Here is a 54,785-nt window from a genome sequence, read left to right as displayed (position 1 = left end):
CTGCGTCTGGCTCGAATCGCGTTCGAATATCGCCATCGTCAACCCGAGCGTGAGGTCGCAAGAATACCGCGCCTTCTGGTTCGACCGCTGCTACGCAGCCGGACGCAGCCGGACGCAGGCTGCGCCAGCTGCTACAGAAGCGTGACTGGGCGAATGTCGGCGGGCGACTTGGAAGCCTAGCGAGTCGCGACGATGAACAAACGCGGAAACGGCAGCAGCACCGAGCCATCTTCCAGCGCCGGGTACGCCTGTTCGATGGCCGCTTGATACTGCTTCAGGTATTGAACCTGCTCAGCGTCAGTGAGCGGTTGGAGGAACGGCCGCAAACCGCTGCCCTTGAACCATTCAACCACCGCCGCCGCGCCACCTGCGAGCGGATGGTGGTAAGTGGTGCGCCAGACATCGACCCGCGAGCAGTGCGAATTCAGCATCGAGTAATAGGCGCTGGGACTCTCTCGTTTCGTTCGTAGCCCGGCGGCTCCCGCGAGTTTCTCCGCCCACGGGCCATTGGCCGCGACTTCGCGCATCCAGCGGTGTGTCGGTTCATCGAGGTTGTCGGGCATTTGCATTGCCAGGCTGCCCCCGGTCGCCAGTTTGCTCACCAACGATGGCAAGAGGGTGGCGTGATCCGGTACCCATTGCAGCACGGCATTGGCGAAGATCACGTCGAACGGGCCGCTCTCATCCCAGCCATCAATATCAGAGACGTCGAATCGCACCTGCGGCAAGCGCTTGCGGGCGGCCTCGATCATGTCGGTCGAACTGTCCAGCCCGCGCACTTCGGCACCGACAAAGCTCTCCACCAGCAATTCGGTGGAATTGCCCGGGCCGCAACCGATGTCGATGGCCGAGCGCACATCCGTGCCGGGGATCGCCGCCAGCAGGTCGCGGGCCGGGCGCGTGCGTTCATCTTCAAAAGCGACGTATTGCTGGGCGGACCAACTCATCGGGTTCTCCTGTCGAGGCATGGCAAGCGAGTCGCCCACCATACCCGAGTGAGCAGACTGCTACTTGTCCGCAGCGTCTTTGTCCTGCATCTGCACCGAGGACTTGGTGCCGTCGGTGTTGTCCTTGGTTTCGTTATCGGAATTGTCGAAGCAGCCTTGCAGCGCGAACAGGCAGCCGCACAGGCAGAGCAAACGGGTGAGGTTCATGGGTTTCTCCAGGTTTTTATGTACCTGATGTAGTGACCCGCGCCTGCCAGGTTGGTTGCACTTGGAGCCCGGTTCACCCGCAGAATATGAATATGTAAGCAGAATTTTCCGGATCGCCATGCTGTCTTAAATTCAGGCGCATCCCAATAAGGAAGACGGCAATGAAATTTGCAAAAATCTCGCAAAAACTCGCCCTGTGGGCCGGTAGTCCGAAGACGTTCATGGGCGCATTGATTCTGATCGGCTTGTGGGGCTTGAGCGGGCCAATTTTTGGTTACAACGACACTTGGCAACTAATCATTAATACGTCGACCACCATCATCACCTTCCTGATGGTGTTCCTCATTCAGAACACGCAGAACCGCGACACCGACATTCTGCACCTGAAAATCGATGAACTGCTTAGAGTGAACAAGGAAGCGAAAAACGCCATGCTCGGCTTGGAGTTACTGGACCTCAAGCAACTTGAAGCACTGCGCAGGCACTACCGTGCGATGGGGGAAAGTGAAGTATTCGAACTCGAAGGCATGGTGTCCAGCAGCAAGCAAAAGCCCAACTGGAAAGAATGTTGAAAAAAAACGGCGCGTGATCTGAATCACGCGCCGTTTTTACACCCGCTATTAACGACTGGCTTGCAGTGCCCGCGCCATCTGCAAATGATTCTGCAACTTGGGCAAGGTTTCCTCAGCAAACGCTTTGATTTCAGGTACGTCAGTGTTCTGTGCAACCTGTTCAATCTGTTCGATCGCTTCCTGAGTGGTTTTCACCTGACTCGCGGCATAAGCCTGATCAAACGTCGTACCGTCCTTCACTTCCGGCATCAAGGCTTTGGCCTTGTCGACCACCACATCACGTGGCGCGACGGGCAAGTCAAGTTGCTTGGCGATCTTCGCCAAGTGCTGGTTTGCGGTGGTGCGGTCGTTGATGACGACGATGGTGTAATCCTTGACCTGTTGGGACTCGGATTTCTGGTGCGCCAAACGACTGGCTTCGATGTCGGCCATGCCTTTGGCCGAGGCATCATTGATGAATTCGGCGGGTGACTGGGCGAACGCACTGGTGGCGCACAGGCCCAACATCGAAGCGAAAACGGTAGTACGTAAACGGGTGGCCATCCGGCTCATGGTCGCGCCCTCCTCTTGAAAAAATCGAAGCGGGCATAAATCCCGCATAGGTTGAGAATTTTCTTTAGGGCAAAGGTTCGAAAATCCGCTGCCGGCACGACGAACGGTGCGATGGATCAGGCTTGGGAGCCAGCTAACTCGGTACAACGTGCGCCCGCGCATTGATCGCAAACCCGATCGTCCGCCAAACAAAGTTGCCGCCTCGCTTACCAATCATTTGCCCGTTTCCCGTAGCGAGCCGGGCAGCACCTGCGCCTGGTCCAGGTGACCGAAATCATTGGGATTTCATCCCCTCGCCAATCCGCCCATTCAACCAGTTCAACGCCTGATCCCCGCCTCGCCGTTTATGCCACGCCAGTACAAAGCTGAACGACGGGATATGAAACGGCGGCGGTACGACGAGCAGCGATTGCTCGTCAATATCGCGCAGGCCGCGTGAGGCGACCGTCAGGATCAAGTCCGTACCGCTGATCAAATCGGGCGCAACGCTCCAGTGTGGCAGGCTGATGGCGACGCGGCGCCGTTCGCGCAGTGCGGTTAGCGCACGCTCGATTTCCGGTGTCCCACTGCCGCGCATTTCCAGCAGCACATGGGGGCGCGCCAGGTAAGACGGCAAGTCCAGAATACCCTCGGCGGGCAGGCTGTTGCGGTCGACGAGGCACGCGTAATGCTCGTCGAACAGCGGGGTGCTGCGCACTTCGTTGGGCAGTTCCGGAAACACCCCCGCCGCCAGGTCGATGTCACCGTTGAGGATGGCATCGAGCATGCCCTCACGGCTGGCATGGCTGATTTGCAGATCGATACCTGGCGCTTCGCGGCGCAATGTGCGGATCAACCCGGGCAGGACGATGGCCGCGCCGTAATCCGACATCGCCAGGCGAAACGTGCGTTTGGCCGTGGCCGGATCGAAGGCGTTGGGCGCCAGCAGCGACTGCACTTGAGCCAGCGCTTCAGACAGCGGCGCGATCAATTCAAGCGCTCGCGGTGTCGGCACCAGCCCGGAACCGGCGCGCACCAGCAATGGATCGCCCAGCACGTCGCGCAGCCTCGCCAGAGCATGGCTGACGGCGGGCTGGCTCAGGTGCAGGCGCTCGGCCGCACGGGTAACGTGCTGCTCGCTGAGCAAGGCCTCGAGGATCACCAGCAAATTGAGGTCAATACGCCTTAAATCATTCATGTGCTGCATGTTCTGCATAGCATTATGGAATTTAAATTTGCGCGACGAATGATCTACAGTCCAGTAAATCCTTCAGGAAAATAACACTATGGGTTCGTTGTATTACGCAGGCCTGCTGATGCTGGCAGTCATAGCCGGTGCGGTGGTGCCATTTCAAAGTGCGATCAACGCCAACCTCACGCGCGGGCTAGGCCATCCGTTATGGGCGACATTGGCGTCATTGCTGGTGAGCGTTCTGGTGTTGCTGCCGATCATTCTGGCGCTGCGCCTGCCTTTGCCGTCACTGGGTTTCATCAGTAAAGCTCCGTTGTGGATGTGGACCGGCGGCGCGTTCGGTGTGGTGTTCATCTCGCTGGCCTTGGTGCTGCTGCCCAAGCTTGGCGCGTCGGGGTTCATTGCGCTGGCGCTGGCCGGGCAAGTGGTGGCATCACTGCTGCTGGATCATCTCGGCTGGTTCGGCCTGGTGCAACAGCAGGTGACCTTGCCACGGTTGTTTGGGGCGCTGTTGTTGATTGCGGGCGTGGTGTTGATTCAGTTCGGGGATTCGATGGGCAAGGCGTTGGCGGCGGCGGGATAATGATGAACTGGGGTGGGGGGTGCGGTCGCGCCGGGATAAGCGGGATGAAACGGTATGCGTCGGGGGCGCGTTGCTCTGCGTCAAGCTCGCGCCCACACGGAACAGTCCTTAAAAAGCGCTGCGGAATATTTCCTCGATCTGCCGCTGATCCGCCACCCTTGGATTGGTGAAACCGCAGGCGTCTTTCAGGGCATTGGTGGCGAGCGTCGGGATGTCGGTGAGGCGAGCGCCGAGTGCGCGCAAACCGGTGGGGATCTGCACGTCTTGCGACAGGCTGCGAATGGCCTCGATGGCGGACTGGGCGCCCTCTTCAGGGGTGCAGCCGCTAACATCGGCGCCCATGGCGTGAGCGACATCGGTCAGGCGTGCGGCACAGACCAGTGCATTGAAACTTTGCACGTGGGGCAGCAGGATTGCGTTGCAGACTCCGTGGGGCAAGTCGTAAAAACCGCCCAGTTGATGGGCCATGGCATGTACGTAACCCAGCGAGGCGTTGTTGAATGCCATGCCAGCGAGGAATTGCGCGTAGGCCATGTTTTCCCGCGCGGCCAGGTCACTGCCGTCGCGCACAGCCAAGCGCAGGTTGTTGCTGATCAGGGTAATGGCTTTCAGCGCGCAGGCGTCGGTGATCGGGTTGGCAGCAGTTGATACGTAGGCTTCGATCGCGTGGGTCAAGGCGTCCATGCCGGTAGCGGCGGTCAGGCTTTGCGGCATGGCGACCATCAGCGCTGGATCATTGACTGACAGCAGCGGCGTGACGTTGCGGTCAACGATGGCCATTTTCACGTGGCGCGATTCGTCGGTGATAATGCAGAAGCGTGTCATCTCGCTGGCGGTGCCGGCAGTGGTGTTGATGGCAATCAATGGCAGCTGTGGTTTGCTCGATTGATCAACGCCTTCGTAATCACGGATCTGCCCGCCATTCGTTGCGCACAAGGCGATGCCTTTGGCGCAGTCATGGGGCGAGCCACCGCCCAGCGACACCACGAAATCACAGCGACTTTCCTTGAGCAGACCGAGGCCGCTTTCGACGTTGGCGATGCTCGGGTTGGGTTTGGCGCCGTCAAAAATGACCGAATCGATGTCCAGCATCGCCAGTTTTTCGGCAATCATGCTCGCCACGCCGGCCTTGGCCAGCCCGGCATCGGTGACGATCAAGGCTTTGCGCAAACCGTATTTGCCGATGGCCGTCATCGCTTCCTCGAGGCAACCGATGCCCATGATGTTCACGGCGGGGATGAAAAATGTGCTGCTCATGAGCGAATCTCCTGACGAGTGGCCGAATCGGCAGTGCCGATTACGCGGGTACTCACAGCATCGGCTCACCCGCAGCAGCGGATGTTGATCTGGCGCAAGTGCGCGTCATGATAAAGTCGCCGCCCATCCGACCTTTAGTTTTGAGACGACCGACGCAATGACCGATTTCCAGGATGTCGATGCCCAACTTGAAGACTGGAACGCCTTGCGCAGCACTGCTTCCTTCAGCGGCCTGCTGGTGGGCAACGGTGCCAGCCGTGCGGTGTGGGATGATTTTGGCTACGACTCGCTGTTCGAAAACGCCCGCACCGTTGAAGAAAAACCCCTGAGCCAGTCCGAACTCAGCGTGTTCGAGGCAATGCAGACCCGCAGCTTCGAGCAAGTGCTCAGCGCGTTGAAAATCACCAGCCGCGTGAACAAGGCGCTGGCGGTCAGTTCCGCCGCGCCGCGTAACCGTTACTATGCGATCAAGGAAGCGTTGATCAATACCGTGCACGCGGTACACATTCCATGGCGGCTGGTGGTGCCGGCTACCTTGGCGACAATCAGTCAGGAATTGGCCCGCTACCGGACGGTGTTCACCACCAACTATGACTTGCTCAGCTATTGGGCGATCCAGCAGCAGCCCGAGGCGATTACTGATCTGTTTCAGGGTACCGAGCCCTGTTTTGATTTGAGCACGACGGCCACTGACAAGACCCGCTTGCTGTACCTGCATGGTGGCTTGCACCTGGTGCGCAATCAGGACGGCACCGCGCGCAAATTGATGTCGACCGAAGGCACGTTGCTCGGCAGTTTTGCCATCAACAATACGATCAAGACGCTGGATGACGTGCCGCTGTTTGTGAACGAAGGGTCGAGTGCGGACAAACTCAAGACCATTCGCAGCTCGGATTATCTGTCGTTCTGCTATGAGCAGTTGCTGGCGCATGGCGAAGGTTTGTGTGTGTTTGGGCACGCGCTGGGCGAGCAGGACAACCACATCATCCACGCACTACGCGAGGCGAAACCGAAAGTGCTGGCGATTTCGATCAATCCGCGCAGCAAGGCGTTCGTCCAGCATCAGAAGCGGCATTACGCGAAGGTGTTTGAGGGGACGGGGTGTGAGCTGCGGTTTTTTGATGCGAAGACGCATGCGTTGGGGAGTTCGAAATTGACGGTGCCCGTCGAGGTCTGAAATATGTGGTGAGGGCGGCGAGTCACGGTTTCGATCGGTGCCCAAAACCTGTGGCGAGGGCGGCGAGCCCAAGGTTTCGATCGGTGCTCAAAACCCGGGGCGAGGGGGCTTGCCCCCGTTGGGTCGCGAAGCGGCCCCAGGGGTCATTCCATCAAAACGTGCAGGCAGTTTTACGACTGCTTCGCAGCCGAACGGGGGCAAGCCCCCTCACCACAACAGCCCCAAGCCCCTTTGCCACAACAGCCCCTTTGCCGCATGCGTTGGGGATTTCGAAATTGACGGTGCCCGTCGAGGTCTGAAATATGTGGAGAGGGCGGCGGCTCACGGTTTCGATAGGTGCCCAAAACCTGTGGTGAGGGCGGCGAGCCCAAGGTTTCGATCGGTGCCCAAAACCTGTGGCGAGGGGGCTTGCCCCCGTTGGGTCGCGAAGCGGCCCCAGGGGTCATTCCATCAAAACGTGCAGGCAGTTTTACGACTGCTTCGCAGCCGAACGGGGGCAAGCCCCCTCACCACAACAGCCTCTTTGCCACAACAGCCCCTCACCACAACAGCCCCTTTGCCACAACAGCCCCTTTGCCGCACGCGTTGGGGATTTCGAAATTGACGGTGCCCGTCGAGGTCTGAAATATGTGGTGAGGGCGGCGAGTCACGGTTTCGATCGGTGCCCAAAACCTGTGGCGAGGGGGCTTGCCCCCGTTGGGTCGCGAAGCGGCCCCAGTGGTCATTCCATCAAAACGTGCAGGCAGTTTTACGACTGCTTCGCAGCCGAACGGGGGCAAGCCCCCTCACCACAACAGCCTCAAGCGCCTTTGCCACAAGCCCCTCATCACAACAGCCCCTTTGCCACAACAGCCCCTTTGCCGCATGCGTTGGGGATTTCGAAATTGACGGTGCCCGTCGAGGTCTGAAATATGTGGTGAGGCGGCGGCTCATCACAACAGCCTCTTTGCCACAACAGCCCCTCATCACAACAGCCTCCTTGCCACAACTGCCCCTTTGCCGCATGCGTTGGGGATTTCGAAATTGACGGTGCCCGTCGAGGTCTGAAATATGTGGCGAGGGCGGCGAGCCCAAGGTTTCGATCGGTGCCCAAAACCTGTGGCGAGGGGGCTTGCCCCCGTTGGGTCGCGAAGCGGCCCCAGGGGTCATTCCATCAAAACGTGCAGGCAGTTTTACGACTGCTTCGCAGCCGAACGGGGGCAAGCCCCCTCACCACAACAGCCCCAAGCCCCTTTGCCACAACAGCCTCTATGCCACAACAGCCCCTCATCACAACAGCCTCTATGCCACAACAGCCCCTCATCACACCAGCCCTATGCCATAACAGCCCCTCATCACACCAGCCTCTTTGCCACACCAACCCCTTTGCCACAAAGTACTGATCATTCCTCAGCGCTATGCACCACCACCAACAACTGGGCCTGCATCTCGCCCACTGAGCGCAACCGGTGCGGCTTTTGCGCGTTGAAGTGCAGCGCATCACCGCGCTCGAGTAGCACGCGCTCGTTCATGAAATCCACTTCCACCTGCCCTTCATGGACGAACAGAAATTCTTCACCCATATGTTCCTTGAAGGCCTTGTCGGTGAACTCGGTTGGCGGGTAGATGATGAACGGCAGCAGGCTGCGCTCGCTGACCTGATGCGCCAGCACCGCATAACCGGGGCTCTGGTCGTTGGCCGCCAGCGACTGGCGCTCGTGACTGCGCACCAGGCTGTAGCTGTCGAGGCTGACGGTGTCTTCGGAGAAGAGCTCCTCGACTTTCACATTCAGCGCCTTGGCGAGCTTCAACGCGGCCGCAATCGACGGCGTGTTCAAGCCCCGCTCGACTTTCGACAGATAGCTCTTGGTCATGCCGGACTTTTCGGCCAAGGCCTCCAGCGTCACACCAAGTTTTTTTCGCAATAATTTCAAACGGATAGACATGCGCAGCGATTAATCCATCAAGGAAGTGACGACTTACCCTTGCCAATGACACAATGTGTCATATAGCATCTTTCGTGTCATTTGCACTCACCCATGACTTTGCGAGCAACGAGTGAACGGCAAACCCGACGTCCATTGAACGCACCAAAGGACACCGATATGGCCAAGACCTTAGCACTACCCAAAGAGCAACTGGTCAAGCAAGCCCTGACGCAGATGCAAAACAGCCTGGCGGATAATACGTGGACCGACCGGCAAAAGCTGGCCCTGACCTGCCGTATTCTATTCGAGAATGGTCACGACTCTGGCCTGGCCGGGCAAATCACTGCCCGTGGCCCGCAGCCCGGCACCTATTACACTCAACAACTGGGTCTGGGTTTCGACGAGATCACCGCCAGCAACCTGCTGCTGGTCAACGAAGACCTTGAAGTGCTCGAGGGTCACGGCATGCCTAACCCGGCGAACCGTTTCCACAGCTGGGTGTACCGCGCCCGGCCGGATGTGAACTGCATCATCCACACGCACCCGACCCATATCGCGGCGCTGTCTATGCTCGAAGTGCCGCTGCAGATTTCCCACATGGACCTCTGCCCACTCTACGACGACTGCGCGTTTCTGGAAGGCTGGCCGGGCGTACCGGTCGGTAATGAAGAAGGCGACCTGATTGCCGGCGCTCTCGGCGACAAGCGCGCAGTGCTGCTTTCGCACCACGGTCAGTTGTCCACCGGCAGCACCATTGAAGAAGCATGTGTCATCGCGCAATTGATCGAACGCGCCGCCAGGTTGCAGTTGCTGGCGATGAGTGCCGGCACCATCAAACCGATCATTCCCGAGCTCGGCCGTGAAGCCCACGACTGGATTGCCCGGCCCAAGCGCCACGCCGCCGCTTTCAACTATTACGCTCGGCAGAACCTGCGCCAACACGCCGATTGCCTGAACTGAACCCACCCTTTTCAAAGGAGAGACACCATGTCGAACCCAAACATTCACGGCATCATCGGCTACACCATCACTCCCTTCAGCGCCAATGGCGAAGGCGTTGACCTTGACGCGCTCGGGCGCTCCATCGACCGCCTGATCGAAGGCGGCGTGCATGCGATCGCGCCGCTGGGCAGCACTGGCGAAGGCGCTTACCTAAGCGATGCCGAGTGGGATCAGGTCAGCGAGTTCAGCATCCAGCACGTGGCCAAACGCGTGCCGACGATTGTCAGCGTGTCTGACCTGACCACCGCCAAGGCCGTGCGCCGCGCCCGTTTTGCCGAGGCCCGCGGCGCCGACGTGGTGATGGTGTTACCGACGTCCTACTGGAAGTTGACTGAAGCGGAAATCCTTGCCCACTACCGCGCCATCGGTGACAGCATCGGCGTGCCGATCATGCTCTACAACAACCCGGCCACCAGCGGCACCGACATGTCCGTCGAGCTGATCCTGCGGATCGTCAAGGGCGTGGAAAACGTGACCATGGTCAAGGAGAGCACGGGCGACATTCAGCGCATGCACAAGCTGCAACTGCTGGGCGAAGGCCAGGTGCCTTTCTACAACGGCAGTAATCCACTGGCGCTGGAAGCGTTCGCAGCGGGCGCGGCAGGCTGGTGCACGGCGGCGCCGAACCTGATTCCGCAACTCAACCTCGACCTGTACGAGGCAACGCTGTCGAACGATCTGGGCAAGGCACGGGAACTGTTCTATCGCCAATTGCCGCTGCTGGATTTCATCCTCAAGGGCGGCTTGCCGGCGACCATCAAGGCTGGCTTGCGTGCGACCGGGCTGGAAGTGGGCGACCCACGGCTGCCGGTGTTTGCGCTGAGTGAGGCCAGTTGCAATCAATTGCAAAGCCTGTTGAATGCGCTGCGCTGATTCTCAGGGGTCGTCTACTGATTAAAAGCGAATTTGCTCGCGGCGGCCGCCCAGACCATCGCGAGCACGCTCCCGGCAGCGGGAGCGACGCGTTCTAGGCTACTTCACCGCCGAGCGCACCACCGACAACTCTGGCGCTTGCGTCCGCCGCTGGCTCAGATAGCGCGTACAACTCACCCGCAGGAACGAAGCAAAATTCACCACCTCCCCGCGATAATCCATCACCTCTTCATACAGCTTGGCGATCAACTGATTGGTGGTCATGCCATCGACCTCAGCGATTTCACTGAGGATGTCCCAGAACTGATTTTCCAGGCGCAATGTGGTCACCACGCCACGGATGCGTAGCGACCGCGAGCGCGACTCATACAGAATCGGATCGGCTTTGACGTACAGCTCGCACATGACAGGACCTTCGTTACAAGGTGATTTTGGTGCCCAGCAAACCGAGAAAACCGGCCAGCCAGTTCGGGTGCGCCGGCCAGGCCGGGGCAGTCGCCAGATTGCCCTGAACGTGGCCCTGCGTCACCGGGATATCGATGAACGTGCCGCCGGCCAGACGCACTTCCGGCGCACAGGCCGGGTAAGCACTGCACTCGCGACCTTCGAGAATGCCCGCCGCCGCCAGCAACTGCGCACCGTGACACACGGCGGCAATCGGTTTGCCGGCCTTGTCGAAGGCTCGCACCAGCTCGAGGACTTTTTCGTTCAGACGCAGGTACTCCGGCGCACGGCCGCCGGGAATGACCAGCGCATCGTAGTCCGCCTCGGCCACCTGGGCGAAGTCGAAATTCAAGGCGAACAGGTGTCCGGGTTTTTCGCTGTAGGTCTGGTCGCCTTCGAAGTCATGAATCGCTGTGCGTACGGTTTGCCCGGTGCCTTTGTCAGGGCAGACGGCGTGCACTGTATGACCCACCATCAATAGCGCCTGAAACGGCACCATCACTTCATAATCTTCGACGTAATCGCCGACCAGCATCAGAATTTTCTTGGCAGCCATGGGAGGAGCCCTCTGCGGGAAAACATAGGAAGACTCAAAGTAGTCCTTTCCCACAACGGCAGGTAATACCCCCCTACTACTTCAGCGCCGCTCCTGATTCCTGGGCCAGCTCAGGCTGAAACACGCCCCGCCCAGGCTCTTGCTCTTGCTGATCAACGCCCGTCCGTCGTGCCAGTGAATAATCCGCCGCACGATCGACAGTCCCAGCCCATGCCCGCCCGACGCCCGGGTCCGGCTATCATCGAGGCGCAGGAATGGCGTGAAGATTTTTTCCCACGCCGACTCCGGCACGCCCGGCCCGTCGTCTTCGATGTCCACCCGACAACGCTGCTGGCCGACCTGATAACTGACGGTCACCCGCGATTGCGCATGCCGCATGGCGTTGCCTACCAGGTTTTGAATCGCGCGGTGCAGGTAACGCGGCTCGGCCTCGACCCAGGCGTCATCGCAATCCGCCGCCGAGAGGCACAAACCACGCTGCACACTGACGTCGGCGCGCAACGGTGCGAGCTCCTCGATCACCTGATTGACCAGCGCATCCAGATCGATACGCTGGAAATTCAACGCAGGCGAGCCCTGCTCCAGTCGTGCGTAGGTCAGCATTTCATCGACCAGCTTATCGAGGTCTTCGATGTCGTGGTCCATGCCCTCGCGGTACTTTTCCAGCGCCTGAGGCGTGGTCGCCGAGCCGATCATTTCCAGGCCGAAACGCAGGCGCGCCACCGGCGTACGCAATTCGTGAGACACCGCGCGCACCAGTTCGCGTTGAATCGCCAGCAACTGCTGCAGATGTTCGGCCATGCCGTTGAACGCCGAAGCCAGGCGCCCGACCGAGTCCGCGCCGCGTGTTGGTACGCGAGTTTCCAGACTGCCTTTGGCGATGCGAGTGGCAGCGGCTTCAAGACCGCGCAGGCGACGTTCCAGTTGCCGCACCAATAGATAGACGATCAACCCGATCAGGCTCAGACCAAGGGCCGCAATCAGTACCAGCCATTCCGGCGGATACGGGTTCATCTGATACAGCGGCCCGATTTCCAGGACCCACGGCGTGCCGACCATGCCGGCAAACACCCGGATCGAATCACCGCCCTTGCCCAGGGCCATCACCGTGTCGCCCTCGGAAACCCGCCGGCTCTGGTCTTCATCCATGTCGGCCTGATCCACAGTGACCAGGCGCAAATCGAAGCCGAAGCCCTTTTCTTCCTTTAACTGCGCGAGCCGCTTGGGCTGATCGGCCACGGGCACGCGCACCAGCTCGTCGGTCAGCAGGTAAATGGTCGCCCGTGCAAGTTGCTCGCTGATCTGCTGGACCTCACCTGTCAGCACCAACTGCTCCTTCTCGCTGACCAGCCGGTAGACCTTCGCCGCATGCGGCCCGGTTTGCTCCACCAGCGCCTGACCGCGCAGTACCCGGGTGCGCTGGGTCAGGTCAAGATCGGTCTGGGCGAACGTCCTCAGCACCAACGGAATCCCGAGCAACCGCTCCCAGACCAGAATTGCGCGGTGACGCTGGGTTTCGTTCATGGGTTGCAGGTTGTCGGCCATCAGCGAAAACGTGCCGTGGGCCAGGCGTTCGCGGTATTGCTCGCCACGCACCTGATTGAGCAAATGCAATGCGAGCACGCCGAGCACCGCCACCAGAATCAGCGCGGCGCACATGCCGCCATAGATGCGCAGGAAAATCGAGTTCACAACGAAGTGTCTACGCAGGCTTCAGGGACGAACAGATAGCCTTTGCTGCGGATGGTCTTGATCAGGCGCGGATGCTCGGGGTCGTCACCGATTTTCGGGCGGATGCGCGAGATGCGCACGTCGATCGAGCGGTCCTGGCCGTCATAACCGATGCCGCGCAGGGCGGTGAAAATCTCTTCGCGGGAGAGGATGCGCCCGGCATTGGCAACCAATAGCCAGAGCAGATCAAATTCGGCGCTGGTCAGTTCGATGCCGTTGTCATTCAACCAGGCCTCACGCAACGCGTTGTCGACGACCAACGGTCCAAACTGCAAACGCCGTTGTTTTTCCGGCGCTGCTTCGGGAGCCTCGCTGCGCCGCAGCAGCGCCTGGATACGTGCCAGCAGCAAGCGCGGGCGCACGGGTTTGCACACATAATCATCGGCGCCCAGGTCCAGCCCGAGGATCTGATCGGTGTCGTCGGTGCGGGCCGTGAGCATCAGGATCGGCCCGTCGAAGCGGTCGCGAACCTTGCGGCAGATGCTCAGGCCGTCTTCGCCGGGCAGCATCAGGTCGAGGATCACCAGGTCCGGTTTCTCGTTGATGATGCGCGCCGCCGCGCGTGCGCCGTTGCCTTCGATCGACACGCGCAGGCCATTGGCTTCCAGGTAATCGCGGGTCAGTTCGGCCAGTCGCTGGTCATCCTCGACAATCAACACCTGCCAGGCTTCTTGCTCCACGGTGACCTCTGCTAGCCAACAACATCAATAAAGGAAGGATCCGCCCGTCTTTTTGTAATGTTCAGGGCGGATAAGAATACCTGTGCATCGGCCGATTGTATAAACGCCGGCCGCCGAGAACACAAGCCGATAAATGCATGCGCAAACGTCGATTTTTCTGTGATAGGGTTCGCGCCGTTGGAAATCCGACAGAGAGCTTTCGATCACTGAAAAACCCTGAAAAAGGGTCCGCTCCAGTAGCGTCGCGGCTTACACGCGCGTTCCACCTTTCACACACAATATACGCACAGGTTTATCCACAGGTAGTACGTTGCAACACCCCCCAAAACGCATTATCTTGTAGCCCGTCGCGAAAAAAACCCTACATGTAGGGTTTTAGCTTAAAAGACCAACCACATTTCAGACCAGAAACTCAAGCGCTTTAATTGCCTGTTTAGGGTTGACCAGCGCGATTTTTCAAGCCCATACCGCCTCCGCGGATGGCACCGTTTTTCAGGGCAAAAATTGCCGAAACGGTACGGGTGTTGCAGTAAGACTCGCACCCTGAAAGGAATCCGGTTTCGGGCCCAGGCTCGGCACCAAAGACTTCGGCACGGAAGCGGCATCATTAGCTTTTTCCTACTGTCCCGAAGTGGTTATGCCCGACGCCCGTCGGTTGTAGTGCTTCAGGACAGAACGGTGGGCACCGTGATGGTGCCCAAACAAACATAGAGAATGTGGAGACAACCCCCCATGCAAACCGACACAACTCGCGAGAACCCGCAGGGCACCTTGCCGCAGGCCGCTGATTCGACTTCGGATCTGTCCGCCACCGCGCCTGGCCAGCTGCGCGTGATCAAGCGTAACGGCACTGTCGTGCCTTACACTGACGACAAAATCACCGTCGCGATCACCAAAGCGTTTCTCGCAGTTGAAGGCGGCACCGCTGCTGCTTCGTCGCGAATCCATGACACCGTGGCACGCCTGACCGAACAGGTCACCGCAACGTTCAAGCGTCGCATGCCATCGGGCGGGACCATCCACATCGAAGAAATCCAGGACCAGGTCGAACTGGCCCTGATGCGTGCCGGAGAGCAGAAAGTAGCCCGCGACTACGTGATCTACCGTGACGGTCGTTCGAAAGAGCGCGCTGCCCACGCACCGGCCGAGGAAGCGGTCAACGCTCACCCGTCGATCCGCATCACCCGCGCTGATGGCACCTTTGCTCCTCTGGACATGGGCCGCCTGAACACCATCGTCACCGAAGCGTGCGAAGGCCTGGAAGAAGTCGACGGCGACCTGATCCAGCGCGAAACCCTGAAAAACCTGTACGACGGTGTGGCCCTGACCGACGTCAACACCGCGCTGGTAATGACCGCCCGTACGCTGGTCGAGCGTGAGCCGAACTACTCGTTCGTCACCGCCCGCCTGCTGATGGACACCCTGCGTGCCGAAGGCCTGAATTTCCTCGGAGTCGCCGAAAGCGCGACCCACCACGAAATGGTCGACCTGTACGCCAAGGCCTTGCCTGCGTACATCGCCAAGGGCATCGAATTCGAATTGCTGAACCCGATCCTGGCCACTTTTGACCTGGAAAAACTCGGCAAGGCCATCAACCACGAGCGCGATCAGCAGTTCACGTACTTGGGCCTGCAAACCCTGTACGACCGTTACTTCATCCACAAGGACGGTATCCGCTTCGAACTGCCACAGATCTTCTTCATGCGTGTGGCCATGGGCCTGGCGATCGAAGAGAAGAACAAGGAAGACCGTGCGATCGAGTTCTACAACCTGTTGTCGTCCTTCGACTACATGTCCTCGACCCCGACCCTGTTCAACGCCGGTACCCTGCGTCCACAGTTGTCGAGCTGCTACCTGACCACCGTGCCGGATGACCTGTCGGGCATTTACCACGCGATTCACGACAACGCCATGTTGTCGAAATTCGCTGGCGGCCTGGGCAACGACTGGACGCCAGTTCGTGCCTTGGGTTCGTACATCAAAGGCACCAACGGCAAATCCCAGGGCGTTGTGCCATTCCTGAAAGTGGTGAACGACACCGCCGTTGCCGTTAACCAGGGTGGCAAGCGCAAAGGCGCTGTGTGTGCCTACCTGGAAACCTGGCACATGGACATCGAAGAGTTCATCGAGCTGCGCAAGAACACCGGTGATGATCGTCGTCGTACCCACGACATGAACACCGCCAACTGGATTCCTGACCTGTTCATGAAGCGTGTCTTCGATGACGGCCAGTGGACCCTGTTCTCGCCTTCTGAAGTGCCGGACCTGCACGACCTGACCGGCAAAGCGTTCGAAGAGCGCTACGAGTACTACGAAGCCCTGTCCCAATACCCGGGCAAGATCAAGCTGTTCAAAACCATCCAGGCCAAAGACCTGTGGCGCAAAATGCTCTCCATGCTGTTTGAAACCGGCCACCCATGGCTGACCTTCAAAGACCCGTGCAACCTGCGCAGCCCGCAGCAGCACGTCGGCGTGGTCCACAGCTCGAACCTGTGCACCGAGATCACCTTGAACACCAACAAGGACGAGATCGCCGTTTGCAACCTCGGCTCGATCAACCTGCCGAACCACATCGTCAATGGCAAGCTGGACACCGCCAAGCTGGAACGCACTGTGAACACCGCCGTACGGATGCTCGATAACGTGATCGACATCAACTACTACTCGGTGCCACAAGCGAAGAACTCCAACTTCAAGCACCGTCCGGTCGGTCTGGGCATCATGGGCTTCCAGGACGCGCTGTACCTGCAGCACATCCCTTACGGTTCCGACGCTGCCGTCGAGTTCGCCGACAAGTCGATGGAAGCGGTCAGCTACTACGCGATCCAGGCTTCCTGCGACCTGGCCGACGAGCGTGGCGCCTACGAGACGTTCCAGGGTTCGCTGTGGTCCAAGGGCATCCTGCCGCTGGATTCGCAACAGATCCTGATCGAGCAACGTGGCCAGAAGTACATCGACGTTGACCTGAAAGAATCCCTGGACTGGGCACCGGTTCGCGCCCGTGTACAGAAAGGCATTCGTAACTCCAACATCATGGCCATCGCACCGACCGCGACCATCGCCAACATCACTGGCGTCTCGCAGTCGATCGAACCGACTTACCAGAACCTCTATGTGAAATCGAACCTGTCGGGCGAATTCACCGTGATCAACCCGTACCTGGTTCGCGACCTGAAGGCTCGCGGTCTGTGGGACTCTGTCATGATCAACGACCTGAAGTACTACGACGGTTCGGTGCAGCAGATCGAGCGCATCCCGCAAGAACTCAAAGAGCTCTACGCGACCGCGTTTGAAGTGGACACCAAGTGGATCGTTGACGCGGCCAGCCGTCGTCAGAAGTGGATCGACCAGGCTCAATCGCTGAACCTGTACATCGCCGGCGCTTCGGGCAAGAAGCTGGACGTGACCTACCGCATGGCCTGGTACCGTGGCCTGAAAACCACTTACTACCTCCGTGCCCTGGCCGCGACCAGCACCGAGAAGTCGACCATCAACACCGGGAAGCTGAACGCTGTTTCCAGCGGCGGCAACCACGGTGACGATTCGGTCCTGGCAGCACCAGCCGGCCCTGCTCCAGTGCCGAAGGCTTGCGCCATCGACGAGCCGGATTGCGAAGCTTGCCAATAAGCTGAGCCGGTAAGCGCTGCAAGGCGCTGACCTCGAAACCCCCGATCAGTATTCATGATGGTCGGGGGTTTTCTTTTGCTCATGCAAATGTGGTGACCGGTCTGGCGCCATCGCGGGCAAGCCACGCTCCCACAGGTTTCGCAGCGTTTGATGGATGTGTGAGCACCACAAACCCTGTGGGAGGCACTGACGGTCTGGCGCCATCGCGGGCAAGCCACGCTCCCACAGGTTTCGCAGCGTTTGATGGATGTGTGAGCACCACAAACCCTGTGGGAGGCACTGACGGTCTGGCGCCATCGCGGGCAAGCCGCGCTCCCACAGGTTTCGCAGCGTTTGATGGATGTGTGAGCACCAAAGTCCTGTGGGAGCGTGGCTTGCCCGCGATGAGGCCCTCCCGGACAACACAAAATCCTGCCCCAGCCATAAAAATCCCACCCACAAAAAAGCCCCTCTCGCGAGGGGCTCTTGGTACTGCGTCTCAGCTAGCCAGCATCAAGCCATCTGAATGATGGTCTGCATGATGGTGCTTTGGGTGGAGATGGTCTTGGCGTTCGCCTGGTAGTTGCTCTGCGCCTTGATCAGGTCGACCAGTTCACTGGTCAGGTTGACGTTGGACTCTTCCAGCGAGTTGGAGCGGATCTGGCCCAAGGTGCCGGTTTCCGGCGCATCGTAGCCCGGGATGCCCGACGCGTAAGTCTCTTTCCAGCTGGTGCCGCCTACCGCCTGCAGACCTTGTTCGTTAGTGAAGCTGGCGAGCGAGATCTGGCCGATCGGCTTGGTCTGGTAGTTGCTGAAGTTAGCCAGCATCACACCGCTGCCGTCGATGGTCAGGTTGGTGATCTGACCAGTGGCGTAGCCATTCTGCGCCGGGATCGAACGCGCGGTATCGGCGTTGAACTGGGTGGTGTTGCTCATCGAAATGGTCACACCGTCCGGGTTTGCCGCTGCGCCGTTGGCCTTCCACACGCCGTCAGTGACGGTGCCTGGGACCCAACCGGTGACTTTCAGATCAGGGCTGACGATCGGGGTCGGGGTAGCTGGCGTGGTGACGGAAACCAGTTTGCCCGAGGTGTCGAACACCATGGTCGACGGCACTGGGCCGGTCACTTTAGGATCGCTACCGTCAGGGTTGCGGCCATCGATCAGGGTATAAGTGTCCCAGGTATTAGCGCCCGTCTTGACCATGTATTGGTCCATCTGGTGCTGGTTGCCCTGGCTGTCGAACACCGGCGTACTGAACTGCTTGGTGAAGGTCTCGGTCTTGGTCGGATCGAACTTGTTGGTGACAACGGCCTGATCGATCACTGCCGCAGTGGAGTTCAGGTTGATGGTCGACGACACCACGCTGGTGGATTTTGGCGCCAGGTTCGACGTGTCGATGCGCAGGTCGGTCAGAATGCCATTCTGGATCTTGCCATTGGCATCCACGCCGTAACCCTGCAGACGCGCAGAGCCGTCGCTGTTGGTCACGTAGCCTTCCTTGTCGACCTTGAACGTGCCGGAACGGGTGTAAGACAACGAACCGCTGTCGTTCAAGACGAAGAAGCCTGAACCGTTGATGCCCATGTCCAGCACGTTGCCGGTGTTGTTGATGTCGCCCTGGGTGAACTGCTGAGCCACGTTGGCCAAGCGCACGCCGCTGCCCACGGTTTTGCTGCCCGAACCCAGCTTGGTCGCCGAGTAGACATCTTCGAATTCTGCACGGGACGATTTGAAACCGGTGGTCGCCACGTTGGCGATGTTGTTGCCGGTCACGTCCAGTTGTTTGTTGGCTGCATAGAGACCGCTAAGGCCGATATTGAAAGACATATTCCACTCCTTTTTGCCGGGTTAGTCGGCTCTACATACCAATGGTTTGAACTTTGGACAGGGCAATGCTGCCCAGCCCGGCCAGATTGAGCATCAATTCGCCGCCCGTCTGGCTGATCGTTACGCTGCTGACGGTCGCTGGCAGATTGGTGATCAGCGAGGTCGCCTTGTTGTCGATGTTGGCGGTGGCGGCAAAGGTGTAAGTACCCGCCGGTGCCACTTCGCCCGCATCCGTCTTGCCGTCCCAGATGAAGCTCGCGTTGCCCGCCGACTGACTGCCCATGTCGATGGTGCGGATAACCTTGCCGTCGGAATTGGTGATTTTCAGCGTCACCGCATCCAGCGAGACCGGCACGGCGACGGTGCCGTTCAGGCTCTTGGAGGTGTCGACCACGGCCTTGTCGCCCGGCGCGATGACCGAACGGCCGACCAGCGACGACGCCTGCAAGGCCTGAGACGAGTTGTAGTTGCCGGCAATGCCGGAAACCGTGTCATTCAGTGTGGTGATGCCTTCCAGGCTACTGAACTGCGCCAACTGGGCAACGAACTCGCCGTTGTCCTGCGGCTCGAGCGGGTTCTGGTTTTTCAGCTGCGTCACCAGCAGTTGCAGGAACGCATCCTTGCCCAGTTCCTTCTTGCCCGCGACGCTGCCGGTGGCGGACGCCAGGCTATCGTCGCTGGTTTTGGTCTTGATCGACGAATTGGCCAGGATGTCGTTGAGGCTCAAACCACTGGTGGAATCGGTAACACTCATCTGAGTTGCCCCTTATCACTGACCGAGGGTCAGGACCTTCTGCATCATGGTTTTGGCGGTGTTCATCATTTCGGCGTTGGTCTGGAACGAACGACTCGCAGAAATCATGTCAGCCATCTCTTCCACCACATTGACGTTGGGGTAGTAGACGTAGCCCTTGGCATCGGCCGATGGATGGTTCGGCTCGTAGCGAGCATCCAGATTGCTCTGGTCTTCGACCACGCCCAGCACTTGTACGCCCTGCCCTGCCGCATCCTGGTTCTGAAACAGCGAATCGCTGCCGCCGGCCTGGCCGCCCTGGAACATGGTGGCAAATACCGGATGGCGCGCGCGGTAGGTCTGGTCAATGCTAGAGGAGACCGTCTCGGCGTTGGCGATGTTACTGGCAACGGTGTTCAGGCGAGTGGTCTGGGCGCTCATGCCGCTACCGGCAATGTTGAAAACGCTGGCGAGGGACATGACTTATTCTCCACGAAGGGCGGAAACCAGCCCTTTGAATTTGCTGTTGAGCAGGGTGAAACTGGCCTGAAAGTTGACCGCGTTTTCCGCGTAGTTCGACTGCTCGATTTGCGCGTCCACGGTGTTCTGGTCGATCGAGGGCTGCATCGGCGTGCGATACATCAGCGATTCGTCGCCATTGCCCAGGCCTTCGGCTTCGATATGACGGCTGTTGGTCATATTCAAGGCGAAAGAGCCGGTTTTGGTCTTCTCGCTCTGTGCTGCAAGCACTTTGGAAAAGTCCAGATCCCGAGCCTTGTAGTTCGGGGTATCGGCGTTGGCGATATTGTTGGCCAGGACTTCGGCACGCTGAGCGCGGAAGCCCAAGGCCTGTTCGTGGATACCGAGCGCTTTATCGAAGCTGATGCTCATGTCGGGAAACCTTTGGGTGACCTGAATTTTCGTAACTGAGACATAGCAAGCCGCGTGCCAAATCTAAAAGGCCCGAAAAACGGGGCTTTGCGGGCAGCCTTCGAGCGGCAATGCCAGAAAAGCGGCAACGGATGTCCGCCGGCCGCCGCTTTTCTGCCGCTTATCACCCTCCAAAGAACCCCCCGTACCCTTTGTAGGAGTGAGCCCTGTGGCGAGGGGGCTTGCCCCCGATGGGTCGCAAAGCGGCCCCGAAATTTCAAAAGTTAAATCGGATTTACGACTGCTTCGCAGCCGAACGGGGGCAAGCCCCCTCGCCACAGAGCTCGCTCCCACAGGGTCTTGTGATGTGTTAGGAAGAACGGCAGGCATAAAAAAACGGGAGCCCTCTGCGGGCTCCCGTTTTTCGTAGTACCGACAAATCACTTCGCCTGGTAAATAATCCCCGGGCTGCACTGAACCATCTGGTAATGATCCGGCAAACCGTTTAGCGCTTCGGATGCGCCGAGGAACAGATAACCACCACGCTTCAACGTACCGTGGATACGCAACAGAATGTCCTTCTTCACCTCGGCGGAGAAGTAGATCAACACGTTGCGGCAGAACACGATGTCGAACTTGCCCAGGCTCGCGTAGCTGTCCAGCAGGTTGAACGAGCGGAACTCCACGCGGCTCTTGATCGGCGCCTTGATCGCCCAGCGCCCCGCCCCTTTCGGATCGAAATAACGCTGCAGACGCTCCGGCGACAGACCACGGCCGAGCGCCAGGCTGTCGTACTCGCCGGTCTTGCAGTTGGTCAGCATGGTACCGGACAAATCAGTGGCAACGATTTGCACACCTGACTTCAGTTGACCCATGTTGACCCGCTCGAACTCATCGATCGACATCGACAGCGAATACGGTTCCTGCCCCGAAGAACATGCCGCTGACCAGATGCGCAGACGCTGGCCAGGGGCGGCCTTGATCGCTTCCGGCAGCACCTTGTTCTTCAACACTTCAAACGGATAGGTGTCACGAAACCACAGGGTTTCGTTGGTCGTCATGGCATCGACCACCATCTCGCGCAAACCGCTGCGCGGCTGGGTCTGGATGCGTTGAACCAACTCACCCAACGACTTGATGCCTTGCTGCTCCATCAGTTTGTTGAGACGGCTCGAGACCAGATACTGCTTGTTTTCACCGAGCAGAATGCCACAGGCTTTTTCCAGGAAGACCCGGAACTGTTCGAAATCCAAATTACCCGTAGACAAAGATGCCGCCTCTTTTAAATCGTGTTGACCGCCAGGGACAGAAGGTCCCTAGCTGTTATCTGCTGCTTTGATCCGGTTGACTACCCGGGATGCCAGGTCATCAGGACGGAACTTGGCCAGAAAGTCATCGGCCCCGACTTTCTTGACCATCGCCTGATTAAACACGCCCGACAACGAAGTGTGCAGGATGATGTGCAACTTTTGCATGCGTGGGTCGCTGCGGATTTCAGCCGTAAGGGTGTACCCGTCCATTTCCGGCATCTCGATATCGGAAATCATCATCAGGAACTCTTCTTCCGGCTTCTTGCCCTCGTCGACCAGTTTGCGCAGGTAATCCAGCGCTTGCCGACCGTCGTTGAGCGCCACCACTTCGACACCGACTGTCTGCAGACAACGCGTGACCTGCTTTCGTGCCACAGACGAGTCATCCACCGTCAAGACACGCAATGACAACGCCTTGTGCTGGGTTTCGACATCGACCACACCTGCGGATATCGCTTCCGGCGTCGGCGCAACTTCGGCCAGCACTTTCTCGACGTCGATGATTTCGACCAACTGATTGTCGACCCGAGTCACAGCCGTCAGGTAGTGATCGCGGCCGGTCCCCTTGGGTGGCGGATGGATCTCTTCCCAGTTCATGTTGACGATCCGTTCCACCGAGCGCACCAGAAAACCCTGCGTCTTGGTGTTGTATTCCGTGATGATCACGAAAGGATTGCTTTGATCTTTCAGCGCACCCGAACCGGTCGCCATCGCCAGATCGAGGATCGGAATAGTCGCCCCCCGAATACTGGCCACACCGCACACGACGGGACTGGACTTGGGCATCAGGGTCAGCTTGGGGCATTGCAGCACCTCACGAACCTTGAACACGTTGATCCCGTACAGCTGCTGCCCGTCCAGACGGAACAACAACAGCTCAAGGCGATTCTGCCCCACCAGTTGCGTGCGCTGGTTTACTGAATCCATTACCCCAGCCATGCCCAGACTCCTACATCGACGCTTTAAGTGTGTTGCGACGCGCATTCATCACTAAACGGCACGGCGCTTGCTTTTTAACCCGTATGAACTCAGAACCGACATTTTTCCGACGCCTGACATCAACTTTGCGCAGATTGCTCTGTGCGATCTCGGCTGTCTGCCTGTTCAACGCTGGCAGCCCCGCCTTTGCTAACGCGGTTACCTTGCCTGATATGCTTATCGGCGTGACCCAAGGCTTTCTTGAATTCACTGTGGAAGACTATCTCGCAACCAGCCAGATAGAAGGCCGCTACGAGATACAGGTCAACCAGCTCGATCCACGCCTGCGCATGCCCATGTGCGACAAGGAATTGACAGCATCACTGGAGAGTCCGGCCAAGCCGCTGGGGCGGGTAACGGTGAAGGTTCGCTGTGAGGGCGCCTCGCCCTGGACCGTGTTCGTACCGGCTCAAGTCCGCCTGTTTCGCGAGATTGTAACGACCACTCGTCCGCTAAGGCGCGCCGACATTCTCCAGCCTGAAGATGTAGGCATGCGCGAACGCGACATTAGCCTGATCACCCAGGGCTACCTGACCACGCTCGACCAGGCGATTGGGCAAAGATTGACCCGACCAATGGTCGCCGACCAGGTCATTACCTTGGTCCACCTGGAACAGGCTGAAGTTATTCGCAAGGGTGATCAGGTGGTAATTACCGCCCGCAGCGGCACGCTCAGCGTGCGCATGCCCGGCGAGGCCATGGCCAACGGAGGCATGAGCCAGCAGATTCGCGTAAAAAACCTCAACTCCAAGCGAGTCATCAAGGCGCAGGTCACCGCGCCTGGCCAGGTGGAAGTGTCCATGTAGGATTCTCTGCCGCTGAAAAGTGGCGTTGCCCGAGGCTGTTCCCTACACTGTGCCTATGCAGAGAAATGCTGGCGCGTGCTGGCTCATTTCTTGAAAAATGAGCCTAAAGTTTTCCCAGGGAGCGCCGAAAACATGGCAAGCGTCCAAATACTCAGAGGTTTTTTCAGCCATGGTCATTGATTTCAGCCGTTTAAACAGCTCCTCGTCACTTACGGGCACTACACGTACCAGCGCTACCAAGGACGTTGCCGAAGCAGGCAAATCCGCGCCGCTGACTACCCCGGCCGAACAGGCCAATGCCACCAAGAGCGGGGAATCGGTACACCTCAGCAATGAGGCTCAACAGTTGCAGAAGGTCACTGACAAGCTGCGCGATCAGCCCGCCGTAGACAAAGCCCGTGTGGCCGAGTTGAAAGCCGCGATTGCCGATGGCAGCTATAAAGTCGACAGCAACCGTGTAGCCAGCAAACTGCTCAACTTCGAAGCCCAGCGCTAGGCCACCGCCTGCGCCAGGCTTTTGGACGCTTAAAACCCAAGGCCAGCCATGCACGACACTAATCTATTGCAACTGATCACCGACGACTTTGCTCCAGCGCAACATTTGCTGGAGTTGTTGCAAACCGAATCCATCGCCTTGCACGGTCGCGACATGCCTCTGCTCGAAGAAATTCTGGCGCGCAAGCAGGCTTTGATCATTCTGCTCGAACAGCATGGCCGCAAGCGCAGTGAAATCCTCGCCAGCCTCAACCTGCCGAGCGATCGCAGCGGACTGGAGCAACTCGCCAGCCAATCGAGCATCGGCGATCAATTATTGGCGCAGAGCGATGTCCTGACTGATCTTCTGGCTCAATGCCAGGCGGCAAACGGCAACAATGGCCAATCGATTCTGGCCCAGCAGGCGGCGACCGCCAATCAGCTGAAAATCCTCACCGGCGGTGAACCGCCAGCTCTTTATGATGCTCGCGGATCAACCGCCAAGCTTGCGAAGCCACGGCCACTCAGTCAGGCTTGAGTCTGTAGCCGACCCCGCCCTATCAAGCTGCGCAACATGCTGGCAATATACTGGCCAGCCGTAGTCATATTTTGTCTGGAGATTGATGAACCGTGTCCAATGCCCTCAATGCGGAAGATGCGCCGCAGCCCCCCAAGGTGCTCAGCACACCGTTGGAAATCTCCGGCAACCTGCGCCAGCTGCAAGAAAGTCACGATCCGCTGATCATTACCTTTCTGGAACGTACTCAGCGCTTCCAGAGCTACCTGGTGGATGTTGACCGCGACAGCGGCACCATCGCCTTTGACGAAATGATTCCGCGGGATGGCGAACGCTTTTTGCTGGCCGGCGAACCCTTCAAGGTTGAAGGCTTTCATGACGGTGTGCGGATCGCCTGGGACAGCAACGGTGCGTTGACCCTAGACGAGTCGGGTGACAGCCGCTGCTACCGTGGGCCGCTGCCTGACGAGGTGGTTTACCATCAACGCCGCAATGCGTTTCGCGCAGCGTTGAAACTGGCGCAACTGGTCAGCGTGGATCTTGACGGTGAGAAACTCAAGAAACCCATCAGCGGCAAATTGCTCGACATTTCCGCTACCGGTTGCAAATTGCGTTTCGAGGGCGACATCACCACCAGCCTGCAGCTGGGCCAGGTCTACGACCGCTTCGCCGCTGAGCTGCCCTTCGGCAAGATGACGGCTCCGGTCGAGCTGCGTCACCTGCACTTCGAAGAGAAAATCGCCACCACCTTCGCCGGCATCCGCTTCCATAACATGAGTGGCCTGGTGCAGCGCCAGGTCGAGCGTTTCGTCTATCAGTTGCAGCGTGAAGCACGACGCTTCGATAAAGACGATTTCTGACACACAGCCTCTTATAAAACGGGCAGTCCCTTGCGGTGACTGCCCGTTTTTTTATGCCTGCGTCTATCCCGCGTGAGTGCTAAGGCCTCGCCTCGGTGAAACTCTGCTCGCGCCCCTCCGGATCTTCCTGCTGCGGATCGGTCTCAGGTGCAGGTTCTGCCTCGGTTTCCGGCTCGACAGGGTTATGCATCTGCTCCTGCACCACTTGCTCATCAACCCGCGGGTCGAGGCAGGCCACCAGTGGCGAACTCGACATGCTGTCAGGCATGGCAACGTGATGCAGCGGAGCATCCTCCACCTGGTGCAGGTTAGTGACCGCCTTCGGACGGATACGCCAGACCAGCACCAAGGCAAAGAAACTGAAGAACGCATAAAGCATCTGACTGCCCAACACTTTCATCAGCACACCGGCGACCAACGGACCAATGCTCGCGCCGATGCCGTAAGTCACCAGCAGCATGGCCGTCAGCGATACCCGCCGATCCGCCTCGACATGGTCATTGGAAAACGCCACCGCCAGTGGATACAGGCAAAATTTCACCAATGAACAAATGAAGCCAGTGACGAACAACACTTCCAGCGGCACCTCTTTCATGATTGCCAGCGGCAATGCCGCCACCGCCAACACCACTGCAAAACAGCGAATCAACAGGGCCCGGTCATAACGGTCGGACAGCCAGCCCAACGGCCACTGCACCAGTAGACCGGCAAAAATGCAGCTACCCATGAACAGACCGACCTGTTCGGTCGTCAGCCCTTGCTGCGAAGCGTACAGCGGCGCCAGACCGTAGAACGAACCGATGATCAAACCGGCGCCCATTACCGTGCTCAAGGACTGCGGCACTCTTTTGATGAAGAACCGCGGTTCCATGGGGGCCGGATGCAGCGCCGCCGGGTGAATGCGCTGGGTCAAGGTCACCGGCACCAGGCACAAAGCGAAGCACAGTGCGACCAGCATCAGCAGCTCCGGACCAAGGCCCGGGTGCATGACCAGAATCAGTTGCCCCAGCACCAGCCCAAGATAAGAAGCAATCATGTAGCCGCTGAACACCGCCCCGCGTTGCGACGCTTCAGCCTGTTCGTTCAGCCAGCTTTCGATAACCATGTATTGGCACATCATGCCGAGGCCTACGATGACCCGCAGGAATATCCAGGCCGGCAGCCAGTCCACCAGGCCATGTCCCAGCACTGCCGCGCCAACGATCCCGGCGCAGGCCGAGTACGCTCGAATGTGTCCGACCCGGGCTATCAGCCGGTGGCCGATCTTGCCGCCCAGCACCAGGCCGAAATAGTTGGCCGCCATCAATGCACCGACCCACAGGCTGTCGACATTGTCGGCAGCCAGACGCAAGGCCAGGTAGGTGCTGAGCAAACCAGAGCCGATCAGCATCATCAGCGAGGAGAAATACAGCGCTCGAAAAGGTTTCCAGATTTGGCGCATCGGCGTTCCGAGCGGCTCCTTGCAGTGAGTCACTCTGTGGGAGCGAGGCTTGCCCGCGATGACGGTGTGTCAGTCAACATGGATGTTGAATGTACCAACGTCTTCGCAGGCAAGCCTCGCTCCTGCAGAAATGGATTTCGGGCTGTCCGGAAAGACAGCCCGAAGACGACGGATCGTCAGGCCTGGGCGGCCAGAACACGGCGCTCCCAGGGAGTAATTTCATCGAAGAAGCTGGTCAACTCCATGGACTTCGAAGCGATGTAGCCTTCGATGAACTCCTTGCCGAACAGTTCCTTCGCCAATTGGCTACGCTTCAGACGTTCGAGAGCGGCGTGCAAGGTACACGGCAACGAAAGATTGTCCGGCACTTCGAATACGCCCTGAATCGCCTCGCTCGGCTCCAGTTTGTGCTCAATGCCATATAAACCGGCCGCCAGGCTTGCGGCGATCGCCAGATAGGGGTTGGCGTCGGCGCCGGGCAAACGGTTCTCGACCCGACGAGCGGCCGGCGAACTGGCCGGAATACGCAATCCGGCGGCACGATTGTCATGCGACCAGCAGGCATTGTTCGGTGATGCGAACGGATGGCACAGGCGCTGGTACGAGTTGACGTTCGGCGCAAACAAGGCGGTGAAGTCGGCCATGCCGGCCTGTTGACCGCCGATAAAATGACGGAAGGTCGCGGTCGGTTCGCCGTTGGCATCGCTGAACACGTTACGCCCGCTGCCGATTTCGACGATGCTCTGGTGAATGTGCATCGAGCTGCCCGGGGTGTGCGCCAGAGGCTTGGCCATGCAGACCACAGTCAGGCCGTGCTTGAGGGCAACTTCCTTGAGCATATGCTTGAAGAGGAAAGTCTGGTCGGCCAGCAACAACGGATCACCGTGCAACAAATTGATCTCGAACTGGCTGACGCCCATTTCGTGCATGAAGGTATCGCGGGGCAGATCGAGCGCCGCCATGCATTCATAAACTTCACTGAAGAAGGGACGCAAACCGTTGTTGGAGCTGATGCTGAACGCCGAATGACCATCTTCGCGTCGGCCGTCGAGACCGACCGGTGGCTGGAACGGCTGGCTCGGATCGGTGTTCGGCGCAAAGACAAAAAATTCCAGCTCGGTCGCCACCACCGGCGCCAGCCCGAGCGCAGCGTAACGAGCGATGACCGCTTTGAGCTGGCCACGGGTCGACAGGTTGGAGCTTTCGCCGGTCAGCTCATCGGCGTCGCAGATGGCCAGGGCGCGTGGCTGCTGGCTCCAGGGCAAGCGGTGAATCTGTGCAGGATCGGCGATCAACGCAAGGTCGCCGTCATCACTGCCGTAAAACCGCGCCGGCGGATATCCGCCCATGATGCATTGCAGCAATACGCCCCGCGCCAGCTGCAAACGTCTTCCTTCGAGGAAACCCTCGGCGGTCATTACCTTACCGCGTGGTACGCCGTTCAAATCAGGCGTGACACATTCAATTTCATCAATGCCGGTCAATCGCTGCGCGAGTGAACCCTGGCCATCGGTTGTCATGACGCAATCCTTGTTGTTGTGCGAGCCGCGAACGGCGACCTGCACAAAATAGGCTCCGCGTGTTCAGAATATCAAGCAGCTAAAACAAAAAGAAATATCAAGGCAGACACAGGCGGAATACACCACCGCCCAAGGGCCCGCCATTGCTGATTTCGGTGTGCCCGCCCATACCATTGCGCTGATGCAAGGCAGCAATGCGACCGGCGAAATACAAGCCCAATCCCGTGCTGCCACTGCTGTGGTTGATGCCTTGCACGTAGTCGGCCTGCCGCTCGATCATCTCCGGCGGGTAGCCCTCACCGTCGTCATTGACGGTCAATACCAACTGACCGGCTTCATCGCTGACGCTGATTAACAGCGCATGGCGCGCGAAACGAATGGCGTTGTTGAGGGTGTTGGCCAGCACCGAGGCAATCAACTCACGGTCAAAAAAACCCAGAGGGCACAGCGGATCGACTTCATAAGTGGCCATGATTCCGCGACTGGCGAACACGTCCTGATGGCAGGCGAGTTGCGCTTCAATGAAGTCGTCCAGCTCGTGATAAGCCGGTTGCAACGGCATCTGGTTGACACCGAGTTTGTACAACCCCAGCAGCTGCACCAACATGCCGTTGAGGTGGGCGAATTCGAAGTCGATCACGCCCTGCTCCGGCGTGTGCCATGCAGGGTCGGGCAAGCGCGCCAGCCATTGGCTATGGGCCTGCATCAGCATCGCCAGAGAATTTTTCATGTCGTGCACGGTGGAGGCAATCACCGTGGAAAAATCGAGTGCCGGGTCGTCGTGGTTCATGCGCCGAACGCCTTTTGTTTCAGTTTCTGAAAGCGCGCATGACGCGCATCGGTATCAGGCATCAGCCCTATCGTCTTCAGGCAGGCCCGACATTCTTCGAGCTCCGCCGACGGCACACTGGTGTCGATGCCATGCAGCAGCGACTGGGCCATGTTCAGCGCGATACTGATGTTCTTCGGCTGCAACGCGAGGGCTTTGCGGAAGACCTCACGCGCTTCCACCAGATTGCCCGTTTTGTACACCCGCACGCCTTGCCGGTTGAGGTCGGCTGCCGCATTGCCGGAATTGAGAATGCTCGGGTCGTCGGTCAGCTTGGCAATGCCCTGCATCACTGCCGGGTCGTCGCCGTAGATTTCCGCGCAGTTCTTCAGCATCGAATGACCCGCTTCAGGCTGGCCAAGCACCTGCAATTGCTTGGCCACCAAAAGCGCCGCTTCAGCGCTCATGAACTGCTCCATGCCGTCGAGTCGCTGCATGGCCTGCTCGGTGAGCTTTTCGGCGGTTTCGGCGTCGTTGAGCAACAGGCTGGTGGCTTTCATCAAGCGCGCACGGACTTGCAGGCCCGGATCGGTCGGATTGTCCTTGGCCACTGCACTCAGGGTGGTGTTGATCTCCAGCCGGGTGCGCGTGTCCAGACCCTTGTCACTGCCTTTGCTGATCAGCGCATGGGCCAGGCCGAGGTTGCTTTCTGCATCCTTGAAGCGCGATTGCGCGCCTTGGCTCACCGCCTGCCGATAAGCCTTGGAAGCAGTCTCGAAATCTTCGTTAGCCATCGCCAGTTTGCCCAACAGTGCCTGACGACGCACCGCCAGCGGCGACAGGCGAATCGCCTCCTCCAGAATATCCTGCGCAGCTTTATTGTCGCCTTCGGCAATCAGCACATCGGCCATGCCGTCATACAGTGCCGGCATCATCGGGAAGACTTTCAAGGCTTTCTCGTACACACCTTTGGCCTGACTGATCTGGCCGCGCTTGTACAGCAACTTGCCTAGCCCGGAGAACGCCCAAGGCTGCGGGCGATCAGCGATGATGCTGTCATAGAGACGTTCCAGCGCTTCGTTCTGGTTGAGATCCCGCAAGGCATCGGCGCGGTAACGCAGACATAACGGCGAATAGCGCGCGTCCTGTTTGCACAGGGCAATACAGGCATTCAACACCTCCACCGGTTTGCCGCGATCCAGCGCTTGCAGGATCGGCTTGAGCAACGTCTTACGCTGTTCCAGGCGCTCCAGTCGTTGCGCCAGACCTGCACGGTTGAACGGCTTGGTCAGGTAAGCATCGGGCTCATGCTCCAGGGCACTGAGCACCATCGCCTGACTGGTTTCAGCCGTGACCATGACGAACACCGCTTCATGGCTGATCAGCTTTTCGATCATCAGATCTTCGAGTACCTGCTGGCCGTTCTTCTTGCCATCGCCCAGGTGGAAATCCTGCAGGATGAAATCGTAGGCCTTCTGCGAACACATGCGCAGCGCCTGCTCGCCAGTGTCCGCAGTGTCTACGTCTTTGACGCCCAACTCGCGCAGCATCGAGCGCACGGAGCTGCGGAAATCCGAGAAATCGTCGACGATCAGAAAGCGCTTTTGGTGATACGACAGCATCGAGGATTTCCAGACAATTTATTGGAGAGGTCATGACTGTTCGGGTTATCGGCCAGTGGGGGCATTTATTGAAGGCGCAGAGCTGCGATTGCTGCGGCTGTTTAATCAGGCAATAACTAAAGGTTCACAAATACCGATTTAACGAACATTCAATCGGTAGGAGCATCGCGGACCATGATTCCGCTCCTGCGTTTGATCCGTCGCCATCTGCGCCCTTCTTTTCCGAAGGCGCGAGCCCGTCTGTGGCAAGATCTTCTGTTCCATATCATTCTGGCCTTTTGCACGCTCTGGCACTGCCGTCATGCGCGCCCACCAGACGCAGCACTCGCATTCATGTGAAACCGTTGCCGAACACGGCCGAACACAATTCAATGAAGAGCGAAGCCATGACCGCCATGAATCAAGCCGTCATTCCCGCCGCAGAGCGGACGCAGTCCTATTACAGCGCAACCCTCAAGCATGAGACCGATTACCCGACCTTACAGGGTGAGGTGAGTGTTGACGTCGTCATCATCGGCGGCGGGTTCACTGGCGTTGCCAGCGCGGTTGAACTGGCGGAGCGCGGTCTCAAAGTCGCCCTGATCGAAACTCACAAAATCGGCTGGGGGGCGAGCGGTCGCAATGGCGGTCAGGTCACCAGCAGCCTGTCTGGCGACGAGGCCATGCGCAAGCAGATGCGCCAGTCGCGCGGCACACAAGTGGACGATTTCATCTGGCGCCTGCGCTGGCGCGGCCAGGAAATTATCGAGTCTCGGGTCGCCAGGTACGGCATCGACTGCGACCTCAAGCACGGCCATCTGCACGCGGCAATGAAACCCGCACACATGAACGAGCTGCGCAGCTTCCATGATGAGGCCCAGCGCCGCGGACTGGGTGACAGCGTCACCTTGCTGGACCGCGCCGAAGTGCGAAACCACCTGGCAAGCGAGCAGTATCTGGGGGCGCTGAAGAACACCCGAAATCTGCACCTGCACCCGCTCAACCTGTGCATCGGCGAGGCACTTGCGGCAGAAAGCCTGGGTGTGCAGATCTTCGAGCACTCCGAAGTGCTGGAGATCGTCCACGGTGAACGCCCGGCGGTCATCACTGCACAGGGTCGAGTCAATGCGAAACAGGTGATGCTGGCCGGTGACGTCTACCACACGCTGGAACCCAAACAGCTCAAGGGCAAAATCTTCCCGGCGATGGGCGGCATCGTCACCACCACGCCGTTGGGCGACCTGGCCCGACAACTCAACCCACAAGATCTGGCCGTCTACGACTGTCGTTTTGTCCTCGACTATTACCGCATGACCGCCGACGGCCGCTTGCTGTTTGGTGGCGGCGCCAACTACTCCGGACGTGACTCACGAGACATCGCCGGCGAACTGCGCCCCTGTATCGAACGCACATTTCCACAGCTCAAGGGTGTGGACATCGACTACCAGTGGAGCTGCGCCATGGGCATCGTGGTGAACCGCATTCCCCAGCTCGGCAAGCTGTCGAACAACGTCTGGTACTGCCAGGGCTATTCGGGGCACGGCATCGCCACCAGCCATATCATGGGCGAAATCATGGCCGAAGCGATCACAGGCAGCCTTGGCCGTTTCGATACCTTCGCCAGTTGCAAGCACATCAGGGTGCCGCTCGGTGACATCTTCGGTAACCCGATGCTGGCGGCAGGCATGTGGTACTACCAGATGCTGGAAAAGCTGCGCTGAGGTCCCGGCTCTGCGACTTGCCAAGCTGACCCTCCTTGTATGCATCCATTCTGCTACCAACCGTGTGGCACTCGGTAACATTGGGCGCTGTTACGGTGCGACTTTTCAGCGACGTGCCGTAGCTCGCCCCGCCCCGTCGGGCGCGTACAACCATGGCGTAATTCGTGCATCTCAACCCACTCCACTCTTGCCTGAAATCGCCATGCGCCCCAAGGAACTCAAACTGTGGATCACCGGTGTCGCCCATCTGCTTGACCTGCCCGCGGGACACGCACGGTTAGCGGCGTTAAGCCATTGGTTGCGTCAGGTGTGCCCTGTCGACCATTTCGTCCTGTTCGTCTACGAAGGCAATCACCGTCCGTTGGCCTTGTTCGATACCTTTGCGGCCGACAAGCGTGCGGTGTACGTCGATGACTATCAGTGCGGGCCGTATCTGCTCGATCCGTTCTACCTCGCCTGCATTCGCGGACAGGCGCCCGGGCTGTGGCGGTTGCGCCAGTTCGCCCCCGATCACTTCTACCTTGGCGAGTACTACCTGACCTATTACCAGCAAACCGGTCTGGCTGAAGAAGTGGCGTTTTTCGTCGAACTCGGCGGCGGCGCCATGGCGGTCTTCTCGTTGATGCGCTCCTCGGCGAGCTGCGCGTTCAGCCGTGAGGAGATGCAGCTGATCGAGTGCGCGCAAACGGTCGTTGAACAGGTGATCAACGAGGCGTGGCGCTTGCGTCAGGCACAAGAGCCACGTCCGGCACACGACCTCGACTTCAAGATCCGCGAAGCTTTCGATCAGTTCGGCGCGCACATTCTCACTGGCCGTGAACAGGAGATTGTCCAGCTGCTGCTGCGCGGCCACTCCAGTGCCTCGGTGGCCGAACAACTGAGCATCAGTCCCGGTACGGTGAAGATTCACCGCAAGAACATCTACGCCAAACTCGGCATCTGCAGCCAGTCGGAATTGCTCGGCTTGTTTATCCGCGATCTCACAGAAAATCAGCTTCAAGCTTCAAGCGACAAGCTGCAAGACAACCGCAGCCGCGCCGTCAATTTGTAACGTGCCACTTGCCACTTGAAGCGGCCCCTATCCCCCAAGGGATATATACAGCGCAAAACCCCGATTGCTAGTTTGGCTCCCGACGCGATGATTCATCACTGCAAGGGAGCCCGCACCGTGAATGACAACACGCCAAGCGACATCGAATTCTGCAACGTGGTCAAACGTTATGGCGAGGTGTCGGCCGTCGATGGCCTGAATTTCGCGGTACGCCGTGGCTCGTTCCATTCCTTCCTCGGCGGTTCGGGCTGCGGCAAAACCACCACCCTGCGCATGATCGCCGGCTTCGAACAACCCACCAGCGGTGAAGTGCGCCTGGCCGGCAAAAGCGTCGCCGGTGTACCGGCATTCGAGCGACCGGTGAACATGGTGTTCCAGCATTACGCGCTGTTCCCGCACCTGACGGTGGCGCAGAACATCGCCTATGGCCTGCGCTATCGCTCGCCACGGCCGGACAGGAAAACCCAGCTGCGCATGGCCGACGAAGCACTGGAAATGGTACGGCTCAGCGGCTTCGGCCAACGCAAACCCAGTGAGCTGTCCGGTGGCCAACAGCAACGCGTCGCCCTCGCGCGGGCGCTGGTCAACAAGCCGACCGTGTTGCTGCTCGACGAGCCACTGGCGGCGCTTGATCGCAAGTTGCGCAAGGAAATGCAATCCGAATTGTTGCGCCTGCAACGCGAGGTCGGCATCACGTTTGTGCTGGTCACCCATGACCAGGAAGAAGCCTTGTCGATGAGTGACAGCATCAGCGTGATGCACAACGGTTCGATCATTCAGACCGCCACCCCGGAACAGCTTTATGAATCCCCGGCCAGCCGTTACGTCGCTGACTTCATCGGTGAATCCAATCTGTTCAATGGCACTGTTCGCCACCTGCACGGCAATTCTGTGGTGCTGCGTACCGAACAAGGCCTGGAATTGACTAGCCCGTTGACGCCCACCGGCAAAGCCTTGAGCGCCGACGCCGCCGGTTGCATTGCCGTGCGCCCGGAGTTGATCAGCATCGCCGGCGCCAATGCCGAACTGGCCCGAGAGGTGAAGCTGCACGGCTGTGTGGAAGATCGCATTTACCTCGGCAATTCCACCGAATACCGCGTACGCACCGCAGCCTTCGGAGTGGTGTGCGTGCGAGTGCCGCGCCAGCAGGATCACGGCACTCAAGCATTCGAACACGGCGCGGCAGTGAGCGTCGGCTGGGATCACGCCAACGGCCTGGCCATGGCGTTGTAAATCATCGACTCGATTCATCAACCGGATGTGGAGCGCGTTATGGACCAGAAGACGTTTATCAAAACCCTGCGCAGTTGGCAGAACGGATCGATCAGCCGCCGCGATTTCCTTGGCCGTACCGGCCTGGGGCTTGCTGCAGCCGTGGTCGCCGTCAACGTGCCCGGCCTGCTGACATCCAGTGCCCAAGCGGCCGAACAGGCCAAGCTGGGCGATCGCCTGGCGCTGGCGACGTGGCCGAACTATCACAGTCAGGAAAACCTCGACACCTTCGCCAAAACCACCGGCGCCCGTGTCTCCATGAGCGTATTCGGCTCCAACGAAGAGATGCTCGCCAAGTTGCAGGCCGGCGGCAGCGGCTGGGACGTGCTGGTGCCGACCAACTACACCATCAGTACCTACGTGGGCCTGGGGTTGATCGAGCCGCTGGATTTGTCGCGCATTCCCAATTTCGATGCGTCGGCGTTCCAGCAAAAGTTCATGGCCCAGGGCACGGTGGATGGCAAGGTGTACGCAGTGCCGAAAAACTGGGGCACCACCGGCATGCTCTACGACAGCGGCACACTGAAGAACGGCCCATCCAGCTGGAAAGAGTTCTGGGCCGCCGCCAAAGGCCCTGCCAGCGGCCGGACAATGGTTCACGATTACCAGTTGACCGCTATTGGCAACGCCCTGAAAAGCTTCGGCTACAGCTTCAATTCTCTGGACCCGAAAGAACTGGCCGATGCCGAAAAACTGCTGATCGAGGTCAAGCCGCACCTGTTTGCGATCAACTCCGATATTCAACCGTCGATGCGCAGTGGCGATGCCTGGCTAGCGATGTCCTGGACCGGCGATGCCTCTCAGCTGCATCGCGACAACGCGAAGATGCAGTTCGAACTGGGCAAGGAAGGCGGCGAGCTGTGGAGTGATTTCTTCGCCATCCCGAAAAGCTCGGAGCACAAGGACGCGGCTTACGCGTTCATCAACTACCTGCTCGATCCGCAGCACAACAAGCTCGAAGTGTTGAGCCACGGCTACCCCAGCGGAGACAAACGCGTCGACGCCTTGCTGCCCGCCGCGATGCTCGACGATCCGATCATGTACCCGGCCGCCGAAGCGCTCAGCCCGCTGGAGTTCGGCGCCGCCGCAACGCTCACCAGCCCGGCGCGCGCCGAACTGATGGCACGCTTCAAGTCTGCCTGATCATGGCCAACAAGGAGTCACCCATGAACACCGCCGCTCACCCGCAAACGGTGCCGCCGGGCCATGTTCTGTCAGTCGAGGTTCGCCAGCGGCGCAGCCTCGGCCGACGGATCACCCTGCTGATGCTCTTGCCTTCAACCTTGTGGTTCCTGCTGCTGTTGTTGATGCCGCTGGTGATCATCCTGGTCTTCAGTTTCGGCGAGCGCAGCGCCGTGGGCGGTTACGCCGGTGGCTTCACCCTGGCCAATTATTTAAACCTCGGTTCGCGTGGCGCAGCGTTCAGCAACACGCTGATGCTGGCGCCGCTGGGCACGCTGGTGTGTCTGGTAGCCGCTTACCCGCTGGCGTACTTCCTGGCGGTCAAGGTCACCCGCAACCGCTCGCTGTTGCTGACGCTGGTGATCGTGCCGTTCTGGACCAGTTTCCTGATCCGCACGTACGCGTGGATCTTCATCCTCAGCGGCAAGGGCATTCCGGCGTTGCTCGCAAGCTTTGGCCTGGAAGACGTGCGGCTGATCAATACGCCATGGGCGGTGTTGATCGGCATCGTCTACGGCTACTTGCCGCTGATGGTGTTCCCGATTTACGTCAGCCTGGAAAAACTCGACAAACGCCTGCTCGAAGCCTCGGCCGACCTCGGTGCCAGCGCTTTCGAAAGCTTTCGGCGGATCACGTTGCCGCTGTCCGCGCCAGGGATCATTACCGGGGTGATGCTGGTGTTCATTCTGCTGATGGGTGAATTCCTGATCCCGGCGATCCTCGGTGGCGGCAAAGTGTTCTTCGTCGGCAATGCATTGGTCGATCTATTCCTGCAATCGCGCAACTGGCCTTTCGGCAGTGCGTTGGCAATGACCCTGGTGGCGATGATGCTGCTGATCATCGGTGTGTATCTGAAACTGGTGGCGCGCTACGGCGGCCGCCCTGCCGATGGAGGTCTGTGACATGTGGCTGCGCAGCTATTCGACTTCGCTGTACCTGTTCCTCTACGCGCCGATTGCCTTGATCGTGCTGTTCAGCTTCAACGCCGGGCGCAGTGGCCTCGCGTTTGAATGCTGTTCGGTGCAGTGGTTTGGTCGCGCCTTCGGCAACCCGTTCATCATGGAAGCGCTGGGCAATAGCGCGTTGATTGCCTTTACGTCGGCGGTCATCGCCACCCTGTTCGGGACCTTGGCGGTATTCGGCTTGCAGCGGGCGGGCAAGAAAGTGCGTCTGTTGTTTGATGCGCTGACCTACTGCGCGATCATCGTGCCGGGGATCGTCATCGGTATCTCGACACTTATTGCGTTCATCACGCTGTTCGACGTGATCAACCCATTGCTGGCGACCTGGATACCAAGCGTGCCGCGCTTGAACATGGGGTTCTTCACCGTGATCGCCGCGCATTCGTTGTTCACCATGGCCCTGGTCATGGTGATCGTGCGCACCCGCGTCGACGCCCTGGACAAGGCTTTGCTCGAAGCCTCGGCGGACCTCTACGCGCCGCCGATGCAAACGTTCTGGCGGGTCACCCTGCCGCAGATCAGCCCGGCGATCATGGCCGGCTTTCTGCTGGCGTTCACCTTCAGCTTCGACGATTTCATCATCGCGTTTTTCGTCGCCGGCTCGGAAACGACCTTGCCGATTTACATTTTCTCATCGATCCGCCGCGGCGTGACACCGGAAATCAACGCAGTCTCGACCGTCATCATCTGCGCTTCACTGGCGCTGCTATTCACTTCCCGCTCTCTGCAAAACCGCCGCACCGGCGTTCAGGAGTCAGACCATGCGTGATCAGCTTTACATCAACGGAGAGTGGGTCAGCCCGGATCTGGGTGGCTATCTGGATGTCATCGATCCGGCCACCGAACAGGTTTTCCATCGGGTGGCGGCGGGCACCGAAGAAGACATCGATCACGCGGTGCGCGCCGCCCGGCGCGCATTCGATAACGGCTGGAGCCAAACCACCGGCGCCGAGCGCGCGCAATGGCTGGAAGCATTGGCCGATGAACTGGAAAGCGGCCAGCAGGCCCTGGCCGAACTGGAAGTGCGCGACAACGGCAAGCCATTGCCCGAAGCCCAATGGGATGTCGGCGATGCCATCGGCTGCTTTCGTTACTACGCTGGCCTGGCCCGCGAACTGGATCAGCAGCAGGATCGACCGCTGGCGTTGCCGGACGCACGCTTTCGCTGCCGCATTCGCCATGAACCGATTGGCGTTGCAGGGCAGATCATTCCTTGGAACTACCCGCTGCTGATGGCCGCCTGGAAGGTCGCGCCGGCCCTGGCCGCCGGCGCCACGGTGGTGCTCAAACCCTCAGAGCTGACACCGCTCTCGGCGCTGGAACTGGCGGCGGCCGCCGACCGCATCGGTTTACCGGCCGGGGTGCTGAACGTGGTCACCGGGCTCGGTGCCGATGCCGGCAGTCCACTGACCGAGCATCCCGGGGTGGACAAACTGGCCTTCACCGGCAGCGTGCCCACCGGGCAGAAAATCATGTCGGCAGCCGCGCGCGACATCAAGAACATCAGTCTTGAACTGGGCGGCAAGTCTGCGTTCATCGTGTTTAACGACGCCGACATCGAAGCCGCTGTGGAGTGGATTCTGTTCGGCATTTTCTGGAACCAGGGCCAGGTGTGCAGCGCTACGTCTCGTCTGTTGGTGCAGGAAAATATCGCCCCGCGATTGATCGAAAGGCTGGTCGAAGAAACCCGCAAGATCACCATGGGCCCGGGGATGGAAACGGGCGTATTGCTCGGCCCGCTGGTCAGCCAGGGCCAACACGACAAAGTCCTCGGTTTCATCGATCAGGGCCTCGCCAGTGGCGCCCGCCTGCTCACTGGAGGCAGGCGGCCGACGCATCTGCCTGAAGGTTATTTCATCGAACCGGCAATCTTCGATGAACCTGGCCACAGCAGTATCCTCTGGCGCGAAGAAGTGTTCGGTCCGGTGCTGTGCATCAAGCGCTTCAAGACCGAAGAACAAGCCGTACAAATGGCCAACGCCAGCCGCTTCGGCCTCGCCGCCGCGGTGATGAGCGCGGATTTGCAACGCACCGCACGCGTGGCCAACCAACTGCGGGCGGGGATTGTCTGGATCAACTGCTCGCAACCGACCTTCGTCGAGGCGCCGTGGGGCGGGATGAAACACAGCGGCATCGGCCGAGAACTCGGCGAGTGGGGATTACACAATTATCTGGAGGTGAAACAGGTGACCGAGTACATCGGTGATCAGCCGTGGGGCTGGTATTTGAAATAGCTGCTTTCGGATCAAAAGATTCCGAGCAACTATAAAAAAGCCCCGCTCGAGGATGGCCCGGCGGGGCTTTCTTTTGCCTGCTGCTGCCACCCTGCTGTCAGAAAAAACGATCTGTCAGGAGACAGCCTTGAGAGGCCGGAATGATGGTGTCCCAGGCGGGGTTCGAACCTGCAACCTTCCCCTTAGGAGGGTCATTTACCCGCCAACGGACAAAGGAGCGGCCCAGCAAATACGGGCCTAATCGTCCGGTTGCGTCCAAGCAAACGGCCCCGTATAGTCATTTTTGCACCCATAGCGCACCCGCGAGCACCAAGTGAAAGACAAGTTAACCGTTAAACTACTGTCCGCCCTGCAGGTTACTGGCAGCGAATATGAGGTCCACGATACTACCGTGACCGGCCTCTACGTGCGCGTTACAGCGGCCGGAGCCAAGTCCTATGTTGTGAGGTGGAGCCGTGCCAGAAAGAAGGCGCTAGGCCGCGTCGGTGTCCTCACGCTTGATCAGGCTCGACAACAGGCAACTAAATACCTTTCCGAAGCGCGGGAGCATGGCGAGCCTCTAGCGATCACCCAAGGCCGCAAGGGTGCCACCCTCCCCTCTCTCCGTGACTTTATCGACGACACCTATATGCCGTGGTTCAAAGCTCACTACAAGGGTGACGAAAAGACGCTGCACACGCTGGACAACAATTTCGTTTTGATCATGGCTCAGCGCATCGACGTAATCACCGGCCGTGACCTCGATCAGATCCGTACCGGCTGGATGCAAGGCGGCAACAAGGCGTCGACGGTCAATCGCAAAATGGGGTCGATAAGCGGAGTGTTCAGCCGAGCCGTTGAATGGGAGTACATCAGCGTCCATCCAATGGCGAAGGTGAAACAGCTCAAGGTTGATTCGATGGGGTTAGTTCGCTACCTAGAAGATGACGAGAACATTCGCCTACGCGCTGCTATGGATGCCCGCCAAGACGAAGCGCGTGATGAGCGAGACAGTGCGAACAAGTGGCGGACTGATCGCAATCAAGAGCTGTACCCAGACCTGCGCGACCTAGTATTTACCGACCACCTCAAGCCGATGGTTCTGGTGTCGCTGAACACCGGCATGAGACGCGGCGAACTATTCGACCTCAAGTGGTCGGCTGTGAACTTCACCACGAAGACGATCACCGCGGCCGGCGACACAACGAAGACGAATGACACGCGGCACATTCCAATGAACAAAGAGGTCGTCGCGGTGCTGGAGGCATGGAAGAAACAGGCGGGCAAGTCCCGGTATGTATTTCCGAGTCAGGCAGGCGGGAGGCTGGAAGATGTCAAAGCGGCTTGGCTAAAGCTGCTTGAGCGAGCAGGTATCGAGGCCTTTCGATGGCACGATATGCGTCACGACTTCGCGTCACGCCTGGTGATGGCTGGCGTACCGCTCAACACGGTACGGGATCTGCTGGGGCACTCCGATATCAAGATGACGCTGCGGTATGCACACCTTGCGCCGGGCACCAAAGCCGCGGCGGTAGAACTGATTTAGAATGGCGGCTCGAAGGGGACAATAGTTCTACTCTCCTTGTTGTCCTCGACATGTCCCAATAGATCCTGCCACCAGCGTCGAAGATTCTGCCGATCAATTCGCCCTACGCCCGACACTTCCCAATATTGGGCATTATCCCCCGCATCAGGAATGAGAAAGAACTTCGACGCCTTGATGGTCTCCCATAGGCGCTGCTCCTCATAGGTAATCAATGAAGGTAGGTAATGACAGAGCTGGATGAATCGCTCACTTTCGTCCGTTGACCAGACCTCGCTTACGGCACTAAGTAGCGACATGGGGTGCGCTTCACCACCATGTACAAAGGGCGCATCTAGGTCGAAGGCAATTTCCTCAATCGCAGCTTCAACTACTCCCGTGATGGATTGTCGGCGAATCCGAGATATAAGCTCGATCATCAGTTTTACCTTTGGGTCGAGTCGCAATGTAAGCGTCTCTGTCTTCCGTGCACCCTGGCTGGGCTTGTTCTTCGCCATCTCGTCCGCACCTGTCAATTTACGCTTAAATCGAATCCTACCTTTTGCGTCCAGTGAAGTCCATGCGTTCATACTCAGCTTCTGATTGCAGTTGACGTACAGCAAATACAGCAATAGGATTCTCCTGTCGCCCGATCAACCTCGATGGGCATTTGGAGATATCTATGGAACAAGCACAGCAAATCGCCCCCCTTTCGGTGAGCGTCGAAGACGCAGCAAGAATCGTCAGCTACTCCCGATCGGGAGTTTATGAACTGATCGCCTCGGGTGACTTGAAGGCATTCAAGCTTGGCCGCCGCCGGCTGATCCTGATGACAGAGCTCAAAGCGTGGATTGAGCGTGCTGCGAAGGCCGGCGCACGGTGATCGGGGAGATGCATATGGAGGGGGATTTGCGCAGGGCCGCGCTGGAGATTGCTGAGACGGTGCTAGAACACCGCCTCAGCAAGAACACACTGGGTAGCACCAACGTGAAGGGCAAACTATGACACGTCATTCTTCGACCGAGCAAGACCGTAAGATGATTGAGGCTTTGCGCAATGGGCCAATATCAACCATCGAGGCAGCTGAAATTTTGGATATCGTCCAGCCTCCTAGCACGATTCGACGCCTCAGGAATCAGGGCCATGAAATCCGCACCTATTGGACGCACCAGTCTACGGAGCCAGGTCGTCCGCCCCACCGCGTAGCGAAGTACATTTTGATGCGCGAAGCGTCCTAACTGCCATTAGCGGGGCTACCAAGGTTTTGGGGCGCCCCCGCGTCTGCCTGTGAGCTGTTAAATGGCGAAGAGAAAGCCAAAGCTAGACTGGGGCCCGATGGGTGCCGCCGCGATCCCGAAGGCGCTAATGGCGCATCCGGACTACCGCGAACTATCTGGCTCAGCCCGCAAGGTTCTCGACCTTCTGACTTACCAATACAACGGCCGAAATAACGGCAACTTGGCGGCGACCCACACAATGATGGCTGACTGGGGAGGTATGGCCAAAGGCACCCTCGCGTCATCCCTTCGCGAGCTTGTAGATCGCAACCTTATCGTCAAAAGCCGCGGGCACGACAGGTCGAAGGACGGAGCGAAGCCAGCACTCTATGCGCTGTCATGGAGCGCCATTGATGAGTGCCCGGGCAAGGATCTTGATCTTGCGCCAACCACTACGGCAAAGCGCAAACTCGCCTGCTAGGCAAGATCCCGAATTCTGAGCACGGTAGTGGTAGAGCAGTCAGCGTGCCGGGCTGTTGCGCGAATGCCTAGCCCGGCCTTTAACAGTTCTTTCACGCGCTTGTGTAGGTCCGCATCAACCGGCCTCCCCTGATACTTGCCCTCGGCCTTAGCCTTCTCAATCCCTTGCGCCTGGCGCTCACGTCGCTGCTCGTAATCTTTGCGAGCAATGGCCGCCATCATCTCCACCAACATCGAGTTGATCGCGCCCAGCATCCGGCCGGTGAACTCGTCGCCTTTGGTGTCCTGCATTCCCTGATGACTTGTTGGCAGATCGAGCGCGACGATGCGCAGGCCCTTGGAGTCGATAGCAGCCTTGAGCTTCTGCCAGTCGTCCACCGGTAAACGGGACAGACGGTCGATTGACTCGACCAGCAGCACGTCACCCTTGCGCGCATCCTTGAGCAAGCGGAGCAGCTCAGGTCGATCGGCTCTCGCGCCGCTGGCATTCTCCAGGTACACGCTGGCGATTACCTTGTTGTGGTCGCTCGCGAACTGCTCAAGCGATGCCTGGGCGCGGCGGGCGTCTTGCTCTTCGGTCGATGCTCGGAGGTATGCGCGGATGAACATGGGGATGTGCCTGCCGTATCAGTTTAGGTGTCTTACTAATACTGTTGCACTTTGAGTGTCACATATCAAGCGAAAAGTTGAATTAAACGCAGATTTCCCCGTATCAGCTCAGGCATACCTCAAAACGATGGCGAATTAATACCATCGCCTATGTCCAACGGATGAAGGTATGTGTAGATTGAAAGCTCAGGCCTCTCTGCCTGCACCAACAAGACATTACTATGGCAAGGAAGCACGAATGAGCTATTTGCATCTCCATTTTGAAGGTGACATCACCCGAAATCATACGGTGAGCCTCCGTACTCTAGGTCAAAGCTTGCATCATCTTCAGGGAGCTGTGAATCGGGCACACCTGGATGTGCGTTACGGAGAGGTCTGGAAGAATGCTCGCCTCTCTTCTGAGGATTATGCAGAGACAGAATTGTGGTCTAGTCCCCCGCGTGATGGCGGTTACATCATTGAGTTTTTTGAGAATAGTCCAAGACTCAAACAAACCCTTACCAGGATCGTGTCCGCAGTAAGCCCCGCTGTAGAAAAGTCGCGAACTCAGGCTCTCATTAACGCGGGCTCACTTGCCAATCAGTCTGCACTACGAGAGGAACAAGTTAGGCTGGGAATCATTGACCCCCAGACATACGAGAACTATATTCCTACAGCTTCTCAGCACCCTTATGGCGATCGCGCCATAAATAAGGAGATTGATCAACTCATCGGTGTTGTTAGGAACAAAAACTCAGGACAAAGCACAATTGAGCTAATCGTGGGCACTGATATTCCCCAAGCGTTCAAGTTCAATAGAGTATCGAGTGAGAACTTTCACTCCTTGGTTTCTAGGAGGTATCTCGGTGACCCCCTGATTTTTTCCGTGAAGGTAACTGAGCTGGATGCTGTCAACAAATCTGCTAAAGTATTAAATGTAATTACGGATAGAATGATCAAGCTTCAGTATCGAAGTGATTTAGAGTTTGAGCTCATTAAGACTTACCTTGGTGTGTCTATGCCTATGCATTTTATTGGAAGCCCAATCTTTGAAGGTGGCGCTTATGACGCGAAGGGCGGAGACGTCTTTTTTATCGGTCTAGCGTAATGGATAAGCTAATTGAATACTGCAAGGCTCGCTATGATGAGGAGCTCGGCTTTAAATTTGGCCTCGCGAATATATTCAGCTGGCTTTTTTTTGTTGTGTGCGTTCGCATCGGCGTCGATGGGACGGGGCTCAACATTGTAAATGGTCTGGCAAATGTAAAACTGAAGGCGATAATAGATATGTCCGACGGGGCCATCCCCTCTTTGACGATGCTCCAGGTTCTGTATTCGATTGCTTTCGTCGTACTAGTGATCTGGATATCTAGGAAGCTGTCTGAAGGCTTGTTTTATATGTTCACGTTGAAATCTGATTTTCAGCTTCTAATCATAGAAATGACAATAATATTTCATGAGCACAAAAATGATGATTTACGCAAGAGAGCGCTAGGGCTTGGCGCTAAAGTTGAAATAGAAAGGAATCAAAAAAGGATTAGAAGGGTTCGCTCACTCGCCGAACTGTTTTTGATTATCTCTCTAGCAACCGTTTTAATCCTGCCATTTAGCTGGATAAATACTGGTGTAGTACTCGTTGGTGTAATTGTTTTTATTGTCATAACCTGGTCATCATTTCATTTTTTCATAGAGAGTCTGCTTCCGTACTTCGTAGCGGTGAAGTACTCAGCAGGAGAGCTAACCGATATTCGTACTAGTTTTTCCGACACGTTGCAAAAATAGGTCCGCTTTCCCCGGTTTACACGCTCGCTGTTTCCCGTGTCACCGTGCGCCACAGCGTTTTGAGTTTTAACATGCTGTGGTGATCTACACACATAGACGTTTAAATAGAGCTCGGGCGGATGTCGGTACCGCTCTGCGTACCGGATATCCTGAACCTCTGCACCTCGCCGGCGGCCACATCGGTGGCGATCTCTTTGACTGGCTGGCCAATCTGCATGGCGCATAGTCCCTTGCCGTTGTCGTCGCCGGCTATTCCGACAATGTGTCGGCCTGGCTTCACCTCAAAGCGGACGACCTCACCGGTGTCTATTCGGGCGGCCTTCTTGCCATCGACCAGCACGGTGGCCATGCATCCGCCTGAGGCCCAAAATCCATTATCGCGACTGATGATGAGCGTGGCTCCGCCCGGGACATTGGCTTGGTAGGCAAGTGTCCTGGCAGCCGGCACCTTCTTCGCTGTCGATTGATCTACAGGTGTGCTTGAGCAGCCCGAGACCAAGGCGGCGAGGGTGAAGGCAATGGCGATCCTGTACATAAAAACTCCCGTGGTGAAGCCAGCACTGTACCACTGGCATATAGCCTTCACATCTGGTCTTCAGCGTAAATCCCGGCGCTGATGATCGCGCCGCCCCACCGGCGGTACCCAATGCAGAGAGGCACAGGGTTGCCGCTGGCCGTGGTGTTTCGTGCCGAGCCGAAAGCGTAACTGGGCATGTTTTCGGGCTGTCCGCTTTGCCTCAATCCACTGGCTTGGGGGCTCAGCATCTGGATGACCCCGCCGGCCACCATGGCGATCCCAGGTGCGAGCGTGGCGCCGTTGGTGAACGGACTTGCAACAATGAGCGCAATGCCAATGATGGTCTGAAGCAATCCGGCGCGCTTACTGCCAGCAATCACCGGAACAATCCGTATTTCCTTGGCTCCGCCCATGCCCAGCTCATTTTCAGCGACGTTCCGTCTGTTTCGAAAAATGGCAAAGTCGAGCCCCTTTATCCTTGCGTCTGCCAAGTACTTCATAAATCCAGGGTGATTAACATCGATCGCCCGCACGGACTCGCGCACGTCCCCCGTGGACAATTCATAAAGGTGTTCACGTCCGAACAGCCTCGCGAGCGAGCCACTGAGCAGGATTCGTGTTTTTGCCACTGCCAGCATTGCCATAAGTTACCCCTGGGCGCCCTGGGCGCTTTGTTTTGGGAATTCCATGCCGAGCTGTTCGGCCAAGATCAAGCGTGATGCCATTGCGTCGTCTCTGATGGCTTTCTCGCGTGCTGGGTTTGGATTCCAGGCAGCGCAGTGGATCGAGGCGTCTGCCCGCGCGCACCGTCGGCCAGGTACAGACTTCCAGAGCTCAGCAGATATTTTTGCCTCTTCCTCGGTAAAATACGGGCCGTCGAATTGGTCTCGACCACCCTTTACAATGTCGCTCACTCCCCAGACCTTGCAACCGCCCAGCGTGCCGGGATGGGCCTCGAAGTCAGCGGTCTTGCAGGCCAGGGCGAAACGCTGCTGGTTTTCGGTCATGCTGTCTCCTTGTGCCACGGAGGGCCTCGCGAGCGAGCTGCTCGGCTGTGGCGCCTATCGCAGGCGTGATGTAGAAATCGGATTTCGGCTCTGAATGCTCTGGGAACATTACCGCCATCCTCTGCGTGCTTCTGTCGAGGTCGTGGAGGTGCTGGGCAATCTCGGCCGCCATAGATGCGTTACATGCCATAGCAATATTCTTGTACCGTCCTGCCAGGTCCAGGCTCACGGTCCAGTGAGTGACTGGCGCCTGACTGTCTGGCGGGATGGTAATAATCAGCAGTTCGCTGGGTTTGAGCCGGTCGCGCATGACCTGCAGCATTCGACGGATCTTGGCGGTGGTCATGCGCAACCCTCTTAAGCGGCTGCGTCTTCGTCGTCGTCAGCGGTGTTCTTGAGCATCTCTGCAGTTGGCTTGGCCTGCGGTCCACGGGGCTTGATGGTGGCTGACATGATTGATCCTCAATGACGTATGGAAGCCGTACAAAGCTCACATTAGGCGTCATCTGTGGATTTAGACAGTGCTTTATGGGCGCACTTAAGGTGCTACACGCATCCGGACTTAACCAGACTGAAATAGCTGGGTTACGGAGTATTTAGGGAGCTCTCTCCGTTGCAGTAAATCGATACGAGCCAAAGTGGTACGAATTTAAAACCATCTAGATCAGGCGAGGTTCAAGACGCTGGCATCGAAGTTGGTAGTATCATTTCGATATTGCTCTGTTTGAGTAAGTGCGCTATTGGCGATACCCAACCGCAAGCACTCCAAACCTCGCAACAACACAACCAAAAAAACTATTAGGAATCGTTTGCATGAGAAGGCTTGCTCTACTTGCTGTGTGCACTTTGATGTTGAGTGGATGTGAAGATCAGCTTCAGCTGACCGTCGAAGCGGCGAAAAAAGGCGTCGCATCGGCTTTCAAAGATCCGGAGGCTGTTCAATTCGCAGATTTCACGATATCGGCTGATGGCAAGCGTGCGTGCGGCAAGCTAAATGCGAAAAATGGATATGGTGCTTATGTGGGCTACGAAAGCTTCGGGGCGGCTTTGCAAGGTCGCGGGGCAGAGCTGACCGTTACTGATGTGAAACTCGAAACGCAGGAGTGGGAGGAATACACCGCTCGTTTCAAACCCACCGTAGGAGACGAGATGCGCGGGCAGGAGGGGATAAAGCGGAGGCTGTCGTGTAAGTAGTCTGCTTTTGGCCATTCTAAATATGGTTCGTTGGTGATTCTAAACGTTCCGCCTCGTCTCCCATTCGGTTGTTCAGATGTCGCGACACAATTTGCTGATTTGCGAAACGTGTCGCGGATTAATGCATCCAGCTTTGGATAGATCCTCCGCCGGCGATGTAACACCCCACGTTTAAACGTGACAGACGATCACAATAGCGCTTGCGGTCCAGCAACGCCTGTTCCGACCTGCTGTCAGGCCTGACCTGATGCACTCAAATCTGAGGAGATTCCCGTGTCCGTCATCGACTGCGACTACCTTCCACCGCCGGCTGTGGAGTTTCCCCAAGAGCTGGCCGTGCTGATCGTGCGCAAAGCTGCTTCCATGGCGGCGGCATTCGAGGAACAAGCACTCGACCAGCTCACCCGGGACGCGATATCAGCGATCTCTACCGGTGCCGACCCGCGCCAGGTGATTCGTCAGATGCGCCTGTAGGGGTGAACGATTCGTTCAGCCTCAATCCGAGGTTGGAGCACATCTGTACTCTTCGGCGACTTTTCCTCAATTTGAGGGAGACCCCCACCAATGGTGGAAAACTCCCTTTTACGACCTGGTCGCGAAACTACCCATCTACTGGGTAGATAGCACGCGATCCCGTGACATCAGCAGCTCCCAAAACTTCGGGGTCTGGCGCTGGTAGATGCGGGAAATATTTCCGACATCTCATTCACTTGAATGCGATCGCCCTAACAGTTCCTAACAAGGGGCCTGCAATTATTTTGCATCCCCCTATTGCATTACTAGTAACCCAATGGCAAGATTGCTCCACGTTACTAGTAATCAGGAAGGCAGATGGCAGACCAACCAGAAAATCCCAACGCTTTGCGGCAGAGGGCATTCAAAGAACGCCAGCGGGCAGCGGGCTACAAGCTAACCGCACTTTGGATTCACAAAGAGACAGAGGAGGAGGGTAAGCAGGCAGCACGCGACGGGAAGCCACTCAAGCCGATGGCGTCGAAGGACCCATTGAGCTGGGCGGCGGGCTGGATCGCGGAGAAGGGTAAGCAGTAGACCGGCAAAGAGTTTTGCCAATCTGAATAGGTGCCAACCCGGTGCGCTAACACCGGGAAGGCTGCCACACGACGCAACTTTGAGGGACACGTCATGCAACTGTATCAAAATGCCACTAACGGCACCGAAAATCAAGACATCATCGCCGAGACGGCAGTGGTTTTAGAGCTCCTTGCCTTCGCAATGGGCACGATCGCTAACCCACGCACGCCGGCCGGGCTCTCTCAGGTGCTGGCCATCCTCTCCTACAACTGCGCGATCAATTGGGCAGTCATGCTAACTACCGACTTTCCGGTAGTTGAAGGGGGTGCCGTATGAACCGTGAACTGATGGTCATCGACCTCGAGCACATCGAAGGCCAGGTCGTTTCGGAAACAGCCGTCCTCGATGGCCGCGATATGTGCTCGATGAACTTTGCCCGGGAGGAGATGCAGCGCCTCGACAAAATCCTCCTCGCCTTCGTGGTGCCGGCGATGGGCGGCTACGATAACGAGCTGGCCTGCGAAATCGCGCGACACCTGGAGCAGATCCGCACGTTCAGCGGCAACTTCTGCTGGAAGCATCGCCACGTGGGCTCGGCATGGGGTGAAGTCGGCAAGCGGCCGGGCATCGATGACTGAAACCACGAAACCTTCGTAGTATGGCCAGGCACCACCCTGTAGCGGGGTGGTGCCTTCCCAGGTCCGAATCGGCCCATGTGGTCTGTCTCGGAGATGCATCCAGTTTTGGATGGATCTCAAATCCGACCATGAACCAATTCTGGGGCATCTGGTAATTACGCGAGCAGCCCCGAGCGTGTCGGAATCAACACAGTGTGTAGGTTTCAACACAGCGTGGCGTTCTCACCACTCTGCCCGTCACACGATCGAGCACACACGGACAGCCTCAGCGGTGACCCTCAGCAAGGGAAAGAATGGTTCGGATGGATGGTAAATTATAAGGGTGTCCAATTTTTGGACTAACAAAACATTCAAAAAGGCCGTTAGCAGTCCATTTTTTGGACCGTTAATTCGGTGCCGCTCTGCAACCAGACCCAACCGGAAAACCTAGGTCCAATTTTTGGACTGGTGCTGTCCAATTTTTGGACTAGAAGAATTCGAAATTCAGAGCGGATTTAAAGGCTTGGCCAGATCCCGGTGGAGCCAGCCATGAACAGGCGTTACTTTCCTACTGCACCCGCTCTGCACCCATGAGCCTTTTGGCTAGTTCGTGCAAAACGCTGGAGCCCTTGAATTATATGGTGTCCCAGGCGGGGTTCGAACCTGCAACCTTCCCCTTAGGAGGGGGATGCTCTATCCAATTGAGCTACTGAGACACAAGTCGCATCGCAAATCAGCAGCGATGGACGGCGTGCATGGTAACGGTCATACCTGTTTTTGTCATGTAGTCCGTAGGGCCTTTTAAGTGTAGGCAACAGGCATATAGCGAAGCGGAAATAGCCCGCCGTGCAATTTGCATGACACTGAAATCGTCGCCGTGCAAAACGCAACGCATCGAGTGGCAAAAATTACGCTAATCTACTGTTTTTAAAGGATTTAATAGGGGTTAGACTGTTGGCACGGAGGCTGCTTTAGCTGTTTACAAAGAAAACGGAGGTCATCCTCATGAACAGCGCCCTTGTACTCTCGAATGCGGTCGCACTGGCAGTTTTGGTGGGTTTTCATTTCGCCCCGGATAACAGCACCGATCCGGTAGCCCAGCACATGCCGCATTACCTCCAGGTCCAAAAGGCGCCTCAGTTGGCTGTCATGAATAATCACCGTGGATTCATCGGCCAGGAAGTCAGTGAGCAAAGCTCCCTGCCGGTCGCGCCAACTTCCGACCGTTTGGTATTTTGATTGATATTTTCAGGAGCAAAGCATGTCCAAATCAGCCGCGGGATTTTTCATCTTGGCCCTTCTGAGCGGTGCGATTCATTTCGCTATCGTTCAGACCTCGGTGCTGACTCTGCCTCTGATCGCGTGCGGCATCTTCTCGACTTTCTTCCTTCTGGCGCTGATAGCCGGGCGCAAATTCAAATTTGATCCGGTACTGCGCTGATTTCGCTGCAACTCCTTTCCCCCCGCCAGCCTTCGAGACCCGGTCACTCTCTGGCCGCCTTGGGCGCTTGCTATCTGCCATCCATAATGATTTCTGGTCTTTGCCAAACTGCCACTAGTAATTCGGCCATATGCCACTATCCTCTATAACGTAGGGAACGGTGGTCGAATCCGCAAAGCCTGCACCGCTATGCGTCTTTGCATGCGCGGTACAGCTGGACGCGGCAGTGATGTGGATGCGTGCAGATTTCCAACCAGTCCGCATTTCTGACAATTGGTGCTGGCATATAGCCGCTATTCAGTTCAATATTTGTCACAGAATTGACGCCAACGAACTGGCTGCTTTGAGGCATGATGCGAGCCCTTATCAATTCAGGTTGAACATTTGGCCAGAGTTCTTGTCCTATCAGACATCCTGCGGCCAATCCCGAGAACCGCTCCCCTGAACTAACCGGTTAAATATATGCGCCCATTGAAACAGGCAATTTATTCCAGCCGTACGGCTGACAAGTTCGTCGTACGTCTGCCAGACGGAATGCGTGAACGCATTGCCGAGGTGGCTCGCAATCATCATCGCAGCATGAACTCCGAAATCATCGCGCGCCTCGAGCAAAGCCTTATTCAGGAAGGTGCACTGGGCGAAGAACTTAGCATGCGCCTGGACAGCCCGGAGCTGTCACTCCACGAACGTGAATTGCTGCAACGTTTCCGTCAGCTCTCGCACCGCCAGCAGAATGCTCTGGTTTCGCTGATTGCTCACGACGCAGAATTGGCCGCAGACGCTTCCTGATACACCCGAACGCTTAAAGCCGGCTTGATTGCCGGCTTTTTTTTGTCCGAATTTCAGGTAAAAAAAACCCGCTGATCTGGCGGGTTTTTTTGGCACTTCAAATCAGAGCAGGAAAATTGTCGCCAGCCCCAGGAAGATGAAGAAGCCGCCGCTGTCGGTCATCGCGGTGATCATCACGCTGGCACCCATCGCCGGATCGCGACCCAGCCTCACCAGCGTCATGGGAATCAACACGCCCATCAAAGCGGCAAGCAAGAGATTGAGTGTCATTGCTGCGGTCATCACCACGCCCAGAGACCAGCTGTCATACAGCAGATAGGCGACGACACCGATCACCCCACCCCAGACCAGACCGTTGATCAAGCCGACTGCCAGTTCCTTGCGCATCAGACGTGATGTATTACCGGTGCTCACCTGATCCAGCGCCATGGCTCGAACAATCATGGTGATGGTCTGGTTACCCGAATTGCCGCCGATACCGGCCACGATCGGCATCAACGCCGCCAGCGCTACCAGTTTCTCGATCGAACCTTCAAACAGACCGATGACTCGAGAAGCAAGGAAGGCAGTGACCAGATTGACTGCCAGCCAGGCCCAACGGTTACGCAGGGACTTCCAGACCGAGGCAAAAATGTCTTCCTCTTCACGCAGACCCGCCATGTTGAGCACTTCGTTTTCGCTCTCTTCACGAATCAGGTCGACCATTTCATCGATGGTCAGACGGCCGATGAGCTTGCCGTTCTTGTCAACGACGGGAGCCGAGATCAAGTCATAACGTTCAAATGCCTGTGCGGCGTCGTAGGCATCTTCGTCGGGATGAAAACTCACCGGGTCGCTGGCCATGACCTCAGCCACTTGCTTGTCCGGATCGTTGACCAGCAGACGCTTGATCGGCAACACGCCCTTGAGCACGCCGTCGTAATCGACCACAAACAACTTGTCGGTATGGCCCGGCAATTCCTTGAGACGGCGCAGGTAGCGCAATACGACTTCCAGACTGACATCCTCACGGATCGTCACCATCTCGAAGTCCATCAGCGCACCGACCTGCTCCTCGTCATAGGACAAGGCCGAGCGAACGCGTTCGCGCTGCTGGCTATCGAGAGTTTCCATGAGCTCATGGACGACATCTCGCGGCAGCTCGGAAGCCAGGTCAGCGAGTTCGTCGGCGTCCATGTCTTTGGCGGCGGCCAGCAGCTCATGATCGTCCATGTCGGCGATCAGCGTTTCGCGCACCGAGTCGGACACTTCGAGCAGGATGTCGCCATCGCGATCAGCTTTGACCAGCTGCCACAGCGTCAGGCGCTCGTCCAGCGGCAAGGCTTCGAGGATGTAGGCGACGTCGGCGGAGTGCAGGTCATCAAGCTTGCGTTGCAGCTCGACCAGGTTCTGTCGATGAACCAGGTTCTCGATACGGTCGTTATTTGGGCCGTCCTGGCGATGCGTCAGGTCTTCGACCACGCGCTGACGCTGCAACAGCTCAACGACCTGAGCGAGGCGGTCCTGCAGGCTTTCTTGTGTTTTCTTTACTTCAACTTCAGACATAGGCGAACTCCACTCCCAGCAGCGGGGCACGCCGGAAGGATCAATCAGTCAATTCATGATTGGAAAAACGGTTTACTGAGTAACTACTGGGTAAGTCCATGGAGGTATTCCACAAGCCCCGGCGGGGCTGACGGGCGCAATGATACACCGCCCAACGGTTTTTAACGTTAAAAAATCGCGGCTTAAACAAGCGCTTGCGAGACAAACCTGAGCAGCCTCCTGATGCCTGCAAATGCGACGACTCATCCGGAAAAGAAAACACACCGGCGCGGAAAAATGTAGCGGCTACGCTTCGCAGCACACCGTCATGGAGGACGCTCGTATGCCACCTATTATCCGATATCTTTTGCTGACAGCCCTGCCCTGCCTGTCGTTTGCAGCAAGCGCGAGCTCTGTGCACCGATGCGAAGCCAGCGATGGACGCGTTACGTTCACGACACTGAGCTGCGCTGCCGGGGAAAGTTTGTTGGTTCAGGAGGTGCGCACTTTTACGCCGGGATCTGTCGTGGGATTGATGCCGGAAGCGGAGTCGCGAGAAACATCCGGTATGACGTTTAAAAGGCGCGAGCCGACAGTCGTCGGCAGTATCGAGGACAAATGCGGCAACCTGACCAGCGCCAGAGAGCGACGTGAAGCAATCATCAATCAGCGGATTGTCGCCGGCATGACCCTGCAAGAGGTGGAAAGCGCAATGGGCAAACCCGACAAGGTTAGCATTCGCAATTCCGCCACAACCTATCGGTACGCCACCAAGCGAGGTCGCAGCGCACACATCGAATTTGACGAGAGAGGCTGCACCAGAGAAAAAGCCAAATCCCGGACAGCAAAAAGCCCGCGTTAGACGCAGGCTTTTTGGTGTTTGGTGCACTCGACAGGATTCGAACCTGTGACCGCTCGGTTCGTAGCCGAGTACTCTATCCAGCTGAGCTACGAGTGCATATGTGGTTTTATACCAGATCACAACTGGTTGAAGCCAAGTCATTTGCATTGCTGCAAACAACTCTTAAATGGTGCACTCGACAGGATTCGAACCTGTGACCGCTCGGTTCGTAGCCGAGTACTCTATCCAGCTGAGCTACGAGTGCATATGTGGTTTTATACCAGATCACAACTGGTTGAAGCCAAGTCATTTGCATTGCTGCAAACAACTCTTAAATGGTGCACTCGACAGGATTCGAACCTGTGACCGCTCGGTTCGTAGCCGAGTACTCTATCCAGCTGAGCTACGAGTGCATATGTGGTTTTATACCAGATCACAACTGGTTGAAGCCAAGTCATTTGCATTGCTGCAAACAACTCTTAAATGGTGCACTCGACAGGATTCGAACCTGTGACCGCTCGGTTCGTAGCCGAGTACTCTATCCAGCTGAGCTACGAGTGCATATGTGGTTTTATACCAGATCACAACTGGTTGAAGCCAAGTCATTTGCATTGCTGCAAACAACTCTTAAATGGTGCACTCGACAGGATTCGAACCTGTGACCGCTCGGTTCGTAGCCGAGTACTCTATCCAGCTGAGCTACGAGTGCATATGTGGTTTTATACCAGATCACAACTGGTTGAAGCCAAGTCATTTGCATTGCTGCAAACAACTCTTAAATGGTGCACTCGACAGGATTCGAACCTGTGACCGCTCGGTTCGTAGCCGAGTACTCTATCCAGCTGAGCTACGAGTGCAT

At 57.8% G+C, this 54,785-nt stretch carries 59 protein-coding genes and 7 tRNA genes; 32 read left to right on the top strand and 34 right to left on the bottom strand.

Annotated elements, in window-relative coordinates:
• Positions 1-176: 176 nt before the first annotated feature.
• Positions 177-947 carry a trans-aconitate 2-methyltransferase gene (gene tam, locus F8N12_RS07175; RefSeq protein WP_150579834.1) on the bottom strand — a complete coding sequence of 257 codons (771 nt, stop codon included), beginning with the start codon at positions 945-947 and terminating at the stop codon, positions 177-179.
• Between the two features lie 60 nt (positions 948-1,007).
• Positions 1,008-1,154: a hypothetical protein gene (locus F8N12_RS27580; RefSeq protein ID WP_191623124.1), complete on the bottom strand. Its 147-nt coding sequence runs from the start codon at positions 1,152-1,154 to the stop codon at positions 1,008-1,010.
• A gap of 161 nt (positions 1,155-1,315) precedes the next feature.
• On the opposite strand from F8N12_RS27580, the gene F8N12_RS07170 reads away from it, so the two are divergent.
• The gene (locus tag F8N12_RS07170; protein ID WP_150579833.1) at positions 1,316-1,726 is read left to right on the top strand and encodes a low affinity iron permease family protein; all 411 of its coding nucleotides are present in this window, start codon (positions 1,316-1,318) and stop codon (positions 1,724-1,726) included.
• 48 nt (positions 1,727-1,774) lie between these two features.
• Here F8N12_RS07170 and F8N12_RS07165 read toward each other — a convergent pair whose 3' ends face one another.
• A complete protein-coding gene (locus F8N12_RS07165) occupies positions 1,775-2,278 on the bottom strand; it encodes a DUF4142 domain-containing protein (protein WP_150579832.1) in 504 nt (167 codons plus the stop codon).
• A gap of 274 nt (positions 2,279-2,552) precedes the next feature.
• Positions 2,553-3,464, bottom strand: a complete 912-nt coding sequence (locus F8N12_RS07160) for a LysR family transcriptional regulator (RefSeq protein WP_150579831.1) — start codon at positions 3,462-3,464, stop codon at positions 2,553-2,555.
• Positions 3,465-3,543: 79 nt separating this feature from the next.
• Between F8N12_RS07160 and F8N12_RS07155 the strand changes: the two genes are divergently transcribed.
• Positions 3,544-4,032, top strand: a complete 489-nt coding sequence (locus F8N12_RS07155) for a DMT family transporter (protein ID WP_150579830.1) — start codon at positions 3,544-3,546, stop codon at positions 4,030-4,032.
• 108 nt (positions 4,033-4,140) lie between these two features.
• Here the strand turns inward: F8N12_RS07155 and yiaY are convergent, their stop codons facing one another.
• A complete protein-coding gene (gene yiaY / locus F8N12_RS07150; protein WP_150579829.1) occupies positions 4,141-5,289 on the bottom strand; it encodes an L-threonine dehydrogenase in 1,149 nt (382 codons plus the stop codon).
• 157 nt (positions 5,290-5,446) lie between these two features.
• On the opposite strand from yiaY, the gene F8N12_RS07145 reads away from it, so the two are divergent.
• Positions 5,447-6,466, top strand: coding sequence for a DUF4917 family protein (locus tag F8N12_RS07145; RefSeq protein WP_150579828.1), 1,020 nt, complete (start codon positions 5,447-5,449; stop codon positions 6,464-6,466).
• Positions 6,467-7,848: 1,382 nt separating this feature from the next.
• Here F8N12_RS07145 and F8N12_RS07135 read toward each other — a convergent pair.
• Positions 7,849-8,391: a helix-turn-helix domain-containing protein gene (locus F8N12_RS07135; RefSeq protein WP_150579826.1), complete on the bottom strand. Its 543-nt coding sequence runs from the start codon at positions 8,389-8,391 to the stop codon at positions 7,849-7,851.
• Positions 8,392-8,550: 159 nt separating this feature from the next.
• On the opposite strand from F8N12_RS07135, the gene F8N12_RS07130 reads away from it, so the two are divergent.
• Both F8N12_RS07130 and F8N12_RS07125 read left to right on the top strand, forming a co-directional pair.
• The gene (locus F8N12_RS07130; RefSeq protein WP_150579825.1) at positions 8,551-9,333 is read left to right on the top strand and encodes an aldolase; all 783 of its coding nucleotides are present in this window, start codon (positions 8,551-8,553) and stop codon (positions 9,331-9,333) included.
• Between the two features lie 27 nt (positions 9,334-9,360).
• Positions 9,361-10,248 (top strand): dihydrodipicolinate synthase family protein, encoded by an 888-nt coding sequence (locus F8N12_RS07125; protein WP_150579824.1) that lies wholly within the window; start codon positions 9,361-9,363, stop codon positions 10,246-10,248.
• A gap of 99 nt (positions 10,249-10,347) precedes the next feature.
• Here the strand turns inward: F8N12_RS07125 and F8N12_RS07120 are convergent, their stop codons facing one another.
• From F8N12_RS07120 to F8N12_RS07105, 4 genes are all read right to left on the bottom strand, one after another.
• Complete coding sequence (locus F8N12_RS07120) at positions 10,348-10,653, bottom strand: ribbon-helix-helix domain-containing protein (RefSeq protein ID WP_150579823.1); 306 nt, start codon at positions 10,651-10,653, stop codon at positions 10,348-10,350.
• Between the two features lie 13 nt (positions 10,654-10,666).
• Positions 10,667-11,248 carry a DJ-1/PfpI family protein gene (locus tag F8N12_RS07115; RefSeq protein WP_150579822.1) on the bottom strand — a complete coding sequence of 194 codons (582 nt, stop codon included), beginning with the start codon at positions 11,246-11,248 and terminating at the stop codon, positions 10,667-10,669.
• 81 nt (positions 11,249-11,329) lie between these two features.
• Positions 11,330-12,940: an ATP-binding protein gene (locus F8N12_RS07110; protein WP_150579821.1), complete on the bottom strand. Its 1,611-nt coding sequence runs from the start codon at positions 12,938-12,940 to the stop codon at positions 11,330-11,332.
• Positions 12,937-13,659, bottom strand: a complete 723-nt coding sequence (locus tag F8N12_RS07105) for a response regulator (RefSeq protein ID WP_150579820.1) — start codon at positions 13,657-13,659, stop codon at positions 12,937-12,939. Before F8N12_RS07105 ends, F8N12_RS07110 begins: the two co-directional genes overlap by 4 nt.
• Before the next feature lie 732 nt (positions 13,660-14,391).
• On the opposite strand from F8N12_RS07105, the gene F8N12_RS07100 reads away from it, so the two are divergent.
• Positions 14,392-17,286 (top strand): ribonucleoside-diphosphate reductase subunit alpha, encoded by a 2,895-nt coding sequence (locus F8N12_RS07100; protein ID WP_150579819.1) that lies wholly within the window; start codon positions 14,392-14,394, stop codon positions 17,284-17,286.
• Positions 17,287-17,778: 492 nt separating this feature from the next.
• Here F8N12_RS07100 and flgE read toward each other — a convergent pair whose 3' ends face one another.
• From flgE to F8N12_RS07070, 6 genes are all read right to left on the bottom strand, one after another.
• The gene (gene flgE, locus F8N12_RS07095) at positions 17,779-19,095 is read right to left on the bottom strand and encodes a flagellar hook protein FlgE (RefSeq protein ID WP_150579818.1); all 1,317 of its coding nucleotides are present in this window, start codon (positions 19,093-19,095) and stop codon (positions 17,779-17,781) included.
• A 31-nt stretch (positions 19,096-19,126) separates the two neighbouring features.
• Positions 19,127-19,849, bottom strand: coding sequence for a flagellar hook assembly protein FlgD (gene flgD, locus F8N12_RS07090; protein ID WP_150579817.1), 723 nt, complete (start codon positions 19,847-19,849; stop codon positions 19,127-19,129).
• Between the two features lie 15 nt (positions 19,850-19,864).
• On the bottom strand, positions 19,865-20,308 hold the full coding sequence (gene flgC, locus F8N12_RS07085; RefSeq protein WP_150579816.1) for a flagellar basal body rod protein FlgC: 444 nt from the start codon (positions 20,306-20,308) through the stop codon (positions 19,865-19,867).
• Positions 20,309-20,311: 3 nt separating this feature from the next.
• Positions 20,312-20,719: a flagellar basal body rod protein FlgB gene (flgB, locus tag F8N12_RS07080; RefSeq protein WP_150579815.1), complete on the bottom strand. Its 408-nt coding sequence runs from the start codon at positions 20,717-20,719 to the stop codon at positions 20,312-20,314.
• Between the two features lie 419 nt (positions 20,720-21,138).
• Complete coding sequence (gene cheR / locus F8N12_RS07075) at positions 21,139-21,966, bottom strand: protein-glutamate O-methyltransferase CheR (protein WP_028622193.1); 828 nt, start codon at positions 21,964-21,966, stop codon at positions 21,139-21,141.
• Between the two features lie 48 nt (positions 21,967-22,014).
• Positions 22,015-22,947 (bottom strand): chemotaxis protein CheV, encoded by a 933-nt coding sequence (locus F8N12_RS07070; RefSeq protein ID WP_150579814.1) that lies wholly within the window; start codon positions 22,945-22,947, stop codon positions 22,015-22,017.
• 83 nt (positions 22,948-23,030) lie between these two features.
• On the opposite strand from F8N12_RS07070, the gene flgA reads away from it, so the two are divergent.
• The 4 genes from flgA (at position 23,031) to F8N12_RS07050 (ending at position 25,643) form a co-directional block, all read left to right on the top strand.
• Positions 23,031-23,792, top strand: coding sequence for a flagellar basal body P-ring formation chaperone FlgA (gene flgA, locus F8N12_RS07065; protein ID WP_150579813.1), 762 nt, complete (start codon positions 23,031-23,033; stop codon positions 23,790-23,792).
• A 169-nt stretch (positions 23,793-23,961) separates the two neighbouring features.
• Positions 23,962-24,288 carry a flagellar biosynthesis anti-sigma factor FlgM gene (gene flgM, locus F8N12_RS07060; RefSeq protein WP_150579812.1) on the top strand — a complete coding sequence of 109 codons (327 nt, stop codon included), beginning with the start codon at positions 23,962-23,964 and terminating at the stop codon, positions 24,286-24,288.
• 48 nt (positions 24,289-24,336) lie between these two features.
• Positions 24,337-24,804 carry a flagella synthesis protein FlgN gene (locus F8N12_RS07055; protein ID WP_150579811.1) on the top strand — a complete coding sequence of 156 codons (468 nt, stop codon included), beginning with the start codon at positions 24,337-24,339 and terminating at the stop codon, positions 24,802-24,804.
• Between the two features lie 92 nt (positions 24,805-24,896).
• The gene (locus F8N12_RS07050; RefSeq protein WP_150579810.1) at positions 24,897-25,643 is read left to right on the top strand and encodes a flagellar brake protein; all 747 of its coding nucleotides are present in this window, start codon (positions 24,897-24,899) and stop codon (positions 25,641-25,643) included.
• Positions 25,644-25,722: 79 nt separating this feature from the next.
• On the opposite strand, the gene F8N12_RS07045 is transcribed toward F8N12_RS07050, so the two are convergent.
• The 4 genes from F8N12_RS07045 to F8N12_RS07030 form a co-directional block, all read right to left on the bottom strand.
• The gene (locus F8N12_RS07045; protein ID WP_150579809.1) at positions 25,723-27,084 is read right to left on the bottom strand and encodes an MFS transporter; all 1,362 of its coding nucleotides are present in this window, start codon (positions 27,082-27,084) and stop codon (positions 25,723-25,725) included.
• A gap of 176 nt (positions 27,085-27,260) precedes the next feature.
• The gene (locus F8N12_RS07040; protein WP_191623127.1) at positions 27,261-28,502 is read right to left on the bottom strand and encodes a glutamine synthetase family protein; all 1,242 of its coding nucleotides are present in this window, start codon (positions 28,500-28,502) and stop codon (positions 27,261-27,263) included.
• 199 nt (positions 28,503-28,701) lie between these two features.
• A complete protein-coding gene (locus tag F8N12_RS07035) occupies positions 28,702-29,394 on the bottom strand; it encodes a sensor histidine kinase (RefSeq protein ID WP_150579807.1) in 693 nt (230 codons plus the stop codon).
• Positions 29,391-30,995 (bottom strand): response regulator, encoded by a 1,605-nt coding sequence (locus F8N12_RS07030; RefSeq protein ID WP_150579806.1) that lies wholly within the window; start codon positions 30,993-30,995, stop codon positions 29,391-29,393. The genes F8N12_RS07035 and F8N12_RS07030 overlap by 4 nt, the downstream gene beginning before the upstream one ends.
• A 395-nt stretch (positions 30,996-31,390) precedes the next feature.
• On the opposite strand from F8N12_RS07030, the gene F8N12_RS07025 reads away from it, so the two are divergent.
• The 8 genes from F8N12_RS07025 (at position 31,391) to F8N12_RS06990 (ending at position 40,921) form a co-directional block, all read left to right on the top strand.
• A complete protein-coding gene (locus tag F8N12_RS07025) occupies positions 31,391-32,695 on the top strand; it encodes an NAD(P)/FAD-dependent oxidoreductase (RefSeq protein WP_191623126.1) in 1,305 nt (434 codons plus the stop codon).
• 202 nt (positions 32,696-32,897) lie between these two features.
• Positions 32,898-33,746, top strand: a complete 849-nt coding sequence (locus tag F8N12_RS07020) for a response regulator transcription factor (protein ID WP_150579804.1) — start codon at positions 32,898-32,900, stop codon at positions 33,744-33,746.
• 87 nt (positions 33,747-33,833) lie between these two features.
• Positions 33,834-34,979 carry an ABC transporter ATP-binding protein gene (locus F8N12_RS07015; protein WP_412072134.1) on the top strand — a complete coding sequence of 382 codons (1,146 nt, stop codon included), beginning with the start codon at positions 33,834-33,836 and terminating at the stop codon, positions 34,977-34,979.
• Between the two features lie 39 nt (positions 34,980-35,018).
• A complete protein-coding gene (locus F8N12_RS07010; RefSeq protein WP_150579802.1) occupies positions 35,019-36,161 on the top strand; it encodes an ABC transporter substrate-binding protein in 1,143 nt (380 codons plus the stop codon).
• A 23-nt stretch (positions 36,162-36,184) separates the two neighbouring features.
• Entirely contained in the window at positions 36,185-37,102 is a 918-nt protein-coding gene (locus F8N12_RS07005; RefSeq protein ID WP_150579801.1) for an ABC transporter permease, read from the top strand.
• Position 37,103: 1 nt separating this feature from the next.
• Complete coding sequence (locus F8N12_RS07000; protein WP_150579800.1) at positions 37,104-37,931, top strand: ABC transporter permease; 828 nt, start codon at positions 37,104-37,106, stop codon at positions 37,929-37,931.
• Positions 37,924-39,396: an aldehyde dehydrogenase family protein gene (locus tag F8N12_RS06995; RefSeq protein WP_150579799.1), complete on the top strand. Its 1,473-nt coding sequence runs from the start codon at positions 37,924-37,926 to the stop codon at positions 39,394-39,396. The genes F8N12_RS07000 and F8N12_RS06995 overlap by 8 nt, the downstream gene beginning before the upstream one ends.
• A 313-nt stretch (positions 39,397-39,709) precedes the next feature.
• The gene (locus F8N12_RS06990) at positions 39,710-40,921 is read left to right on the top strand and encodes a site-specific integrase (RefSeq protein WP_150579798.1); all 1,212 of its coding nucleotides are present in this window, start codon (positions 39,710-39,712) and stop codon (positions 40,919-40,921) included.
• On the opposite strand, the gene F8N12_RS06985 is transcribed toward F8N12_RS06990, so the two are convergent.
• On the bottom strand, positions 40,918-41,487 hold the full coding sequence (locus tag F8N12_RS06985; protein ID WP_224787676.1) for a hypothetical protein: 570 nt from the start codon (positions 41,485-41,487) through the stop codon (positions 40,918-40,920). The two genes, F8N12_RS06990 and F8N12_RS06985, sit on opposite strands and share 4 nt — an antisense overlap.
• A 92-nt stretch (positions 41,488-41,579) precedes the next feature.
• Between F8N12_RS06985 and F8N12_RS06980 the strand changes: the two genes are divergently transcribed.
• From F8N12_RS06980 to F8N12_RS06970, 3 genes are all read left to right on the top strand, one after another.
• The gene (locus F8N12_RS06980; protein WP_150579796.1) at positions 41,580-41,780 is read left to right on the top strand and encodes a helix-turn-helix domain-containing protein; all 201 of its coding nucleotides are present in this window, start codon (positions 41,580-41,582) and stop codon (positions 41,778-41,780) included.
• Between the two features lie 118 nt (positions 41,781-41,898).
• Positions 41,899-42,135: a helix-turn-helix domain-containing protein gene (locus F8N12_RS06975; RefSeq protein WP_080115813.1), complete on the top strand. Its 237-nt coding sequence runs from the start codon at positions 41,899-41,901 to the stop codon at positions 42,133-42,135.
• A gap of 97 nt (positions 42,136-42,232) precedes the next feature.
• Positions 42,233-42,595, top strand: a complete 363-nt coding sequence (locus F8N12_RS06970) for a hypothetical protein (RefSeq protein ID WP_224787675.1) — start codon at positions 42,233-42,235, stop codon at positions 42,593-42,595.
• Here the strand turns inward: F8N12_RS06970 and F8N12_RS06965 are convergent.
• Positions 42,592-43,203: a recombinase family protein gene (locus F8N12_RS06965; RefSeq protein ID WP_150579794.1), complete on the bottom strand. Its 612-nt coding sequence runs from the start codon at positions 43,201-43,203 to the stop codon at positions 42,592-42,594. The genes F8N12_RS06970 and F8N12_RS06965 overlap by 4 nt on opposite strands.
• Positions 43,204-43,441: 238 nt before the next feature.
• On the opposite strand from F8N12_RS06965, the gene F8N12_RS06960 reads away from it, so the two are divergent.
• Entirely contained in the window at positions 43,442-44,290 is an 849-nt protein-coding gene (locus F8N12_RS06960; RefSeq protein ID WP_150579793.1) for a hypothetical protein, read from the top strand.
• Positions 44,290-44,964, top strand: a complete 675-nt coding sequence (locus tag F8N12_RS06955) for a hypothetical protein (RefSeq protein WP_150579792.1) — start codon at positions 44,290-44,292, stop codon at positions 44,962-44,964. Before F8N12_RS06960 ends, F8N12_RS06955 begins: the two co-directional genes overlap by 1 nt.
• A gap of 100 nt (positions 44,965-45,064) precedes the next feature.
• Here the strand turns inward: F8N12_RS06955 and F8N12_RS06950 are convergent, their stop codons facing one another.
• From F8N12_RS06950 to F8N12_RS06935, 4 genes are read right to left on the bottom strand one after another with little or no spacing between them, the layout of a single operon-like run.
• Complete coding sequence (locus F8N12_RS06950) at positions 45,065-45,499, bottom strand: hypothetical protein (RefSeq protein WP_150579791.1); 435 nt, start codon at positions 45,497-45,499, stop codon at positions 45,065-45,067.
• 47 nt (positions 45,500-45,546) lie between these two features.
• Positions 45,547-46,125, bottom strand: a complete 579-nt coding sequence (locus tag F8N12_RS06945) for a tail assembly protein (protein ID WP_412072133.1) — start codon at positions 46,123-46,125, stop codon at positions 45,547-45,549.
• Positions 46,126-46,128: 3 nt separating this feature from the next.
• The gene (locus F8N12_RS06940; protein ID WP_150579790.1) at positions 46,129-46,488 is read right to left on the bottom strand and encodes a hypothetical protein; all 360 of its coding nucleotides are present in this window, start codon (positions 46,486-46,488) and stop codon (positions 46,129-46,131) included.
• Positions 46,442-46,834: a hypothetical protein gene (locus F8N12_RS06935; protein WP_150579789.1), complete on the bottom strand. Its 393-nt coding sequence runs from the start codon at positions 46,832-46,834 to the stop codon at positions 46,442-46,444. Before F8N12_RS06935 ends, F8N12_RS06940 begins: the two co-directional genes overlap by 47 nt.
• A 467-nt stretch (positions 46,835-47,301) precedes the next feature.
• Here F8N12_RS06935 and F8N12_RS06930 point away from each other — a divergent pair, with 467 nt between their 5' ends.
• From F8N12_RS06930 to F8N12_RS06910, 5 genes are all read left to right on the top strand, one after another.
• Positions 47,302-47,682 (top strand): hypothetical protein, encoded by a 381-nt coding sequence (locus F8N12_RS06930; protein WP_150579788.1) that lies wholly within the window; start codon positions 47,302-47,304, stop codon positions 47,680-47,682.
• Positions 47,683-47,955: 273 nt separating this feature from the next.
• Positions 47,956-48,156 (top strand): hypothetical protein, encoded by a 201-nt coding sequence (locus F8N12_RS06925; RefSeq protein WP_150579787.1) that lies wholly within the window; start codon positions 47,956-47,958, stop codon positions 48,154-48,156.
• Between the two features lie 357 nt (positions 48,157-48,513).
• Positions 48,514-48,732 (top strand): hypothetical protein, encoded by a 219-nt coding sequence (locus F8N12_RS06920; protein WP_150579786.1) that lies wholly within the window; start codon positions 48,514-48,516, stop codon positions 48,730-48,732.
• A gap of 93 nt (positions 48,733-48,825) precedes the next feature.
• Positions 48,826-49,050 (top strand): hypothetical protein, encoded by a 225-nt coding sequence (locus F8N12_RS06915; protein ID WP_150579785.1) that lies wholly within the window; start codon positions 48,826-48,828, stop codon positions 49,048-49,050.
• Positions 49,047-49,352, top strand: a complete 306-nt coding sequence (locus F8N12_RS06910) for a hypothetical protein (RefSeq protein WP_150579784.1) — start codon at positions 49,047-49,049, stop codon at positions 49,350-49,352. The genes F8N12_RS06915 and F8N12_RS06910 overlap by 4 nt, the downstream gene beginning before the upstream one ends.
• Before the next feature lie 618 nt (positions 49,353-49,970).
• Here F8N12_RS06910 and F8N12_RS06905 read toward each other — a convergent pair.
• Positions 49,971-50,047: transfer RNA gene (locus tag F8N12_RS06905), tRNA-Arg, on the bottom strand.
• 289 nt (positions 50,048-50,336) lie between these two features.
• On the opposite strand from F8N12_RS06905, the gene F8N12_RS06900 reads away from it, so the two are divergent.
• The 3 genes from F8N12_RS06900 to F8N12_RS06890 all read left to right on the top strand — a co-directional run bounded on the left by F8N12_RS06900 (position 50,337) and on the right by F8N12_RS06890 (position 51,561).
• On the top strand, positions 50,337-50,570 hold the full coding sequence (locus tag F8N12_RS06900; protein WP_150579783.1) for a hypothetical protein: 234 nt from the start codon (positions 50,337-50,339) through the stop codon (positions 50,568-50,570).
• Positions 50,571-50,592: 22 nt separating this feature from the next.
• Complete coding sequence (locus tag F8N12_RS06895; RefSeq protein WP_150579782.1) at positions 50,593-50,772, top strand: PA3371 family protein; 180 nt, start codon at positions 50,593-50,595, stop codon at positions 50,770-50,772.
• Between the two features lie 462 nt (positions 50,773-51,234).
• Positions 51,235-51,561, top strand: coding sequence for an Arc family DNA-binding protein (locus tag F8N12_RS06890; RefSeq protein ID WP_028620557.1), 327 nt, complete (start codon positions 51,235-51,237; stop codon positions 51,559-51,561).
• A 102-nt stretch (positions 51,562-51,663) separates the two neighbouring features.
• On the opposite strand, the gene mgtE is transcribed toward F8N12_RS06890, so the two are convergent.
• Positions 51,664-53,106 carry a magnesium transporter gene (gene mgtE / locus F8N12_RS06885; RefSeq protein WP_150579781.1) on the bottom strand — a complete coding sequence of 481 codons (1,443 nt, stop codon included), beginning with the start codon at positions 53,104-53,106 and terminating at the stop codon, positions 51,664-51,666.
• A 322-nt stretch (positions 53,107-53,428) separates the two neighbouring features.
• Between mgtE and F8N12_RS06880 the strand changes: the two genes are divergently transcribed.
• A complete protein-coding gene (locus tag F8N12_RS06880; RefSeq protein WP_150579780.1) occupies positions 53,429-53,947 on the top strand; it encodes a cell envelope protein SmpA in 519 nt (172 codons plus the stop codon).
• Between the two features lie 19 nt (positions 53,948-53,966).
• On the opposite strand, the gene F8N12_RS06875 is transcribed toward F8N12_RS06880, so the two are convergent.
• The 6 genes from F8N12_RS06875 to F8N12_RS06850 all read right to left on the bottom strand — a co-directional run bounded on the left by F8N12_RS06875 (position 53,967) and on the right by F8N12_RS06850 (position 54,783).
• Positions 53,967-54,043 (bottom strand) — tRNA-Arg (locus tag F8N12_RS06875).
• A 71-nt stretch (positions 54,044-54,114) separates the two neighbouring features.
• Positions 54,115-54,191 (bottom strand) — tRNA-Arg (locus F8N12_RS06870).
• 71 nt (positions 54,192-54,262) lie between these two features.
• Positions 54,263-54,339: transfer RNA gene (locus F8N12_RS06865), tRNA-Arg, on the bottom strand.
• A 71-nt stretch (positions 54,340-54,410) separates the two neighbouring features.
• A tRNA-Arg gene (locus F8N12_RS06860) sits at positions 54,411-54,487 on the bottom strand.
• Between the two features lie 71 nt (positions 54,488-54,558).
• Positions 54,559-54,635: transfer RNA gene (locus F8N12_RS06855), tRNA-Arg, on the bottom strand.
• A 71-nt stretch (positions 54,636-54,706) separates the two neighbouring features.
• Positions 54,707-54,783, bottom strand: a tRNA-Arg gene (locus F8N12_RS06850).
• Positions 54,784-54,785: the final 2 nt, after the last annotated feature.

It is taken from the genome of Pseudomonas fluorescens (assembly GCF_902497625.1).
GTDB classification, from domain to species: domain Bacteria; phylum Pseudomonadota; class Gammaproteobacteria; order Pseudomonadales; family Pseudomonadaceae; genus Aquipseudomonas; species Aquipseudomonas fluorescens_BQ.
The sequence above is the reverse complement of the archived record's forward strand: the minus strand, read 5'-3'. Positions and strand labels throughout refer to the sequence as shown.

Excerpts from the sequence above, each read along its gene's own strand:
- tam (WP_150579834.1), bottom strand. The coding sequence starts at position 947 with ATGAGTTGGTCCGCCCAGCAATACGTCGCTTTTGAAGATGAACGCACG.
- F8N12_RS27580 (WP_191623124.1), bottom strand. The coding sequence starts at position 1,154 with ATGAACCTCACCCGTTTGCTCTGCCTGTGCGGCTGCCTGTTCGCGCTG.
- F8N12_RS07170 (WP_150579833.1), top strand. The coding sequence starts at position 1,316 with ATGAAATTTGCAAAAATCTCGCAAAAACTCGCCCTGTGGGCCGGTAGT.
- F8N12_RS07165 (WP_150579832.1), bottom strand. The coding sequence starts at position 2,278 with ATGAGCCGGATGGCCACCCGTTTACGTACTACCGTTTTCGCTTCGATG.
- F8N12_RS07160 (WP_150579831.1), bottom strand. The coding sequence starts at position 3,464 with ATGCAGCACATGAATGATTTAAGGCGTATTGACCTCAATTTGCTGGTG.
- F8N12_RS07155 (WP_150579830.1), top strand. The coding sequence starts at position 3,544 with ATGGGTTCGTTGTATTACGCAGGCCTGCTGATGCTGGCAGTCATAGCC.
- yiaY (WP_150579829.1), bottom strand. The coding sequence starts at position 5,289 with ATGAGCAGCACATTTTTCATCCCCGCCGTGAACATCATGGGCATCGGT.
- F8N12_RS07145 (WP_150579828.1), top strand. The coding sequence starts at position 5,447 with ATGACCGATTTCCAGGATGTCGATGCCCAACTTGAAGACTGGAACGCC.
- F8N12_RS07135 (WP_150579826.1), bottom strand. The coding sequence starts at position 8,391 with ATGTCTATCCGTTTGAAATTATTGCGAAAAAAACTTGGTGTGACGCTG.
- F8N12_RS07130 (WP_150579825.1), top strand. The coding sequence starts at position 8,551 with ATGGCCAAGACCTTAGCACTACCCAAAGAGCAACTGGTCAAGCAAGCC.
- F8N12_RS07125 (WP_150579824.1), top strand. The coding sequence starts at position 9,361 with ATGTCGAACCCAAACATTCACGGCATCATCGGCTACACCATCACTCCC.
- F8N12_RS07120 (WP_150579823.1), bottom strand. The coding sequence starts at position 10,653 with ATGTGCGAGCTGTACGTCAAAGCCGATCCGATTCTGTATGAGTCGCGC.
- F8N12_RS07115 (WP_150579822.1), bottom strand. The coding sequence starts at position 11,248 with ATGGCTGCCAAGAAAATTCTGATGCTGGTCGGCGATTACGTCGAAGAT.
- F8N12_RS07100 (WP_150579819.1), top strand. The coding sequence starts at position 14,392 with ATGCAAACCGACACAACTCGCGAGAACCCGCAGGGCACCTTGCCGCAG.
- flgE (WP_150579818.1), bottom strand. The coding sequence starts at position 19,095 with ATGTCTTTCAATATCGGCCTTAGCGGTCTCTATGCAGCCAACAAACAA.
- flgD (WP_150579817.1), bottom strand. The coding sequence starts at position 19,849 with ATGAGTGTTACCGATTCCACCAGTGGTTTGAGCCTCAACGACATCCTG.
- flgC (WP_150579816.1), bottom strand. The coding sequence starts at position 20,308 with ATGTCCCTCGCCAGCGTTTTCAACATTGCCGGTAGCGGCATGAGCGCC.
- flgB (WP_150579815.1), bottom strand. The coding sequence starts at position 20,719 with ATGAGCATCAGCTTCGATAAAGCGCTCGGTATCCACGAACAGGCCTTG.
- F8N12_RS07070 (WP_150579814.1), bottom strand. The coding sequence starts at position 22,947 with ATGGCTGGGGTAATGGATTCAGTAAACCAGCGCACGCAACTGGTGGGG.
- flgA (WP_150579813.1), top strand. The coding sequence starts at position 23,031 with ATGAACTCAGAACCGACATTTTTCCGACGCCTGACATCAACTTTGCGC.
- flgM (WP_150579812.1), top strand. The coding sequence starts at position 23,962 with ATGGTCATTGATTTCAGCCGTTTAAACAGCTCCTCGTCACTTACGGGC.
- F8N12_RS07055 (WP_150579811.1), top strand. The coding sequence starts at position 24,337 with ATGCACGACACTAATCTATTGCAACTGATCACCGACGACTTTGCTCCA.
- F8N12_RS07045 (WP_150579809.1), bottom strand. The coding sequence starts at position 27,084 with ATGCGCCAAATCTGGAAACCTTTTCGAGCGCTGTATTTCTCCTCGCTG.
- F8N12_RS07040 (WP_191623127.1), bottom strand. The coding sequence starts at position 28,502 with ATGACCGCCGAGGGTTTCCTCGAAGGAAGACGTTTGCAGCTGGCGCGG.
- F8N12_RS07035 (WP_150579807.1), bottom strand. The coding sequence starts at position 29,394 with ATGAACCACGACGACCCGGCACTCGATTTTTCCACGGTGATTGCCTCC.
- F8N12_RS07030 (WP_150579806.1), bottom strand. The coding sequence starts at position 30,995 with ATGCTGTCGTATCACCAAAAGCGCTTTCTGATCGTCGACGATTTCTCG.
- F8N12_RS07025 (WP_191623126.1), top strand. The coding sequence starts at position 31,391 with ATGAATCAAGCCGTCATTCCCGCCGCAGAGCGGACGCAGTCCTATTAC.
- F8N12_RS07020 (WP_150579804.1), top strand. The coding sequence starts at position 32,898 with ATGCGCCCCAAGGAACTCAAACTGTGGATCACCGGTGTCGCCCATCTG.
- F8N12_RS07015 (WP_412072134.1), top strand. The coding sequence starts at position 33,834 with ATGATTCATCACTGCAAGGGAGCCCGCACCGTGAATGACAACACGCCA.
- F8N12_RS07010 (WP_150579802.1), top strand. The coding sequence starts at position 35,019 with ATGGACCAGAAGACGTTTATCAAAACCCTGCGCAGTTGGCAGAACGGA.
- F8N12_RS07005 (WP_150579801.1), top strand. The coding sequence starts at position 36,185 with ATGAACACCGCCGCTCACCCGCAAACGGTGCCGCCGGGCCATGTTCTG.
- F8N12_RS07000 (WP_150579800.1), top strand. The coding sequence starts at position 37,104 with ATGTGGCTGCGCAGCTATTCGACTTCGCTGTACCTGTTCCTCTACGCG.
- F8N12_RS06995 (WP_150579799.1), top strand. The coding sequence starts at position 37,924 with ATGCGTGATCAGCTTTACATCAACGGAGAGTGGGTCAGCCCGGATCTG.
- F8N12_RS06985 (WP_224787676.1), bottom strand. The coding sequence starts at position 41,487 with ATGAACGCATGGACTTCACTGGACGCAAAAGGTAGGATTCGATTTAAG.
- F8N12_RS06980 (WP_150579796.1), top strand. The coding sequence starts at position 41,580 with ATGGAACAAGCACAGCAAATCGCCCCCCTTTCGGTGAGCGTCGAAGAC.
- F8N12_RS06975 (WP_080115813.1), top strand. The coding sequence starts at position 41,899 with ATGACACGTCATTCTTCGACCGAGCAAGACCGTAAGATGATTGAGGCT.
- F8N12_RS06970 (WP_224787675.1), top strand. The coding sequence starts at position 42,233 with ATGGGTGCCGCCGCGATCCCGAAGGCGCTAATGGCGCATCCGGACTAC.
- F8N12_RS06965 (WP_150579794.1), bottom strand. The coding sequence starts at position 43,203 with ATGTTCATCCGCGCATACCTCCGAGCATCGACCGAAGAGCAAGACGCC.
- F8N12_RS06960 (WP_150579793.1), top strand. The coding sequence starts at position 43,442 with ATGAGCTATTTGCATCTCCATTTTGAAGGTGACATCACCCGAAATCAT.
- F8N12_RS06955 (WP_150579792.1), top strand. The coding sequence starts at position 44,290 with ATGGATAAGCTAATTGAATACTGCAAGGCTCGCTATGATGAGGAGCTC.
- F8N12_RS06950 (WP_150579791.1), bottom strand. The coding sequence starts at position 45,499 with ATGTACAGGATCGCCATTGCCTTCACCCTCGCCGCCTTGGTCTCGGGC.
- F8N12_RS06945 (WP_412072133.1), bottom strand. The coding sequence starts at position 46,125 with ATGGCAATGCTGGCAGTGGCAAAAACACGAATCCTGCTCAGTGGCTCG.
- F8N12_RS06940 (WP_150579790.1), bottom strand. The coding sequence starts at position 46,488 with ATGACCGAAAACCAGCAGCGTTTCGCCCTGGCCTGCAAGACCGCTGAC.
- F8N12_RS06935 (WP_150579789.1), bottom strand. The coding sequence starts at position 46,834 with ATGACCACCGCCAAGATCCGTCGAATGCTGCAGGTCATGCGCGACCGG.
- F8N12_RS06930 (WP_150579788.1), top strand. The coding sequence starts at position 47,302 with ATGAGAAGGCTTGCTCTACTTGCTGTGTGCACTTTGATGTTGAGTGGA.
- F8N12_RS06920 (WP_150579786.1), top strand. The coding sequence starts at position 48,514 with ATGGCAGACCAACCAGAAAATCCCAACGCTTTGCGGCAGAGGGCATTC.
- F8N12_RS06915 (WP_150579785.1), top strand. The coding sequence starts at position 48,826 with ATGCAACTGTATCAAAATGCCACTAACGGCACCGAAAATCAAGACATC.
- F8N12_RS06910 (WP_150579784.1), top strand. The coding sequence starts at position 49,047 with ATGAACCGTGAACTGATGGTCATCGACCTCGAGCACATCGAAGGCCAG.
- F8N12_RS06900 (WP_150579783.1), top strand. The coding sequence starts at position 50,337 with ATGAACAGCGCCCTTGTACTCTCGAATGCGGTCGCACTGGCAGTTTTG.
- F8N12_RS06895 (WP_150579782.1), top strand. The coding sequence starts at position 50,593 with ATGTCCAAATCAGCCGCGGGATTTTTCATCTTGGCCCTTCTGAGCGGT.
- F8N12_RS06890 (WP_028620557.1), top strand. The coding sequence starts at position 51,235 with ATGCGCCCATTGAAACAGGCAATTTATTCCAGCCGTACGGCTGACAAG.
- mgtE (WP_150579781.1), bottom strand. The coding sequence starts at position 53,106 with ATGTCTGAAGTTGAAGTAAAGAAAACACAAGAAAGCCTGCAGGACCGC.
- F8N12_RS06880 (WP_150579780.1), top strand. The coding sequence starts at position 53,429 with ATGCCACCTATTATCCGATATCTTTTGCTGACAGCCCTGCCCTGCCTG.